This is a genomic window from Cupriavidus sp. 05T313, assembly GCF_056396665.1.
In genome coordinates this window covers 1-56,973 of sequence record NZ_JBFTLX010000034.1, presented here as the reverse complement: position 1 = coordinate 56,973, position 56,973 = coordinate 1, and the positions used below count along the sequence as shown (strand labels likewise).

50 protein-coding genes and 3 pseudogenes (1 of these 53 only partly in view) are annotated in these 56,973 nt (G+C 67.5%); 26 read left to right on the top strand and 27 right to left on the bottom strand.

Annotated elements, in window-relative coordinates; all coding sequences use genetic code 11:
* The 3 genes from AC1DKD_RS10885 to AC1DKD_RS10875 all read left to right on the top strand — a co-directional run.
* Positions 1–523, top strand: the 3' portion of a protein-coding gene (locus AC1DKD_RS10885) for an alpha/beta hydrolase (protein ID WP_441628706.1). The gene continues 446 nt to the left of window position 1, outside the view; 523 of the gene's 969 nt are visible here — the last part of the coding sequence; its start codon lies off the left edge, out of view; its stop codon occupies positions 521–523.
* A 131-nt stretch (positions 524–654) separates the two neighbouring features.
* The gene (locus AC1DKD_RS10880; RefSeq protein WP_045236343.1) at positions 655–1,641 is read left to right on the top strand and encodes a tripartite tricarboxylate transporter substrate binding protein; all 987 of its coding nucleotides are present in this window, start codon (positions 655–657) and stop codon (positions 1,639–1,641) included.
* Between the two features lie 100 nt (positions 1,642–1,741).
* Complete coding sequence (locus AC1DKD_RS10875) at positions 1,742–2,179, top strand: YbgC/FadM family acyl-CoA thioesterase (RefSeq protein WP_441628617.1); 438 nt, start codon at positions 1,742–1,744, stop codon at positions 2,177–2,179.
* 90 nt (positions 2,180–2,269) lie between these two features.
* On the opposite strand, the gene denD is transcribed toward AC1DKD_RS10875, so the two are convergent.
* From denD to AC1DKD_RS10840, 7 genes are all read right to left on the bottom strand, one after another.
* Positions 2,270–3,247: a D-erythronate dehydrogenase gene (gene denD, locus AC1DKD_RS10870; RefSeq protein WP_477143271.1), complete on the bottom strand. Its 978-nt coding sequence runs from the start codon at positions 3,245–3,247 to the stop codon at positions 2,270–2,272.
* A 52-nt stretch (positions 3,248–3,299) separates the two neighbouring features.
* Positions 3,300–4,082, bottom strand: coding sequence for a 2-oxo-tetronate isomerase (gene otnI, locus AC1DKD_RS10865; RefSeq protein WP_441628613.1), 783 nt, complete (start codon positions 4,080–4,082; stop codon positions 3,300–3,302).
* A 39-nt stretch (positions 4,083–4,121) separates the two neighbouring features.
* Positions 4,122–5,465, bottom strand: a complete 1,344-nt coding sequence (locus tag AC1DKD_RS10860; RefSeq protein WP_477111165.1) for an MFS transporter — start codon at positions 5,463–5,465, stop codon at positions 4,122–4,124.
* Between the two features lie 151 nt (positions 5,466–5,616).
* The gene (otnC, locus tag AC1DKD_RS10855; RefSeq protein ID WP_441628609.1) at positions 5,617–6,255 is read right to left on the bottom strand and encodes a 3-oxo-tetronate 4-phosphate decarboxylase; all 639 of its coding nucleotides are present in this window, start codon (positions 6,253–6,255) and stop codon (positions 5,617–5,619) included.
* The gene (otnK, locus tag AC1DKD_RS10850; RefSeq protein WP_441628607.1) at positions 6,252–7,556 is read right to left on the bottom strand and encodes a 3-oxo-tetronate kinase; all 1,305 of its coding nucleotides are present in this window, start codon (positions 7,554–7,556) and stop codon (positions 6,252–6,254) included. Before otnK ends, otnC begins: the two co-directional genes overlap by 4 nt.
* A gap of 10 nt (positions 7,557–7,566) precedes the next feature.
* Positions 7,567–8,463 carry an L-threonate dehydrogenase gene (gene ltnD, locus AC1DKD_RS10845; protein WP_477143270.1) on the bottom strand — a complete coding sequence of 299 codons (897 nt, stop codon included), beginning with the start codon at positions 8,461–8,463 and terminating at the stop codon, positions 7,567–7,569.
* A gap of 26 nt (positions 8,464–8,489) precedes the next feature.
* A complete protein-coding gene (locus AC1DKD_RS10840) occupies positions 8,490–9,242 on the bottom strand; it encodes a FadR/GntR family transcriptional regulator (RefSeq protein ID WP_441628603.1) in 753 nt (250 codons plus the stop codon).
* A gap of 175 nt (positions 9,243–9,417) precedes the next feature.
* Here AC1DKD_RS10840 and AC1DKD_RS10835 point away from each other — a divergent pair, with 175 nt between their 5' ends.
* Complete coding sequence (locus tag AC1DKD_RS10835) at positions 9,418–9,843, top strand: GNAT family N-acetyltransferase (RefSeq protein ID WP_441628601.1); 426 nt, start codon at positions 9,418–9,420, stop codon at positions 9,841–9,843.
* Here the strand turns inward: AC1DKD_RS10835 and AC1DKD_RS10830 are convergent.
* Complete coding sequence (locus tag AC1DKD_RS10830; protein WP_441628704.1) at positions 9,840–11,063, bottom strand: MFS transporter; 1,224 nt, start codon at positions 11,061–11,063, stop codon at positions 9,840–9,842. The two genes, AC1DKD_RS10835 and AC1DKD_RS10830, sit on opposite strands and share 4 nt — an antisense overlap.
* Before the next feature lie 217 nt (positions 11,064–11,280).
* On the opposite strand from AC1DKD_RS10830, the gene AC1DKD_RS10825 reads away from it, so the two are divergent.
* A complete protein-coding gene (locus AC1DKD_RS10825; RefSeq protein ID WP_477143269.1) occupies positions 11,281–12,129 on the top strand; it encodes a LysR substrate-binding domain-containing protein in 849 nt (282 codons plus the stop codon).
* An 86-nt stretch (positions 12,130–12,215) separates the two neighbouring features.
* Positions 12,216–12,698: a hypothetical protein gene (locus AC1DKD_RS10820; protein WP_441628598.1), complete on the top strand. Its 483-nt coding sequence runs from the start codon at positions 12,216–12,218 to the stop codon at positions 12,696–12,698.
* A 31-nt stretch (positions 12,699–12,729) separates the two neighbouring features.
* Here the strand turns inward: AC1DKD_RS10820 and AC1DKD_RS10815 are convergent, their stop codons facing one another.
* From AC1DKD_RS10815 to ygfZ, 3 genes are all read right to left on the bottom strand, one after another.
* Entirely contained in the window at positions 12,730–13,557 is an 828-nt protein-coding gene (locus AC1DKD_RS10815) for an NRDE family protein (RefSeq protein ID WP_441628596.1), read from the bottom strand.
* Between the two features lie 109 nt (positions 13,558–13,666).
* Positions 13,667–13,957, bottom strand: coding sequence for a DUF4936 family protein (locus AC1DKD_RS10810; RefSeq protein WP_035867655.1), 291 nt, complete (start codon positions 13,955–13,957; stop codon positions 13,667–13,669).
* Positions 13,958–13,984: 27 nt separating this feature from the next.
* The gene (gene ygfZ, locus AC1DKD_RS10805) at positions 13,985–14,980 is read right to left on the bottom strand and encodes a CAF17-like 4Fe-4S cluster assembly/insertion protein YgfZ (protein ID WP_477143268.1); all 996 of its coding nucleotides are present in this window, start codon (positions 14,978–14,980) and stop codon (positions 13,985–13,987) included.
* Positions 14,981–15,332: 352 nt separating this feature from the next.
* On the opposite strand from ygfZ, the gene mltG reads away from it, so the two are divergent.
* The 5 genes from mltG (at position 15,333) to AC1DKD_RS10780 (ending at position 19,153) form a co-directional block, all read left to right on the top strand.
* Entirely contained in the window at positions 15,333–16,328 is a 996-nt protein-coding gene (mltG, locus tag AC1DKD_RS10800) for an endolytic transglycosylase MltG (protein WP_441628702.1), read from the top strand.
* An 8-nt stretch (positions 16,329–16,336) separates the two neighbouring features.
* Positions 16,337–16,951, top strand: a complete 615-nt coding sequence (tmk, locus tag AC1DKD_RS10795) for a dTMP kinase (RefSeq protein WP_477101693.1) — start codon at positions 16,337–16,339, stop codon at positions 16,949–16,951.
* Between the two features lie 117 nt (positions 16,952–17,068).
* Complete coding sequence (locus AC1DKD_RS10790; protein WP_441628585.1) at positions 17,069–18,076, top strand: DNA polymerase III subunit delta'; 1,008 nt, start codon at positions 17,069–17,071, stop codon at positions 18,074–18,076.
* Between the two features lie 84 nt (positions 18,077–18,160).
* Positions 18,161–18,583: a PilZ domain-containing protein gene (locus tag AC1DKD_RS10785; RefSeq protein ID WP_441628583.1), complete on the top strand. Its 423-nt coding sequence runs from the start codon at positions 18,161–18,163 to the stop codon at positions 18,581–18,583.
* A 48-nt stretch (positions 18,584–18,631) separates the two neighbouring features.
* Positions 18,632–19,153: a GNAT family N-acetyltransferase gene (locus AC1DKD_RS10780; RefSeq protein WP_441628581.1), complete on the top strand. Its 522-nt coding sequence runs from the start codon at positions 18,632–18,634 to the stop codon at positions 19,151–19,153.
* A 15-nt stretch (positions 19,154–19,168) separates the two neighbouring features.
* On the opposite strand, the gene AC1DKD_RS10775 is transcribed toward AC1DKD_RS10780, so the two are convergent.
* Entirely contained in the window at positions 19,169–20,065 is an 897-nt protein-coding gene (locus AC1DKD_RS10775) for a LysR family transcriptional regulator (RefSeq protein ID WP_477143267.1), read from the bottom strand.
* 156 nt (positions 20,066–20,221) lie between these two features.
* On the opposite strand from AC1DKD_RS10775, the gene AC1DKD_RS10770 reads away from it, so the two are divergent.
* The 5 genes from AC1DKD_RS10770 (at position 20,222) to AC1DKD_RS10750 (ending at position 25,958) form a co-directional block, all read left to right on the top strand.
* The gene (locus AC1DKD_RS10770) at positions 20,222–21,199 is read left to right on the top strand and encodes a Bug family tripartite tricarboxylate transporter substrate binding protein (protein WP_477111164.1); all 978 of its coding nucleotides are present in this window, start codon (positions 20,222–20,224) and stop codon (positions 21,197–21,199) included.
* A gap of 39 nt (positions 21,200–21,238) precedes the next feature.
* On the top strand, positions 21,239–22,474 hold the full coding sequence (locus AC1DKD_RS10765) for a CaiB/BaiF CoA transferase family protein (RefSeq protein WP_441628575.1): 1,236 nt from the start codon (positions 21,239–21,241) through the stop codon (positions 22,472–22,474).
* A gap of 42 nt (positions 22,475–22,516) precedes the next feature.
* Positions 22,517–24,337, top strand: coding sequence for an acyl-CoA dehydrogenase family protein (locus AC1DKD_RS10760; protein ID WP_441628573.1), 1,821 nt, complete (start codon positions 22,517–22,519; stop codon positions 24,335–24,337).
* Positions 24,338–24,472: 135 nt separating this feature from the next.
* A complete protein-coding gene (locus AC1DKD_RS10755) occupies positions 24,473–25,267 on the top strand; it encodes a TatD family hydrolase (RefSeq protein ID WP_276288844.1) in 795 nt (264 codons plus the stop codon).
* 1 nt (position 25,268) lies between these two features.
* Positions 25,269–25,958, top strand: coding sequence for an ankyrin repeat domain-containing protein (locus tag AC1DKD_RS10750; RefSeq protein ID WP_441628700.1), 690 nt, complete (start codon positions 25,269–25,271; stop codon positions 25,956–25,958).
* A 46-nt stretch (positions 25,959–26,004) separates the two neighbouring features.
* Here the strand turns inward: AC1DKD_RS10750 and egtB are convergent, their stop codons facing one another.
* Positions 26,005–27,294: an ergothioneine biosynthesis protein EgtB gene (egtB, locus tag AC1DKD_RS10745; protein ID WP_441628571.1), complete on the bottom strand. Its 1,290-nt coding sequence runs from the start codon at positions 27,292–27,294 to the stop codon at positions 26,005–26,007.
* A gap of 365 nt (positions 27,295–27,659) precedes the next feature.
* Positions 27,660–28,262, bottom strand: a complete 603-nt coding sequence (locus AC1DKD_RS10740; protein ID WP_441628569.1) for an FMN-dependent NADH-azoreductase — start codon at positions 28,260–28,262, stop codon at positions 27,660–27,662.
* Positions 28,263–28,410: 148 nt separating this feature from the next.
* On the opposite strand from AC1DKD_RS10740, the gene AC1DKD_RS10735 reads away from it, so the two are divergent.
* Together AC1DKD_RS10735 and AC1DKD_RS10730 are read left to right on the top strand one after the other, a co-directional pair.
* On the top strand, positions 28,411–29,367 hold the full coding sequence (locus tag AC1DKD_RS10735; protein ID WP_441628568.1) for a LysR family transcriptional regulator: 957 nt from the start codon (positions 28,411–28,413) through the stop codon (positions 29,365–29,367).
* Positions 29,368–29,544: 177 nt separating this feature from the next.
* Positions 29,545–29,958, top strand: coding sequence for a DoxX family protein (locus tag AC1DKD_RS10730; protein ID WP_045236369.1), 414 nt, complete (start codon positions 29,545–29,547; stop codon positions 29,956–29,958).
* A 43-nt stretch (positions 29,959–30,001) separates the two neighbouring features.
* Here AC1DKD_RS10730 and AC1DKD_RS10725 read toward each other — a convergent pair whose 3' ends face one another.
* A complete protein-coding gene (locus AC1DKD_RS10725; protein WP_477143266.1) occupies positions 30,002–31,216 on the bottom strand; it encodes an EAL domain-containing response regulator in 1,215 nt (404 codons plus the stop codon).
* 288 nt (positions 31,217–31,504) lie between these two features.
* On the opposite strand from AC1DKD_RS10725, the gene AC1DKD_RS10720 reads away from it, so the two are divergent.
* Both AC1DKD_RS10720 and AC1DKD_RS10715 read left to right on the top strand, forming a co-directional pair.
* Positions 31,505–35,416: a DNA translocase FtsK gene (locus AC1DKD_RS10720; protein WP_477111163.1), complete on the top strand. Its 3,912-nt coding sequence runs from the start codon at positions 31,505–31,507 to the stop codon at positions 35,414–35,416.
* A gap of 36 nt (positions 35,417–35,452) precedes the next feature.
* Positions 35,453–35,818 (top strand): cupin domain-containing protein, encoded by a 366-nt coding sequence (locus AC1DKD_RS10715; protein WP_441628022.1) that lies wholly within the window; start codon positions 35,453–35,455, stop codon positions 35,816–35,818.
* Positions 35,819–35,913: 95 nt separating this feature from the next.
* Here AC1DKD_RS10715 and AC1DKD_RS10710 read toward each other — a convergent pair.
* The 9 genes and pseudogenes from AC1DKD_RS10710 to AC1DKD_RS10670 all read right to left on the bottom strand — a co-directional run bounded on the left by AC1DKD_RS10710 (position 35,914) and on the right by AC1DKD_RS10670 (position 46,527).
* Positions 35,914–37,034: pseudogene (locus AC1DKD_RS10710) on the bottom strand (CMD domain protein).
* A gap of 20 nt (positions 37,035–37,054) precedes the next feature.
* Entirely contained in the window at positions 37,055–38,386 is a 1,332-nt protein-coding gene (locus AC1DKD_RS10705; protein WP_441628020.1) for an acyl-CoA thioester hydrolase/BAAT C-terminal domain-containing protein, read from the bottom strand.
* Between the two features lie 12 nt (positions 38,387–38,398).
* Positions 38,399–39,973 carry an ABC transporter substrate-binding protein gene (locus tag AC1DKD_RS10700; protein ID WP_477101700.1) on the bottom strand — a complete coding sequence of 525 codons (1,575 nt, stop codon included), beginning with the start codon at positions 39,971–39,973 and terminating at the stop codon, positions 38,399–38,401.
* 58 nt (positions 39,974–40,031) lie between these two features.
* Positions 40,032–41,078 (bottom strand): ABC transporter ATP-binding protein, encoded by a 1,047-nt coding sequence (locus AC1DKD_RS10695; protein WP_441628016.1) that lies wholly within the window; start codon positions 41,076–41,078, stop codon positions 40,032–40,034.
* A complete protein-coding gene (locus AC1DKD_RS10690) occupies positions 41,075–42,085 on the bottom strand; it encodes an ABC transporter ATP-binding protein (protein ID WP_441628014.1) in 1,011 nt (336 codons plus the stop codon). Before AC1DKD_RS10690 ends, AC1DKD_RS10695 begins: the two co-directional genes overlap by 4 nt.
* A complete protein-coding gene (locus AC1DKD_RS10685; protein ID WP_477143265.1) occupies positions 42,082–43,014 on the bottom strand; it encodes an ABC transporter permease in 933 nt (310 codons plus the stop codon). Before AC1DKD_RS10685 ends, AC1DKD_RS10690 begins: the two co-directional genes overlap by 4 nt.
* Positions 43,011–43,997 (bottom strand): ABC transporter permease, encoded by a 987-nt coding sequence (locus AC1DKD_RS10680; RefSeq protein ID WP_441628010.1) that lies wholly within the window; start codon positions 43,995–43,997, stop codon positions 43,011–43,013. The genes AC1DKD_RS10685 and AC1DKD_RS10680 overlap by 4 nt, the downstream gene beginning before the upstream one ends.
* Positions 43,994–45,505: an NAD(P)-binding domain-containing protein gene (locus AC1DKD_RS10675; RefSeq protein WP_441628008.1), complete on the bottom strand. Its 1,512-nt coding sequence runs from the start codon at positions 45,503–45,505 to the stop codon at positions 43,994–43,996. The genes AC1DKD_RS10680 and AC1DKD_RS10675 overlap by 4 nt, the downstream gene beginning before the upstream one ends.
* Positions 45,502–46,527 carry a LysR family transcriptional regulator gene (locus AC1DKD_RS10670; protein WP_441628006.1) on the bottom strand — a complete coding sequence of 342 codons (1,026 nt, stop codon included), beginning with the start codon at positions 46,525–46,527 and terminating at the stop codon, positions 45,502–45,504. Before AC1DKD_RS10670 ends, AC1DKD_RS10675 begins: the two co-directional genes overlap by 4 nt.
* A 348-nt stretch (positions 46,528–46,875) precedes the next feature.
* On the opposite strand from AC1DKD_RS10670, the pseudogene AC1DKD_RS10665 reads away from it, so the two are divergent.
* Positions 46,876–48,403 (top strand): annotated as a pseudogene (locus tag AC1DKD_RS10665) (ABC transporter permease/substrate-binding protein).
* 20 nt (positions 48,404–48,423) lie between these two features.
* Here the strand turns inward: AC1DKD_RS10665 and AC1DKD_RS10660 are convergent.
* Positions 48,424–49,836 carry an aminotransferase-like domain-containing protein gene (locus AC1DKD_RS10660; protein WP_441628004.1) on the bottom strand — a complete coding sequence of 471 codons (1,413 nt, stop codon included), beginning with the start codon at positions 49,834–49,836 and terminating at the stop codon, positions 48,424–48,426.
* Positions 49,837–50,002: 166 nt separating this feature from the next.
* Between AC1DKD_RS10660 and AC1DKD_RS10655 the strand changes: the two are divergent.
* From AC1DKD_RS10655 to AC1DKD_RS10645, 3 genes and pseudogenes are all read left to right on the top strand, one after another.
* Positions 50,003–50,128: pseudogene (locus AC1DKD_RS10655) on the top strand (DUF2970 domain-containing protein); the annotation flags it as partial.
* A gap of 16 nt (positions 50,129–50,144) precedes the next feature.
* Entirely contained in the window at positions 50,145–51,506 is a 1,362-nt protein-coding gene (locus tag AC1DKD_RS10650; RefSeq protein ID WP_477143264.1) for a cytochrome c, read from the top strand.
* Positions 51,507–51,541: 35 nt separating this feature from the next.
* Complete coding sequence (locus AC1DKD_RS10645) at positions 51,542–53,377, top strand: NAD(P)-binding protein (RefSeq protein WP_477143263.1); 1,836 nt, start codon at positions 51,542–51,544, stop codon at positions 53,375–53,377.
* A gap of 21 nt (positions 53,378–53,398) precedes the next feature.
* Here AC1DKD_RS10645 and speG read toward each other — a convergent pair whose 3' ends face one another.
* A complete protein-coding gene (speG, locus tag AC1DKD_RS10640) occupies positions 53,399–53,941 on the bottom strand; it encodes a spermidine N1-acetyltransferase (protein WP_441627996.1) in 543 nt (180 codons plus the stop codon).
* A 178-nt stretch (positions 53,942–54,119) separates the two neighbouring features.
* Positions 54,120–54,905, bottom strand: coding sequence for a TatD family hydrolase (locus tag AC1DKD_RS10635; protein ID WP_477101706.1), 786 nt, complete (start codon positions 54,903–54,905; stop codon positions 54,120–54,122).
* 210 nt (positions 54,906–55,115) lie between these two features.
* Between AC1DKD_RS10635 and AC1DKD_RS10630 the strand changes: the two genes are divergently transcribed.
* Positions 55,116–55,496, top strand: coding sequence for a helix-turn-helix domain-containing protein (locus AC1DKD_RS10630; RefSeq protein ID WP_441627992.1), 381 nt, complete (start codon positions 55,116–55,118; stop codon positions 55,494–55,496).
* Between the two features lie 11 nt (positions 55,497–55,507).
* Positions 55,508–56,821, top strand: a complete 1,314-nt coding sequence (locus AC1DKD_RS10625) for a type II toxin-antitoxin system HipA family toxin (protein ID WP_477111162.1) — start codon at positions 55,508–55,510, stop codon at positions 56,819–56,821.
* The last annotated feature ends 152 nt before the right edge of the window (positions 56,822–56,973 follow it).

Below are 56,973 nucleotides of genomic sequence, written 5' to 3'. Positions count from 1 at the left end.
GCGCCTGGGTGCCGACGCCAGCCGCATCGCCCTGGGCGGCGACAGCGCGGGGGGCACGCTGGCCAGCGCCTGCGCGGTGCACGCGCGCGATCTCGGCCTGGCGCCGGTGCTGCAGATGCTGATCTACCCCGGCACGTGCGCCCGCCAGGACATGCCGTCGCACCGCGCGCTGGCCGAGGGCTACCTGCTGACGGCGCCGATGATCCAGTGGTTTTTCGCGCAATACCTGGACAGCGAAGCCAGCCGCGACGACTGGCGCTTCGCCCCGCTCGATGGCGGCGGCCAGGGCGCCAATGTGCACGGCTGCTGTCCCGCCTGGATCGCCGTGGCCGGCTACGATCCGCTGCACGACGAAGGCGTGGCCTACGCGGCCAAGCTGCGCGCCGCGGGCGTGCCGGCGCATCTGGCCGACTACCCGGGCATGATCCACGATTTCTTCAAGCTGGGGCGCTTCGTCCCGGCGGTGGCCGGCGCCCATGGCGACGCGGTCGCCGCCTTGCGCATCGTCTTCGATGGCGGATGAGCGCGGCTCGCCGGACACCGCCGGCAGCCGGATCGAAGCGGTCGCAGAACCCCCGGTTTTGATGGCTTTACCAGTAGTGCATTACTTGTACTTGTAGTAGCAATTGCAATAGCAACAGGAGACAGAGACTCATGCATCGCCGCCAATTCCTCGCCCATGCGGGCGCGCTCGCCGCTACCGCGGCAACCCTCGGCCTGGCCAGCGCGCCGGCCCTGGCGCAGGCGGACAATTTCCCGCAACGGCCGATCCGCCTGATCATCGGCTATACCGCCGGGGGCTCCACCGACCTGCCGTTCCGCGTGCTGGCGGAAAACGCTTCCAAGATCTTCGGCCAGCCGGTGATCATCGAGAACAAGCCGGGAGCGGGCGGCGTGCTGCCCGCCCAGCTGATGCAGTCGACCCAGCCTGACGGCTACACGCTGGCGCAGGTAGCGATGCCGGTCTACCGCCTGCCGTACACCACCAAGATCAACTGGGACCCGGTCAAGGACCTGTCCTACGTGATCAACCTGGCCGGCTACTCGTTCGGCCTGGTGGTCCCGGCGGATTCGCCAATCAAGACCATGCAGGAATACATTGCCTATGCGAAGGCCAACCCGGGCAAGCTGACCTACGGCTCGCCGGGTTCGATGACCACGCTGCACCTGACCATGGAAGAGCTGGCCATGAAGCAGAACGTGCAGTTCTCGCATATCCCGTACAAGGGCAACTCGGAATCCATGCAGGCCCTGCTGGGCGGTCACGTGATGTCGGTGGCCGATACCCCGGCCTGGGCGCCGTACGTGGAATCGGGCAAGCTGCGCCTGCTGTCGACCTGGGGCGAGAAGCGCTCGGCGCGCTTCCCCAATGTGCCGACGCTCAAGGAACTGGGCCTGGGCATCGTGCAGACCTCGCCGTTCGGCGTGGTGGCGCCCAAGGGCACCGATCCGAAGATCGTCAAGAAGCTGCATGACGGCTTCAAGAAGGCCATGGAAATGCAGAACTACCGCGATGCGCTGGCCAAGTTCGACATGGAGCCTTACTACATGAGCAGCGAGCAATATGCCAAGTTTGCGGCGGATACGGTCAAGAAGGAAAAGGCCATTATCGACAAGCTGGGGCTGAACAAGCCGCAATAAGCAGGGCATAGCCTGCCTTGAGCCGGCGCCGCCCTGTCAGGGGCTGGCGCCGTTTTCATATCGGGCCGGTTTTCGGCCGGCAATCAAGGGGAACGCCGTCATGGCAAAGGAAGATTTCCGTCACAGCATGCCGCTGCGCGTGCGCTGGGCTGAGGTCGATCCGCAGTCGATCGTCTTCAACGCGCACTACCTGACCTACTGCGATATCTGCGTGACGGAGTACTGGCGTGCGCTGGGGATCCGGTATCCGGAGGACGTGCTGCACGCGCATGGCGTTGATATTTTCGTGGTGAAGTCCACGCTGGAGTATCACGCGTCCGCGCGCTTCGACGACATGCTGGAAATCCGGGGGCGTATCGCACGTCTGGGCCGCTCCAGCATGTTGTTCCGCGTGGAGATGTATCGTGGCGACGAGCACCTGATTACCGGCGAGATCGTCTATGTGTGCGCGGACCCGGCCACGAAGAAATCGGCGCCGGTTCCCGGGCCGGTACGGGAAACGATCACGGCTTATGAGGCCGTGAAGCCGGACGCCTGAGCCGGCTGGCTCCCGGCTGCGCGGTGGTTGCTTAAGCGGCGGCGCTGGCCTGCGTGCACGCCAGCGCCGCTCGAAAAGGCGCCTGGAAACTCAGCGCGCCGCGATACCGGCATCCTCCATGTAGGCCCGGATCACCGCATCGAAATCCGCGTCCCCCTGGAACCCCAGCGCCAGCGCCCGCGCCGTGTTCCACGCGGCGGGCCAGGTGCCGACGATATTCTCGATGCGCGCCTCGCGCTCCCAGCTCACCCGATCCGCCACGGCATCGCCGGCCACGCGCCGCAACGCCGCCACCATCTCCCTGGGCGTTACCGACAGCCCCGGCAGGTTCACGGTCCGGCGCTCGCCGAAATCAAGGCCATCGATTTCCATGCCGCGCACCAGCGCAGCGATGGCCCCGCGCGGCGACAGCAGCCACAGCGGCGTGTCCGGCGCCACCGGGCAATTGGCCGCCTCTCCAGCCAGCGGCTCGCGAATGATCCCGCTGGCGAACGACGATGCCGCGGCATTGGGCTTGCCCGGCCGTACGCTGATGGTCGGCAGCCGCAGCACGCGCCCGTCGACAAAGCCGCGCCGGCTGTAATCCGACAGCAGCAGCTCGCCAATCGCCTTTTGCGCGCCGTATGAGGATTGCGGGTTGAGCGCGGTATCGTCCTGCACCACGGCGGGCAGGGTGCCGCCATACACGGCGACCGAACTGGTGAACACCACGCGCGGCCGATGGCCCTGCGCGCGGCAGGTTTCCAGCAGCGCACGGGCGGCGTCGAGATTGACGCGCATGCCCAGCTCAAAATCCGCTTCCGCCTGGCCGCTGACGACGGCCGCCAGGTGGAACACCGCGCCGGTACGGGCATCGACGGCCTGTGCCAGCACCGCGGGGTCGGACAGGTCGCCCGTGACCACGCGCACGCGTGCGTCGTCCAGCGGGGGCGGGGCCACCACGTCGAGCAGGGTCAGGCCTTCGATGGCGGCCGGCTTGCCGTCGATGTCCAGGGTGYCGCGCTTGAGCAGCAGGCGGGCCAGTTGCAGGCCGAGAAAGCCGGCGCCGCCCGTGATCAGTACATGCATCTTGATCTTCCAGTTGTCTTGCAGTTGATTGGTTCGTGCCGCAAGCGGGCGCTTAGCCCTTCAGGTAAGGCTTGAGCCAGCCCAGCCCCGCCGAGGTGCCGGCGCGCGGCCGGTATTCGCAGCCGATCCAGCCGTCATAGCCAAGCCCGTCGATCACATCGAACAGGTACGGATAGTTCAGTTCGCCCAGATCCGGCTCGTGCCGCTCGGGCACGCCGGCGATCTGGATATGCCCGATGCCGGCAAAGTCACGCTTGAGCTTGACGGTGAGGTCGCCTTCCACGATCTGGCAGTGGTAGCAGTCGAACTGCACCTTCAGGTTGGCCGCCCCGACTTCCTTGCAGATGGCCTGGCCGTCGTCCTGGCGGTTGAGGAAATAGCCGGGCATATCGCGGGCGTTGATGGGCTCGATCAGCACGGTGATGCCTTGCGCGGCGGCGGCACGGGCGGCGTGCGCCAGGTTCTCCAGGTAGCAGGCACGATGGCGCGCGCGATCGGCGCCGGCGGGCACCAGGCCGGCCATCACGTGGACCTTGTCGTTGCCGATCACGGCCGCGTATTCCAGCGCGCGGGCGAAGGCATCGCGAAAACCGGCCTCGCGTCCCGGCAGGGCCGCCATGCCGCGCTCGCCGGCGTTCCAGTCGCCCGGCGGCGCGTTGAACAGGGCCTGGGTCAGCCCGTTGGCATCGAGGCGAGCCCGGATCTCGGCAGCGGGATGTTCATAGGGGAAGAGGTACTCCACGGCCTTGAAACCGTCCGCCGCCGCGGCGGCGAAGCGGTCCAGGAAGGCGTGCTCGGTGTACATCATCGACAGGTTGGCGGCAAAGCGCGGCATGCGGTGCTCCAGGAGAAAGGGTGGTTCTTGTGTCTTGGCTTAGCGGTTGACCAGCTTGCCCGGCGTGAGCCAGACCAGCCCGGCGCCAAGCACCAGCATGGCCGACAGCACATACATGCTCGACTGCGTGCTATGGGTGAGGTCGGTCAGGTAGCCCACCATGTACGGTGCCACAAAGCCCGCCAGGTTGCCCACCGAATTGACCACGGCAATGCCGGAGGCGGCGGCCAGGCCCGACAGGAAGGCGGTGGGCAGCGACCAGAACAGCGGGGCACAGGTCAGCACGCCGGCGGCGGCCAGGGACAGCGCGGCGATGGCCACCACCGTATTGTGGGTAAACGAGGCGGCAATGGCAAAGCCCACCGCGCCCATCAGCGCCGGCACGATCAGGTGCCAGCGGCGCTCGCGGCGGGCGTCGGCGCTGTGGCCCAGGAAGTTCATCACCACGATGGCGCAGACAAAGGGAATGGCGCTGAGCAGGCCGATATTGAGGTTGCCCTTCACGCCGCTGGTCTTGACCAGGGTGGGCATCCAGAAGGTCAGCGCGTATTGTCCGGTGACGAAGCAGAAGTAGATCAGGCACATCCACCACACGCGGCGATCCGAGAACACCGCGCGCAGCGAGTGGCCGGTGCCCGAGGCATTGGCCTGGCGCGAGTCTTCCTCGATATTGCGCTTGAGCACGCGCTTCTCGTCGGCGTCCAGCCAGGGCGCCTGGTCGATGCCGTTCTTGAGCACGAACACCGTGATCACGCCGATCAGCAGCGCGGGCAAGGCTTCGAGCAGGAACATCCATTGCCAGCCGCGCATGCCGCCGTAGTCATGGAAGGCGTCCATGATGAAGCCCGACAAGGGATTGCCGAACATGCCGGCCACCGGGATGCCCGACATGAACAGCGCGATCATCTTGGCGCGCCGGTTGGCGGGGTACCAGTAGGTCAGGTAGAGGATCACGCCGGGATAGAACCCCGCTTCGGCCAGGCCGAGCAGGAAGCGCATGATGTAGAAGGTGGCCGGCGTTTTCACGAACACGAACAGCGCCGAGATGATGCCCCACGTGATCATGATCCGCGCAATCCAGATGCGCGCGCCCAGTTTGTGCATCAGCAGGTTGCTGGGCACCTCGAACAGGAAGTAGCCGATGAAAAACAGTCCGGCGCCGAGGCCGAACACGGTCTCGGAGAAGGCCAGGTCCTGCGCCATCTGCAACTTGGCGAAGCCCACGTTGACGCGGTCCAGGTAAGCGATCACGTAGCACAGCATCAGGAAGGGCATGATGCGCCAGAACACCTTGCTGTAGGCGCGCTTTTCGATGTCCCGGTCGATGCCCCGGTCGATGTCTTGGCCGGCGCCGGTCAGCGCGGCCTGGGTGGAAGTATTCATGGTTGTCTCCGTTGTTTCGGCTTGATGCCGGCCTGGATCCGGTCCGGATCGGCAAGCCGAGGGCGAACGCTGCCCTTGCCGCGGCCCGAGGGGAAATCGGGGCGTGCGGCCGGGCCGTTCTGTTTTGCTTATGTTTGTGGTTGTGCTCTGCCTACCAGCGCGCCTTGAAGGTATTGCGCAGTTCGGCCAGGGCGTGCTCGTCGAGCGGGTCGGGCTTATCCTTCAACATCAGCCAGAGCCTGGCGGTTTCTTCGAGTTCCTCGAGCGCGAACGCCGCGCGCGAGACGGTGGTCTCCCACATCACCGGGCCAAGGCGCGCGAGCAGCACGCCGCGCACTTCAGGGGCAAGCCGGGCAACGCGCGCCGCCACCGCCGGGTCACCCGGCCGGTGGTAGGGAATCAGCGGGATATGCCCCACCTTCATCACGTAGTAGGGCGTGATTGGCGGCAGCACATCGTCCGGCTGCCAGGCGCCCGCCAGGCTCAGCGCCACCAGGTGGGTGGAGTGCGTGTGCACCACGCCGTGCGCCTGCGGGTTGTTGTCGTAGATGGCGCGGTGCAGGGTGAGCGTCTTGGACGGTTTGTCGCCGGCCACCCAGTTGCCGCCGCTGTCCACCTTGGCAATGGCGGCGGGGTCCAGCATGCCGAGGCAGGCGTCGGTCGGCGTGATCAGCCAGCCGTCGTCCATGCGCGCGCTGATATTGCCGGCGCTGCCGACGGTGTAGCCACGCTGGTAGAGACTGGCGCCGATGCGGCAGATCTCTTCGCGCAGGCTGGCTTCGGTGCTCATGCTTCACCTCCGAGCTGGCGCAGCGCTTCGTCGAAGAAGTCGACGCCGCCGAAATTGCCGGATTTGAGGGCCAGCGCCAGCGGTTGGGCCTCCAGCGTGACAGTGGCGGGCACGCCCGGCGCGATCTGCGTGCCGATGCGCAGCGCTTGCACGCCCAGCGCCTGCACCACCGCGCCGGAGGTTTCGCCGCCGGCCACCACAAAGCGGCGCGTGCCGCGGGCCTTCAGCGCGGCGGCGATGGCGGCCAGCGCCTGCTCTACCAGATGGCCGGCACGTTCCACACCGAGCGCGGCCTGCGCGGCCTTGACCGCTTCAGGCGTGGTGGTTGCGTAGACCAGCACCGGCTCCGCATGCGAGGCAATCAGGCCGAGTGCCTGCTCCACCAGCGGCGCGCCCTTGGCCAGCGCGAGCGGGTCGATGCGCAGGGCCGGGCGCTGTTGCTCCAGCCACCGGGCCACCTGGGCATTGGTTGCCCTGGACGCACTGCCGGCCAGCACCACGGCAGGGCCGGCAACCGGGGCGACGCGATCGGCGTCCGCGCGCGCCGGCAGCAGGCCCGCGCGGCGGAAATTGGCAGGCAGGCCGAGCGCCAGCCCGGAGCCACCGGTGAGCAGCGGCAGTTCGGCGCAGGCTTCGCCAAGCGTATGCAGGTCGGTATCGCTGACGGCGTCGGCGATGGCAAGGCGCACGCCGTCGCCGCGCAACGCTGCAATGGCTTGCCGGACGGCCGCGCTGCCGCGCGCCACCGCGTCGTAGCGCAGCAGGCCAACCTTATCCTGGCTTTGCCGCTGCAGCACGCGCACCAGGTTGGCGTCATGCATCGGCGTGAGCGGGTGGTGCTCCATGCCCGATTCGCTGAGCAGTACATCGCCTACGAACAGGTGGCCACGGAAAATGGTGCGGCCGTTCTCGGGAAACGCCGGGCAGGCAATGGTGAAGTCGCTGCCCAGCGCCGCCAGCAGCGCCTCGGCCACCGGGCCGATATTGCCTGCGGCCGTGGAGTCGAAGGTGGAGCAGTACTTGAAGAAGAACTGGCGGCAGCCCTGTGCCTGCAGCCAGCGCAATGCATCCAGCGACTGCGCGATCGCGTCGTCCGCCGGGATGGTGCGCGACTTCAGCGCTACCACCAGCGCATCGGCATGCTCCACGCCGGGCAGCGCTTTACCGCCGGCTGGTACGCCGATGGTCTGCACCGTGCGCATGCCGTTGCGCACCAGCGTATTGGCCAGGTCGGTGGCGCCGGTGAAATCGTCGGCGATACAGCCGAGCAGGGCGCGCGGGGATTCGTTCTGTGCGGTCATGCTGGCGTCCTCAGTCGGCCTTCTTTCCCGGCAGGTCGATGCCGGGGAACACCTTGATCACGGCGGAATCGTCTTCGCCGCCGTGCCCGGCGCTGGACGCCATCATGAACATCTGGTGCGCCGCGGCCGACAGGGGCAGCGGGAATTTGCTGGCGCGCGCGGTATCGAGCACCAGGCCGAGATCCTTGACAAAGATGTCTACCGCCGACAGCGGCGTGTAGTCGCCCGCCAGGATGTGGGGCACGCGGTTCTCGAACATCCAGGAGTTGCCCGCGCTGTTGGTGATGACCTCATACAGGGCCTCGGCATCCACGCCCTCGCGCAGGCCCAACGCCATCGCTTCGGCCGCCGCGGCGATATGCACGCCGGCCAGCAGCTGGTTGATGATCTTGACCTTGGAGCCCGCGCCATGCGCGTCGCCCAGGCGGTAGACCTTGCCGGCCATCGCGGCCAGCACGTCCTCGGCGAGCGCGTAGGCTTCGGCCGGCCCGGAAGTCATCATGGTCATTTCGCCGCTGGYGGCGCGGGCGGCACCGCCGGAGACCGGCGCGTCCAGCAGCAGAATGCCGCGCTCGCCCAGCCGCTTGCCCAGCGCCTGCGCAAAGCTCGGCGGCACGGTGGCGCTGGCGATCACCAGCGTGCCGGGGCGCAGGCTGCTTGCCGCGCCTCGTTCGCCAAACAGCACGGCCTCGGTTTGCGCGGCATTGACCACCAGCGTCACCACCACATCGCATTGCCCGCCCAGTTCGGCCGGGCTGGCGCAAGGGATGCCGCCGGCGTCGGCAAAGCGCTGCAGCACTTCGGGCCGCAGGTCGCACGCGTGTACCTTGAATCCGGCGCGCAGCAGGCTGTGCGCTACGCCGTTGCCCATCGCGCCGAGGCCGATGACGCCAATTGATTTGCTCATGAAGACTCCTGCCGGGAGGGCGGTGATCAGTGGGACGGGCCGCGCGCGGGCGCTTCGGCAAGGTCGGCTGCGGTGCCGGGCTGTCCACCCAGGGACAGGCGCCGCGCCGCGTTGTACATATGGGTCTGCGCCGCGTTGCGCGCGGCCAGCGCGTCGCCGGCACGGATGGCGGCAACAATGGCCTGGTGTTCCTCGCGCACCTGGCGCGAGAAGTCCGAGCGGCGCGCCTCGTTGGTACGGGTTACGCGGGTTGCGGTTTCCAGGTATTGGCTCAGGAAAGCCAGCGTCTTGAGGAAGAAAGGGTTGCCGGTAGCCTCGGCGATGGTCCGGTGAAAGGCCACGTCGGCGGCCACGCCGTCGCCGCCGGCGGCTTCCTCGGCGTCGATGCGGGCCAGTGCGGCATCGATGGCCACCATGCTGGCGTCCGTGCGGTCGCGCGCCGCCTGTGCCGCTACCTCAGCCTCGATGGCGCGGCGCAGTTCGACGATGTGCAGCACGGATTCGAGCGTGGCCACATCGGTGTAATCGATCCGCAGCGGCCGGATGCCAGCCTGCTCGGTGACGAAGACGCCGCTGCCCTGGCGCGACTCCACCACGCCTTCGTGACGCAGCCGGGCGATGGCTTCGCGGATGACTGTGCGGCTCACGCCGAATTCGTCGGAGAGCACCGCCTCGGTGGGGAGCTTCGCGCCGCGCGCAAAGGCGCCGCCTTCGATCTTCTCCAGCAGTTGTTCAGCAACGGTGTCTGTCAGGGCTCGGGCCGGGACTTTCTGGAACACGGGACGCTCAGGTGATTGGGTAATATGGTCATCATACAAATTTGCGGGAAGGAATGCAGATCGGGAGTTACCCCTACGCGTCAGCCTTGCTGCGGTGCGGCAAACGGTGGCGCGCCGCGGGCGGAGTATCATGGCGGCCCGCCCGTATCCTTATCTTTTCCGCATCCGAGCCATCATGACCATCACCATCCGCCTCGCCCCCTGGTCCGAAGTCCGCGAAATCGCGCGCTCCATCCGCTACGCCGTTTTCGTCGAAGAGCAGGGCGTGCCGGTGGAACTGGAATGGGACGAATGGGATGAGCCGAGCTGGCATGCGCTGGCGCTGGCCGAGGACGGCAGCGCGCTGGCCACGGGCCGCCTGCTGCCGGATGGCCATATCGGCCGCATGGCGGTGCTCAAGGCAGCGCGCGGCAGCGGTGTCGGCGCCATGGTGCTGGACGCATTGATGGCCAAGGCCGCCGAGCTTGGCTATCCCGAACTGGTGCTCAATGCCCAAAGCTACGCGGCGCCGTTCTATGCGCGCGTGGGCTTCGAGCAAGTTGGCGAGGAATTCGAGGAAGCCGGCATCCCTCACGTAGAAATGCGCAAGCGGCTGGGTTAAGCGTCGCCAACTCCGGCCGGCCGGGGGAATAGCGGCCGCGCCAACAGCGCGCAAACGCCGGCCGCCAGCCACACCGAGGGCCAGCCAAGCCCGGCGGCCATGGCCGGGATCGCCAGCGGCACCAGGAAGAAGCCGGAAAAAGCGAAGGTGTTGCCCAGGCCGAGTGCCGTGCCGGCACGGCTCGCACCCGCGATCGTGGCCAGCTCGGTAAAGGCGACGCCATGCCAGGCGGAGGTGCAAATGCCGCCCAGCACGAGGCAGGCCACCAGCATGGGCGTGAGCACGGCGTGCCAGACCGGAGCGGCAGTGCAGAGCCAGGCCAGCCCGCCGACTGCCCCGAAGACCAGCAACGTCAACCTGCTGCAGGCGCGCATGTAAGCGCGCCGGTTGCCGTGGCGGTCGGTCCAGCGGCCGCTCCATACCCGCATCACGGCAGCGCCCGCCTGGACCGCGGCCACGGACAAGCCCGCGGCGGCAATGCCGATCTGGCTGAAATCGTGCAGGAAGACCGTGGCGAAGCTCAGCACGGCCACCTGCGGCACGCACATCAGGCCCATGCCGCTCACCAGCCGCCAGACCAGCGCGTTGTGCAACAATCCGGGCCCGGCTTGCCGTGGCGGCGGCATGCCGCTGGCCGGCAAGGCGGCTCGTTCTCCGGCGGCCGGCGGTTCATGCATCCAGCGCCAGGCAAAGATCACGGTGATCCCGCAGAACGCGGCCAGTGTCCCGTACACCGCTACAAAGCCAGACGTCTGTGCCAGCATCGGCAAGGCCAGCGCCCCGATCCCGCCGCCGGCCGGCACCGCGGTCTGGCGGATGCTCATGGCCAGGCCCCGTTCGCCTTCGCGGAACCACGCCATCACGGCGCGGCCGCTGGAGCCGTTGACGCTGCCGCCCAGCAGGCCTAGCACCAGCAAGCCGAGCGCCAGCAGGGCATGGCCTGGAACGTGCCCCGGCAGTGGCGCAATGAACGCGGCCATCAGCACCAGCCACAGCGTGGTGGCGAGCAGCCCGGTCAACAGCACCCGGCGGTCGCCCCAGCGGTCGGTCAGCAAGCCCCACGGCACTTCACTTGCCGCGATACCGAGCCCCATCATGCCAATGCAGAAACCCAGCGCGGCGTTGTCGAGCCGGTAGCCGGCGCGCATCAGCACCGCCGTGGTGGGAATGCCCGAGAACGCCGCGGCGAAGCTCGCATTGGCAGCCACGCCGATGGCCAGGACTTTCCAGCGATGGCCGGGGCCGTGGCGTGGGGCGAGCGCTGCGCCGGCAGGGCCGGAAACAACGGGGAACGAAAGCGGGGAGCGGGCGCGGGACACGGCATCATCCTTGTAAGCGGCACGGGTGGCCTTGACGCTCCGATTCTGTCAGTCGAGAATGATCCTGAATATCAGATAATTTTTCACTAAATATCCCAAATAACGCTTCGTGGTGGGCATGGAACTAGGCAGCTATGCCCGTGCCGCCGACCGTCTCGGCCGCTCCACCTCGGCGGTCAGCGCACAGTTGAAGAAGCTGGAGGAGCAGGCCGGCACGGCGATCTTCCGCAAGGCGGGACGCGGCCTGGCGCTGACCGAGGCTGGCGAGACCATGCTGGCCTATGCGCGCAGGCTGCTGGATCTCAACGACGAGGCCGCCTCCGCCGTACATGGCGTAGCGCTGGAGGGCTGGGTGCGGTTTGGCCTGCAGCAGGACTTCGGCGAGGTGCTGCTGCCCGAGGTGCTGGGCCGGTTCGCCCGCGCGCATCCCAAGGTCCGGATCGAGGCGCGCGTGGCCCGCAATGCCGAGTTGCTGGATAGCGTCGCGGGCGGACGCCTGGACCTGGCGCTGGCCTGGGACGATGGGGTGCGGATGCCGCATGTGGAGCAGGTCGCGGTGTTGCCGATGCGCTGGATCGTCCCCGCCGCCGCGCGCGCGCCGTGGCAGGGCAGCGAGCCGCTGCCGCTGGTGGCGTTCGAGGCACCGTGCCGCTTTCGTTCGGCCGGCACCGCCGCGCTTGATCGTGCCGGTATTGCCTGGCGGGTGGCATTCAGCAGCGCAAGCCTGGGTGGCTTGTGGGCCGGAGCGGCGGCCGGTCTGGGCCTGACTGTCCGCACCGGCATGGGCTTGCCGCCGTCGGTCAGGGCCTGGGAGCGGGGGGAAGGCGGACTGCCCGAACTGCCCTCGCTGGCGCTGGCGTTGTACCGCAAGGACGCCGAGCTGGAGGCGCCCGCCGCCCGGCTGGCGGCGATCGTGAGCGAAGCGGTTCGTTCCGCGCTGCCGGCCAGGCTGGCGGCAGCGGCCTGAAGCCCGGCAGGACTTGCATCCCGCCGTATGCGCGGTACCATCGCGGTCTTTGTTTTTGCCGTTATCCGGTTGTCTTTATCCCGCTTATGTCCGAAATCCGTTCCCGCCTGCTGCAGTCTCTTGCCGATGCCACGCCTGCCCTCGATCTGGCCGCTGCGCCCGCCGGAGATCCGCCTGCCGGCGAAGATTTGCTGTCGGCCTGGCTAAAACCCTGGCTGGCGGAACATTGCCTGGTGCAAGTCGACTGGCGGGAGTTCAGCACGCTGGGCGCGCAAGCCGTGGCGCGGCTTGCAACGCTGCGCGCGGCAGGGGTGTCGGCCATCGATGTCGATGATCTCTACGACGAGGACGGGATTCCGCTGGGCGGCGACGACAACGATTTCGATATGGAGCCGGCGGCCCTCTACCTGGCGCACGTCAATCGTGAGCTTGCGCCGCACGGCATGCAGTTGCTGGAGATCGGGCATTTCGAGGACGCCTGGCTGCTCGCCGTGCGCAACGACCCCGGCGCCATCCGCGCGTTGAATGCGGCGCTGCGTCCGCTAGGGCTGGTGGCCCGTCAATACTGAGTGTTGCGCTGAGTCGCCTTGACGGGGTGCCCTAACGGGGCGCCTGCACCGAGTCGGCGTCGCGGGCAACCCGCAGGTGGCCGCGATATGACACCTCGCCGGTACGGCCGTTGGTATCGAAGCTGCGCTCGCTGAGTTCGAAGCGGCCATCGTGGCGCACGCGCAGTACCGTGCTGGCGCGGGTCCCATAGCTAGGCGAGCGGATGAAGGCCGAAGACAGCAGCTTCTCCCACTCAGGCGTCACGCCGGTGCTGGGCAGCTCGAAATCCAGTGCCTGGCGATCATTGGCCAGCAGATCGAAATAGGGTTCCGCGCTGGCCCCCGGCTGGCCGGTGTCGGCTGCCACCGCTTCGGCGAGCGCGCCGACGCGGCTGCGCACCTTGGGCCAGGGCGTATCCAGCAAGGCATTGGACAGGCCATAGAGCCCGGGCCTGAGGCGCTGCGGATGCGGCGCCGCGCCGCGGTTGCTGTACCACCAGAGTTCGCGCAGGTCGCACGCCAGGAGGTTGAAGCCGTTATAGACGCCGGCGCGAGGTTGCAGTCCGGCCAGGTAGGACTGGGGGTCGCCGTCGCCACGCAGGAAGCCGGCCACCAGTTCGCCGCGCGACCGGGCATCGGTGCGTTTCTCGGACGGTGCGCGGTAGTTGGTCAGGGCGGCAAAGCGGCCGTCGCCGGCCAGGCCCATCCAGGTGCCCGGCTCGCCGATCACTTCCGCCAGGTCGCGGCCGGCCAGCACATTGGGCGCATCTTCCCACCAATGCACGGGCGCGGCCGGGCGTGCGTAGAATTCGTCGCGGTTGCCGGCCACCACCAGGGCATAGTCCGGGTGCGATTGCCAGGCCACCAGAATCAGGCACATAGCGCTTCCTTTCCTGCGTTCACTGCGATTGCCGCATCGACTGCAATCACTACGACTACGGTTTCATCTTTCGCGGCACCACCGGGCGGTGATCCTGCCGCTGCCGCCATCAGAGCTGGTCCAGGTCGACAAAGCGCTCGACCTGCCTTTCGCCGCTGATGAAATCCTGCAGCCCGCTCTGCCGCCAAAGTCCATCAAGGAGCAGATCGAAGGCAGGCGGCACGTCGGCATAGGCCTCCATCCAGGTCTGCATGCCGTCGCGCGTTTCGGGCCTGCGTAAGAGCGTACCACCAATTCCGCCGGCTTCGGCAACGGTCTCCATCCAGCGATGCCAATGCGGCAGCGCGGCATCGGCCAGGGCTTCCGGCACCCGGAAATAGACGTAAAGGTGGTCGCTCATGACAGTCTCCTGCGCGGGGCTGGCGGTTCAGGCTGCGTCGCCGATGGGTACCGCGTAGGGCAGTTCGCCCACGCGCACCGGGCTGCCGCCGGCGCTACCCAGGTGCAGGGCGCCACCGGCGGCATCGATCTTGAGTTCGGCCAGGCCGTCCCAGCCGCCTTGCGGCGCGGCGGCGGCATTGACCACCATGCCGCAGGGCTGTTCGGGATCCTCGGGGCGGAAGATCTCGGTGGCCGCGGCCGGCACTTCGCCTTCGCCGTGGATCAGCCACATGCGGCGCTTGAGCGTACCCCGGTACTGGCTGCGCGCCACGATTTCCTGGCCCGGATAGCAGCCCTTGCGAAAACTCACGCCGCCGACCAGTTCCAGGTTGATCATCTGCGGCACRAATTGCTCCTGCGTGGCAAGCGCGATGYGCGGCACGCCGGCCTGCACCTCCAGCCAGTCCCACACCGCCGCGTCCGCCGGCAGCAGTTGCGCCGACAGCGCGGCTTGCACCTGCGTTGCCTGTTCGGCCGGAAGCACCACCTGCCAGCGCGGCAGGCCGGCGCCATCGGGGAGCCGGATCACGGTAGCGGCACCTGCTGCCCCCGTCGACCACGGCTCGGCGGGGGCGGGCAGGCCGGCTGCCTGCAGTGCCGCGGCGCCGCCGGCGCCGGCTACGCCCAGCACGGCGCGGTCAGGCGTCAGATCGGACAGGCGCGCCTTGGCGCGCAGCACGAACATCGACAGGCGCTTCTGGATGGCGGGCTGCAGGTCCGCCGACAGTTGCAGCACAATGCCTTCTTCGTCCCGCCACATCAGGAAACTGGCGAGCAGCCGGCCCTTGGGCGAGCAATACCCGGCCACGCGCGCGGTGCCGGTGGCGAGATCGTCGACGGCGTTGGTGAGCTGGGTGTGCAGGAAACTGCCGGCGTCGTCGCCGGCAACCCGGATCAGGCCCAGCTGCGCGGGCCGGCAGACGACTCCGCTCTGGCGCACGGCTTCGAACTGGGTGGCGAGGTCGGGGGTAGGGGAATTCATGGCAGGTATCGCAAGCAAGAGGGCGCTGGGCAGCGCCGGATGGAAGGCGCAAACGCCGACAAAAGGCACAAAGGCTACAAAGCTATAAACGCCGACGAATGACAGTGAATGTGGCAGCAAAAAGCGCGGTAAATCGCACGGTAAATGGCACGGTGTATGGCGCAAACCGGAGCCCGCCGGGCCGGGGCGCCGCTGTCCGGTTGATCTCCGGCATATGGGGCGCGCTCGTGGCGGAGCAAGGCTCCCGGTATTATATGAGGCTGTCGCCATTTCAGCCGGCGCCCTGCGCAATTGATGCAGCGCGCGGCCGGCGTTGCCGGGGCGCATGATGCGCCACCACTACCTGTCCTACATGAAACGTATTTTCCTGCGACTGACCCTGGTCGCCGTGGTTTTCACGATTGCCGCCGCCGGTGCCTTTGCCTGGTGGGCCAATCGTCCGCTCCAGTTGTCGGCCTCGCCGATCGAGGTGGTGATCAAGCCCAATTCCAGCGTGGCCAGCGTCGGCCGCCAGATCGAGCGCGGCGGCGTGCGCATGGATCCGCGCCTGTTTGCCTTGCTGGTGCGGCTTACCGGCCACAGCGCCGACCTCAAGGCCGGCGGCTACGAGTTCGACAGCAGCGCCACGCCGCTGTCGGTGATCGGCAAGATCGCCCGGGGCGAGGTCAACCACTATGTGCTGACCGTGATCGAGGGGTGGGAATTCCGCAAGATGCGCGCCGCCGTGGATGCGCACCCGGCGCTCAAGCACGATAGCCGCGGCTTGTCGGATGCGGAGTTGATGAAGGCGATCGGCGCGCCCGAGCCGGCCCCGGAGGGCATGTTCTTCCCCGATACCTACCTGTTTGCGCGCGACAGCAGCGACCTGGAACTGTACCGCCATGCTTACCGCGCGATGCAGCGCCGCCTGACAGATGCCTGGAACGCCCGGGCGCCCGACCTGCCATACAAGTCGCCCTATGAAGCGTTGATCATGGCTTCCATCGTGGAGAAGGAAACCGGCCAGCCGGCCGAGCGCCCGCTGATCGCCGCCGTATTCGTCAACCGGATGAAGAAGGGCATGATGCTGCAGACCGACCCAACCGTGATCTACGGCCTGGGCGAAGGGTTCGACGGCAATATCCGCAAGCGCGACCTGCAGACCGACACCCCTTACAATACCTATACGCGTAACGGCCTGCCGCCCACCCCGATCGCCTTGCCCGGGTTGGCCTCGCTGGCCGCGGCCACCGCGCCGGCCCCGTCCGATGCGCTGTATTTCGTGGCGCGCGGCGACGGCAGCAGCCATTTCTCCAACTCGCTTCCCGAACACAACCGCGCGGTAGACAAATACCAGCGCGGCAAATAAGTCTCCCCATGCGCGGAAAATTCATCACATTCGAAGGCATCGACGGTGCCGGCAAGAGCACCCACGTGGAGTGGGTGGCGGAGCGCCTGCGCGCCCGCCTGGCCGGCGATGTCGCCGTTGTCACCACCCGCGAACCGGGTGGCACGCCGCTTGGCGAGGACCTGCGGCAACTGTTGCTGCACCGCAAGATGCACCTCGAAACCGAGGCCTTGCTGATGTTCGCCGCTCGCCGCGAACATATTGCCGAAGTCATCGAGCCGGCCCTGGCGCGCGGCGACTGGGTCGTATCCGACCGCTTCACCGACGCCACCTTTGCCTACCAGGGCGGGGGCCGGGGCTTGCCGCGCGCGCGCCTCGAAGTGCTTGAGGCATGGGTCCAGGACGGCTTGCAGCCGGACCTCACGCTGTTGTTCGACGTGCCGCTGGAAACCGCCAGCGCCCGGCTGGCCGGTGCCCGCGAGCCAGACAAGTTCGAGGCCGAGTCGCGCGCCTTCTTCGACCGCACCCGGCAGGAATACCTGCGCCGCGCGGCCGAATCCCCGCAGCGCTTCCGGGTCATCGACGCCACCCGGACCATTGCCGGAATTCAGGTGGAGCTTGAGACAATTCTGGCAACACTTTGAATTGACATCATTATTCGCAGATTGTGATAGTGGTGGACCTTGCAGCGGCTGGCGCACGTCATTGCACTCTCAATTTATGTAGTCACTCGAAGTTTCAACCCTAACTCACTGATTCGCATGCTTTATCCCTGGCAGAAAGAAGACTGGCAACGGCTGAACGCGCTGCGCGAGCGGCTCCCGCATGCCTTGCTGATTCACGGCCAGCAAGGCATCGGCAAGCGCGACCTGGCGCTGCATTTCGCCCAGGGACTGCTGTGCGAAACACCGCGGCCCGATGGCCAGCCCTGCGGCACATGCTCTGCCTGCCACTGGTTCAGCCAGGGCAATCATCCGGATTTCAGCGTGGTGCGCCCGGAAGCCATGGAGGCCGCGGGCGACGCCGAGACCGACGAGAGCGGCAAGAAGAAGACGCCCAGCAAGGTGATCCGCATGGAACAGGTGCGGGCGCTGATCGATACCGTGGGTATCGGCACGCACCGTGCCGGCCTGCGCCTAGTGGTTGTCTATCCGCTCGATGCGTTGCAAAGCGAGGGTGCAAACGCCTTGCTCAAGACGCTGGAGGAGCCGCCGCCGTCGACCGTGTTCCTGCTGGTGACCGACCGCCTGGACCGCGTGCTGCCCACCATCCTGTCGCGTTGCCGCCAGTTCTCCGTGCAGCGGCCCAGCGCCGCCGACGCCATGGCCTGGCTCGGCAGCCAGGGCGTGGGCGATGCCGAGGCCCAGCTGGCGCTGGCCGGCGGCTCGCCGCTGACCGCGCTGCACGCGGCCGAAGCGGAGGAGCAGCCGATGCAGCGCTGGCTGGTGAGCCAGCTTGGCGCGGGCGCCGGCTTCGATGCCCTGGGGGCAGCCGAACAGGTCCAGAAGATGCCGGTGCCGTCGGTGCTTGGCATCTTGCAGCGCTGGACGTACGATCTGCTGTCGGCGCGCCTGGCGGCCGCCCCGGTGCCGCGCTATTTCCCGCGCGAGCAAGCGGTCCTGGCACGCTGCGCGCAGGCCACCGATGCGCACCGGCTGCAGGCCTTCTCGGCGCGGCTGCTGAACCATCGCCGCAGCGAGAATCACCCGCTGGCGGCGCGGCTGGTCATGGAATCCGTGTTTCTGGAGTACCGGCAGTTGTTCCAGTAAGCCGGGGCGCTCGGATAGGTAGTTGAAATAAGTCCAATAAGTCCAATAAGGCCTGAAGGCCATAGAGTGAGCAAGGGGTCAGTCATGAACACAGAAGTGACAGGGGCACGGGGCGCCAGCATTCCCGGCGCCGCAGGTGGAATTGGGGCGCCGACCGTTCCCGGCGCATCCTCCCGGCCGAACGTGCTTTCGCTTTCGATCAAGGACCAGGCAGGGCTCTATGCCGCCTACATGCCGTTCCTGCAGCGCGGCGGGATCTTTGTCCCGAGCAACCGGCCCTTCAGGCTGGGCGAGCAGGTATTCCTGGTGCTGTCGCTGCTCGACCGGCCGCAGAAGTACCAGATCGCGGGCCAGGTGGCATGGATCACGCCCGTCGGCACGCCGCACAAGACACCGGGCATCGGGATTCACTTGCCGGACGACGATATGGGCCGCAACCTGCGCCGCACGGTGGAAGAGATCCTGGGCAAGACGATCGAATCGGCCAAGGCCACCCAGACTTTGTAGTTGACCTTAACTTTGTTGCCCAAGTTATTGTTTTAGAAGAATTTCAAAATGAGTGATTCCGATTTTTCCGTCCGGGTCGCGGAGCAGCGCGACCTCGCTGCCATCGTTGCCATCTACAACAGCACCGTGGCGTCGCGCATGGTCACGGCGGACACCGAGCCGGTCACGGTGGCATCGCGCCAGGCCTGGTTCGATGAACACAAGCCCGGGCGGCGGCCGCTGTGGGTGGCGGAGGACAGAGAAGGGAAGATGGCCGGCTGGCTCAGTTTTTCCGACTTCTATGGGCGCCCGGCTTACGGCGCCACCGCGGAAGTCTCGATCTATCTCGACGCCAGCCGCCGGGGACAGGGCCTGGGACGCTTCCTGCTGCAGCAGGCCATCGCGCATGCGCCGCGGATCGGGGTCAACACCCTGCTGGGCTTCATCTTCGGCCACAACGCGCCCAGCCTGGGCCTGTTCGCCTCGCTCGGCTTCGAGAGCTGGGGTAACCTGCCGCGCGTGGCGGTGCTTGACGGCGTGGAGCGCGACCTGGTCATCCTCGGCCGGCATTTGACGAAGCCCGGGGAGTAACCGGATGGCGGTTGCCTAGGCCTGCATCTCCCCATTTCCATTTGCCTCCAGCGCGGCAAGCAATGCCAGCACGGCCGGCGCCTGCTCGTCCGCGCGCCAGACGCCATGCAGTTCGGAGGCCCGGCCCGGCCTTGCCAGTGGCCGGCAGGCCAGGTTGGGCAACTGCACCAGCGCAACCGACGCGGGCACCAGCGAAACGCCGAAGTTCTGCGATACCAGCGTAGCGATCGTCAGCATATGGCGCACTTCATGGCGGATGCTGGGCGTAAAGCCGGCGCCCATGCAGAGGGCGACGATCTTGTCGTAGTACTCCGGCGCGAAATGGCGCRGGAACAGGACAAAATCTTCCAGGCGCAATTGCCGCAGATCGACTTGCGCCTGCGCCGCCAGCGGATGATCCGACGGCAACACGCAGATAAACCGTTCGGCATAGAGCACGCGGGACGCCAGGCCGACCGGGATGACGCGCGGATGCGCGATGCCGATATCGATCAGGCCGCGCTGCAGCGCCTCGATCTGCTCGAAGCTGTTCAGCTCGTGCACCACCACCTCCACCCCCGGCCGTTCTTGCGCGAACGCATGAATCGCCGCGGCCAGCTTCGTCAGCATGGCCGAGCCGACAAAGGCGACGTGCACCGCGCCGGTTTCCCCCTTGGCGGCCCGGCTCGCCAGGCCCTGCGCATCGCGCGCCAGGGCAAGGATCTTCACCGCTTCCTGGTACATCACCCGCCCGGCGGGCGTTAGCGCAACCTCGCGCGTGCTGYGCCGCAGCAGCGCGAAGCCGAGCGAGTCTTCCAACTGGCGGATGTTGAAGCTCAGCGGCGGCTGGGTGATGGCAAGGCGCTCGGCCGCCCGGCCGAAATGCAGTTCCTCGGCGACGGCAACGAAGTAGCGCAACTGTCGAAGGTCCATGGAAGTCCAGGGTGATTGATTCAATACCGATATAAATAGCGCAAAAAACGATATTGGACGAGAAAACTCGCGARTTTGAGAATGGTTCTTGCGCACCCACCCGCGGCGGCCTTCCGCGGCCAGCGGCGCGCAATAAAAAGAACCAGGGAGACAGCCGTGAATCCGAAGACCCTCGTCGTCTTGCTCATTGCCCCATTGCTGACCGTGATGACAGCAACCAAGGCCGCCGCGCAAGCCTATCCGCGCCAGCCCATTCGCATCGTCGTGCCCTATGCGGCCGGCGGCATGACGGACGTCGTGGCGCGCGTGATCGGCCTGCGCCTTGGCGAGCGGCTTGGCCAGCCTGTGGTGGTGGAAAACCGGCCGGGGGCAGCCACCATCGTCGGCGCGGAGCAGGTCGCAGGAGCCAGCGCCGATGGCTACACGCTGCTGGCGGCCACCAATACTACGCTGACCATCAATCCCTGGCTGTACCCGAAGCTGCCTTACGACCCCGCCCGGAGTTTCGCGCCGATCGCGCTGGTTGCCACAGCGCCGAGCGTGATCGTGGTGAATCCTGCCGTGCCCGCCAGGACCATGGACGAACTGGTGCAACTGTCCCGCACCAAGCCAGGCAGCTTGAGCTATGCATCGTATGGCAACGGCTCGACCGCGCATCTTGCCGGCGAGATGCTGAAGGCGCGCGCCGGGATCGACGTGCTGCACGTGCCGTACAAGGGCAGCGCGCCGGCCAAGGCCGCCGTGATGGCCAACGAGGTGTCGATGACCTTCGAGCCCGCCTTCACCGGCCTGCCGCAGATCACGGCGGGCAAGCTGCGCGCGCTTGCCGTGATGAACGCGAAGCGCTCGGCGGTGATGCCCGATGTGCCGACCACGGCGGAGCTTGGCTTCGGCGGCGTCGAGATGTCGGCCTGGGTCGGCCTGGTGGCGCCCGCCGCCACGCCGCCCGCCGTGGTGGAGCGGCTGGCCAGCGAGATCGAGCGCATCGTGGCCGAGCCGGCGGTGCAACAAACCTTGCTGCGCAGCGGGGCCGAGCCGGTGGGCTATTACCGCGAAGCCTTCGGTGCCTATATCCGCGAGGAAACCGCCCGCTACGGCAAGGTGATCACGGCCGCGCACATCCGCGCCGACTGAACAAGCACGACCCGCCACCCAAGCCACGACCATGCCAACATGAACAAACCGCTTTCCCATATCCGCGTACTCGACCTGACCAGGGTGCTGGCCGGCCCCTGGTGCACCCAGAACCTGGCCGACCTGGGCGCGGAGGTGATCAAGGTCGAGCGGCCCGGCGCGGGCGATGAAACCCGCGGCTGGGGGCCGCCCTGGATGCCCGTCGACGCCGGACAGGAACGGCAGGACTCCACCTACTACGCCTCAACCAACCGGGGCAAGAAATCGGTCACTGTCGATTTCGCGACCAGCGAAGGCCAGGAGATCGTCCGGCGCATGGCAGCCACCTGCGATGTGCTCGTGGAGAACTACAAGGTCGGCACGCTGGCGCGCTTCGGGCTCGGCTACGAGGACCTGCGCGCGGCCAACCCCGGATTGATCTATTGCTCGGTCACCGGCTATGGGCAGACCGGCCCCTATCGGCACCGTCCCGGCTACGACTTCGTCTTCCAGGGCATGAGCGGGCTGATGAGCCTGACCGGCGAGCCCGACGATGCCTGCGGCGAATGCGAAGGCGGCGGGCCGCAGAAATTCGGCGTGGCGGTGGCCGACATGACCACCGGCCTGTACGCCAGCCTCGCGATCACGGCCGCCCTGGCATGGCGCGAGCGCAGCGGCCTGGGCCAGCATATCGACATGGCCTTGCTCGATTGCGCGCTCGCGCTTGGCAGCAACCAGGCGGTTGGCTACCTGGCTTCGGGCAAGGTCCCGCGCCGCTACGGCAATGCGCATCCCAACGCCGTGCCGTACCAGGTCTTCGCCACCCAGGACGGCAAGCTGATCGTGGCGGTAGGCAACGACGGACTGTTTGCCTCGTACTGCGAGGCCATCGGCCGGCCGGATCTTGCCGCCGATGCGCGCTTTGCCAGGGTCAGCGGCCGGCTGGTCAACCGCGACGCGCTGTTGCCGGTGCTGGCGGATATCATGCGCGCCGACACTACTGCAGCCTGGCGCGCGCGCCTGGAAGCGGCCGGCGTGCCTTGCGGTCCCATCAATGACTTTGCCCAGGCCTTCGATGATCCGCAGGTCCGGCATCGCGGCATCCGCGTGGACCTGCCGCTTTCCACCGGCGGGACCTGTCCCGCCATCGCCAGCCCGATGCGGTTCTCCGCCACGCCGCTGGACTACCAGAGCGGGCCGCCTGTCCTCGGCGAGCACACCGAGGCCGTGCTGGGCGACAGCCTGGGCATGGCACCCGAGGATCTGATCCGCCTGCGCGCTGCCGGCGTGATCTGAATACGTCTCTCGTCCTTCCATCCTCCTTGCCGGAACGCTCCCATGTCCTTCCAAGCCAGCTACGCCGAGTTCGTCAGTCCACGCCCCGGTGATGCGGGGACCAGCTCCCGCCACCTCGCGCCGGATTGCGCCGGCCTGGATTTCTTCGCGCTCGACCGGGGCCTGCGGGACCTGCTGGCGCTGTACCTGCCGGCGCAGGAACACCAGCACCTGCTGCCGCATTTCCAGCGCATGGGCCAGTTGGCCGGCGGCCGTCTGAATGCGCTGGCGGCGGTGGCCGACAAATACGCCCCGGTGCTTCACGCGCGCACCCGCTGGGGCGAGGACGACGACTGGATCGAATACCACCCGGCCTACCAGGAGATGGAACACATCGCCTTCGCCGATTTCCAGTTCCATGCGATGGGCCACCGCGCCGGCGTGCTGGGGTGCGCCGCGCCGCTGGCGCCGGCGGCGAAATACGCCTTCCAGTACCTGTTCGTGCAGTCGGAGTTCGGCCAGATGTGCCCGATCAGCGTGACGGATACCTCGATCCACCTGATCCGCAAGTTCGGCAGCCAGGCCTTGCAGCAAAAATTGCTGCCCAGCATGCTGTCCGCCGACCTGGCGTCGCTCTGGAAGGGCACCCAGTTCATGACCGAGAAGGCCGGCGGCTCGGACGTGGGTGCCATCGAGACCGTGGCGCGCGAGGAAGGTGGCCAGTGGCGCCTGTACGGCGAGAAGTGGTTCTGCTCGCATGCCGACGCGGACGTTGTCCTGCTGCTGGCCCGCCCCGAAGGCGCGCCGTCGGGCACCCGAGGGCTCGCGCTGTTCGCGCTGCCGCGCCGGCTGGACGATGGCAGCCGCAACACATACCGCATCGTCCGGCTGAAGGACAAGCTGGGCACGCGGTCGATGGCCAGCGGCGAAGTCCGGCTCGAAGGGGCGGTGGCCTATCCGGTGGGCGCGCTCGACCAGGGCCTCAAGCAGATGATGGAGCAGGTCAACCTGTCGCGCCTGTCGCACGCGGTGCGCGCTGCCGCCATGATGCGCCGTTGCCTGAACGAAGCGCTGCAGGCCGCGCGGCACCGCTCTGCCTTTGGGCGCGAGGTCATTGGCCATGCGCTGCTGCGGCGGCAATTGCTGAAGATCATGGTCCCCACCGAGGCGGCCTTGTCGATGGTCATGGCCACGGCGGACGCCATGCGGCGGGCCGGCGAGGAAGAGGGCGGGGGCGAGGGCGAGGGCGAGGGCGACGGTAGCGCACGGCAAGCCTTGCGCCTGCTGACGCCGCTGATCAAGCTGCGCGCCTGCCGGGACAATATCGCCGTGGCGACCGGCGCCATGGAAGTGCGGGGCGGCAACGGCTATATCGAGGATTTCGTCAACGCGCGGCTGGTCCGCGACGCCCACATCGGCGTGCTGTGGGAGGGCACCAGCAATATCAATGCGCTGGATGCCATCCAGCGGGCGGTGGGAAAGGAAGGGGCTCACCGTGCCCTGGGGAGCTTGCTGGCGGGTCGGCTGGAGCAATCCGGGAACCTGCCGGCGCCACTGCGGCAGGCCTTGTGGCAAGGGTGGCAACGTGCCGCTTCGCTCGCCGAGGCCGTGGCCGGCGGCGCGCGGCACGAGGCGGAGAGCCGCCGTGCCGCCAGCGCCCTCTACCACGCCAGTGCCGCCATCCTGATGGCCTGGGAGGCTACCCGGCCTGGCGTCGACGCCCGCCGGCTGCTACTGGCCGACGCGCTGCTGCGGCATCGCCTGCTGCCATCCGATCCGCTGGCGAGCCCGGATGAGGAGGGCGAATCCGCGGCGTGCCGGCTGCTGCTGGACCCGGCGCCGCTCACGCTGGAGCAGGCCTGCGCGGCGATCGCCCCGGCCTGATCCGGGCTGGCGCAAGTGGCGTATCCGGCGGCGGGCCGCGCCCGCTGATCCGCCGTGGGCGGGCGCGCGGGCACGACCGGATACAATGGCGGGTGGCGCCGCCCGCGGCGGCGTCTCTATACGGAAACCGCCCCAATGTTTGTCGATTCCCACTGCCATCTAGATTTCCCCGAACTGGCCGAACGCTTGCCCGAATTGCTGGAGAACATGCGTGCCAGCCAGGTAACGCATGCGCTGTGCATCTCGGTCACGCTGGAAGATTTCCCGCGCGTGCTGGCACTCGCCGAGCAGTTTCCGCATCTCTACGCTTCGGTCGGTGTGCATCCCGACTACGAGGAGGGCGAGGAGCCCACGCTGGAGCGCCTGCTGGCGCTTTCGGCGCATCCGCGGGTGGTCGGCACCGGCGAGACCGGGCTCGACTACTACCGGCTGAACGGCCGCAGCATCGCCGACATGGAGTGGCAGCGGGAGCGTTTCCGCACCCATATCCGCGCCGCGCGGCAGACCGGCAAGCCGCTCATCATCCATACCCGCTCGTCCGCCGACGACACCCTGCGCCTGATGCGCGAGGAAGACGCGCGCGCCGCCGGCGGGGTGATGCATTGCTTCACCGAGAGCTGGGAGATCGCCCGGCAGTCGCTGGATGAAGGCTTCCACATCTCGTTTTCCGGCATCGTGACATTCAAGAACGCGGTGGAGCTGCAGGAAACCGCGCGCAAGATACCGCTGGAGCGCATGCTGATCGAGACCGATTCACCTTACCTGGCGCCCGTGCCTTACCGCGGCAAGACCAACCAGCCAGCCTGGGTGCGCCATGTGGGCGAATTCATCGCCAATCTGCGCGGCATTCCGGTCGAGGAATTGGCGGAGCAGACTTCCGACAATTTCTTCCGTCTTTTCAAGCATATAGATAGGAATACTCATGTTTAACATGAAGGCTGTACGGCGTCTCGCCGCTGTCGCGGCGCTGCTTTGCGGCACCGTTGCCTGGGCGACGCCCGCCGACGATATGCGCAAGGCGGTGGAGTTCGATGACATCAACGCCGTCCAGAAGATGCTGGCGCGCGGCGTCGATCCCAACCTTGTCGATGCCAAGGGCAATCCCATGCTGGTGGTGGCATTGCGCGAGAAGTCGCTGAAGGTGGCAGGGGCACTGATCCGCGCCAAGAATATCGATTTCGACAAGACCAATGCGGCCGGCGAGACGCCGCTGATGATGGCCAGCCTGCAGAACGAACTCGATATGGTCAAGCTGATGGTCGACCAGATGGAGGTCGAGATCAACAAGACGGGCTGGACGCCGCTGCACTACGCGGCGACCAACGGCAACAACGAGATCGTCAAGTTCCTGGTTGATCACGCTGCCTATATCGACGCCGAAAGCCCCAACGGCACCACGCCGCTGATGATGGCAGCGCGCGGCGGCCATATCGAGACGGTCAAGCTGCTGCTGGACGAGGGCGCGGACATGCGGCTGAAGAACCAGCAGGGCATGACGGCAATCGACTTTGCCGAGCGCTACCACCAGAAGGAAATCGCGGACGGGCTGAAATCGCGCTGGCAGAAGCTGTATCCGCAGACGCCGCTAAGTTCGCAGTCCCCGCAAAAGGGCTGGAACTGAATTTGCGGGAAGCACGCCGGTCTTGCCCGGCGTGTTCCCGCCCCGGCTACGCGTCGTCCGCGAGGCGCACGCCGGTGAACTGCCAACGCTGGTGCGGATAGAAGAAGTTGCGGTAGCTGGCGCGGATATGCGATTCCGGCGTCACGCAGGAACCGCCACGCAGCACCAGCTGGCTGCACATGAACTTGCCGTTGTATTCCCCCACCGCGCCGGCGCCCGGCCGGAAGCCCGGGTAGGGCTGGAAGGGGCTGGCGGTCCATTCCCACACGTCGCCAAACATCTGCCGCAGCGCGCCCGAGGTATTCTGCCGGTCGGGCAGCGGCCGCAGAATCCGTCCTTCGACAAAATTCCCGGTGGCCGGCAGGTTGCGCGCCGCATGCTCCCATTCCGCCTCGGTTGGCAGGCGGCGCTCGGCCCAGCGGGCGAAGGCATCGGCCTCGTAGAAGCTGACATGGGTGACCGGGCTATCGGGATCGACCGGCTGCATCCCGCGCAAACTCATCTGCCACCAGGTGCCCTCGCGTTCCTCCCAGTACAGCGGCGCTTCGATGCCCTGTTCGCAGACCCAGCGCCATCCATCCGACAGCCAAAGGCCGGCGGTACGGTAGGCGCCGTCCTCGATGAATTCAAACCACTGGCGGTTGCTGATGGGGTGCGAGCAGAGCTGGTACGGCTGCAGCAGCACATTGTGGCGCGGGCCTTCGCAATCGAAGGCGAAGCCGTCGCGGTCGTGGCCGATGGCGACCACGCCGCCGGCAAAGCGGATCCATTCGGGGGCCGGGCGCGGGTCGGCGATGACGGGCGCCAGCAACTCCGGCGCGAAAGCCGGCTTCAGCGGGTTTTGCGCGAACAAGTGCAGGATGTCGGTCAGCAGCAATTCCTGGTGCTGCTGCTCGTGGTTCAGGCCAAGCTCGATCAGCGCTGCCTCGGCATCCGTCTGCGCGCTCGTGAGCAGCCCGAGCATGGTTTCGTCGACCGCTTCACGGTAAGCCAGGATCTCGTCCAGCGAGGGCCGCGAGAGCAATCCCCGGCGCGGGCGCGGGTGGCGGGCCCCGACCGACTCGTAATAGGAGTTGAAGAGGTAGCGGTATTGGGGGTCGACTGGCTCGTAGTCCGGGATGCGGGCCGTCAGCACGAACTCCTCGAAGAACCAGGTGGTATGGGCCAGGTGCCATTTGGCCGGGCTTGCGTCGTCCATCGACTGCACCGTGGCGTCGGCGTCGGTCAGGTCGGCGACCATGGCCTCGGTGGCCGAGCGGATGTGGCGGTACCGGGCAAGCAGGGCCGGCTCGTGCGGAGGATGCACGGCGCTGGCAGGCAGCAGGGCAGAGGACATGCGGGCTCCCTTATCGAACCTTGCGGACTTGGCATCTGCCGCGGATGCCGCGCGAAGGGCGGCTGGCCGTGGCGTGTGGATTGCGGACAGGTTCCGACCCAGGCCCTCGCAACAAGGCCGCGCGGGCTTCCCCCTGGATGGACGTGCACCGAAACCGCTCGGGCGTTCCGAACCATCATAGACCCGATCATGCACGGGGCATAGCAGGCTCTCGCCTGCAAAACCGGGGGCAATGCTCTCACCGGGCGGGCCGGCCAACGAGGTGGGAAACGGCTTGCCAGAGCGCAAAACGCCCGCCGGCATGAATGCGGGCGGGCGTTTTGCCTGGCGGCGCGGCGGCGTGCCGCCGCCTGGCGGTCAGGCGATCACGCGGCCAGGGCTGCCACGGCGCTGTTGGCGGAGGCCAGGCTGGCTTCGCGGGCTTCCGGGCCCATGGCGAGGCCATGCGCGCGCACATACGTGATATCGGTGATGCCCAGGAAGCGGAACACCACGTCGACGGTCTGCTCATGCAGGTCCAGGGCGTTGGCGTCCTGGCGCACGCCGCCGCGCGACGACACCACGATCACGCGCTTGCCGCCGGCCAGGCCAACCGGGCCGGTCTCGGTGTACTTGAAGGTGCGGCCGGCCTGGGCGATGCGGTCGATCCAGGACTTGAGCTGGCTCGGGATGCTGAAGTTGTATTGCGGCACGCCCACGACCAGCACGTCGGCTTCAAGGAATTCCTTCAGGAAGGCTTCGGTGCGTTGCAGTTCGCTTTCTTGCAGCGCGTTCAGGCCGTCCTTCGGGCCGCCCAGCACGGGCAGCAGTGCGTTCGACAGGTGTGCCGGAGCGTCCTGGTCGAGGTCGCGCACGGTCAGGGTGGCTTCCGGGTGCCTGGCGCGCAGGTCGGACACGACCTTGGCGGTCAGGGTGCGGGAAGCGGAGTGGCCGCCAAGTACGCTCGAGTCGATTTGCAAGATCTTCATGTTCATCTCCACAGGGGTTCGGGTTGGATGAAGCAAAGATAGCGGTCTGCCATTGATGCCGGTAGTGGGGCAAAATGGAACTTATTGTTCCAGGGGCAGAACGCCAGCCGGCTGCTACCCTGGCGCGCTCCCCCGCCGAGGAAGTCCGATGCAAGACCTGAACGATCTCTCGCTGTTTGCCCAGGTGGTCCAGCATGGCAGTTTTTCCGCCGCCAGCCGTGCCAGCGGCGTGCCAAAGTCCCGCCTGAGCCGGCGCATTGCGCAGCTGGAGCGCGACCTGGGCGTGCAATTGCTGCGCCGGACTACCCGGCAGGTACGCGTGACGCCGATTGGCGAGGCGTACTACGAGCGCTGCCGCGCCATGCTCGCGGAGGCGGAAGCGGCGCGCGAAGTGATCGAGCAGGCACGCGACCAGCCGGGTGGCAATTTGCGGATCAGTTGTCCGGTAGCGATCGCCCAAAGCCTGCTGGCCCCGGCGATCGGGCATTTCATGCAAGCCAATCCCGGGATTCGGATCGAGGTGGAGGCTACCAACCGCCGTGTCGACGTCATCGCCGAAGGATTCGACCTGGCGCTGCGCGTGCGCGATGTGATGGACGATTCCTCGCTCGTGGTGCGCACTTACGGCGAAAGCCCGCTCATGCTGGTTGCCAGTCCGGCGCTGCTCGACAGCATCGGCCGCCCGCGTACGCCCGAGGCGCTGGACGGCATGCCCGGCGTCAACCAGAAGCCGCACGATGGCAAGCATGTCTGGACGCTGAGCTGCAATACCGGCCAGTCCATCCACATTGCCTACGAGCCACGCCTGATCACCGACGAATTCGCCCTGCTGCGCGAGGCCGCCATCGCGGGCGTGGGCGTGGCGATGCTGCCGCGCATGTTCTGCCGCGACGCCATCGAAAACGGCGAACTGGAAGTGCTGCTGCCTCAGTGGATCATGCCGGTCGGCACCCTGCATGCGGTATTTCCCTCGCGCAAGGGGATGCCGCCGGCGCTGCGGCGCTTTCTCGATTTTCTTGCAGACATCCTGCCCGAAACGGCCCGCAAAGCCGGCATGCAGCCGCCGCGCCATCCCGGCATGCACCGGCCGATTGGCCAGATTTGAGGACAGGCATGCGGACAATGACGAGCCGGTGCAACTTGTGGCTTTACCTTCACGGCGCGGCGCACTAAGGTACATGTGCGTGCCTCGCGTGGAGCTAAAGGCGCTTCGTCAGTGCTGCCCGGCTGGACTTGCCTGCTTGCGGCGCTTTCGTTTTCGGACCGGAAAGGAGTGACAACCATGAGTGGTTCTCAGGCATCCCAGGACTTGGGCAAGGCGATACTGCGCATCGTGCTCGGCGTGCTGATCCTGTTGCATGGGATTTCCAAGCTCATCGAGGGGCCAGGGTTCGTGACGCAGGTGGTGGCGCAGGCCGGGTTGCCTCCGGCTATTGCGTACCTTGTCTATATCGGCGAGATCGTGGCGCCCGTCCTGCTGATCCTGGGCCTCTGGGCCCGGCTCGGCGCACTGATCGTGGCCGGCAACATGCTGGTCGCGGTCGGCCTGGTGCACATGAAGCAGATCGGCACGCTGGCTAACACCGGCGGCTGGGCGCTGGAGTTGCAGGCCATGTTCCTGGCCGCGGCGCTTGCGGTTGCGCTGCTTGGCGCGGGGCGCCTGAGCGTGGGCGGCATCAGCGGCAAGTGGAACTAGCGTAGCCGCCCATGGCTTTCCGGTCCGCCCTCCGCCTGCGTCCTCAGGGCGTCCAGCGACCCAGCGCCTCGGCCACGAACATATCGGGCGGCAGCGCGGGCGACCACAGGTAGCCCTGTCCAAGATCGCAGCCCAGGGCTTGCAGCGCATCGCGCTGCACGGGCGTTTCGATGCCCTCGGCCACGCACTCCAGCTTGAGGTCGCGCGCGAGGTTGATGACGTTGCGGCAGATCGCCGCGCGCTGGCCGTTGCCCGGCACGGCGACCACGAAGGAGYGGTCCAGCTTGATCTGGGTGAATGGCAGGTCGGCCAGGAGCTTGAGGGTCGCGATGCCGATCCCGAAATCGTCGATCGCCACGCCGTAGCCGAGCAGGCGCAAGCGGTTCAGTGCGATCGACAGGGCACGGGTGTCGTGYACCGGATAGCCTTCGGTCAGCTCGATGATCAACAACTGGCGTGGCATGCCGCTGGCTTCCACCATGGCATCGAAGGCGTCCAGTACGCCGGGCCGGCATAGTGTCTGGGCGGATGCGTTGATGCTGAGCGGGATGCGCACGCCGCGCGCCAGCAATTGCCGTTGCACCGCCAGGCATTGCTGGCCCGCCAGCTGGAAGATCGCATCGGCCTCGCCCAGCGCCTCCAGCCTGGGAATGAACAGGTCGGGCCGGATCAGGCCCTGCTCCGGATGGCGCCAGCGGCAGAGCGCTTCGGCGCCCGCCAGCGCGCCGCTGCCGATCCGGAACTGGGGTTGCAGCATGATGAAGATGGCGCCAGGCGTTTGCATCGCGGCCAGCAAGTCGTGGTCTTCCGGCTGGCTCGGTGCCGCCGCGGGTACTTCCGTGGTGAGGTCGCGCCTCAGCACATCCTGCAGGATTTCCTCCAGCACCACTGCCGAGATCGGCTTGCGAATCGCCCGCACATCGGACAGGCCGACCGAATCGGCCAGGCTCACATGGGACTCGATGATGTCGTCCTGCAGCGCCGACACCCAGACCCACAGCGGCTGGGCGCCCGCGAACGCGTTCTTGCGCCGGGTCAGTTCGTCCATCATGCCCGGCCCGTTGAGCCCCGGCATCTCGATATCGCAGAGCACGAGGTCGAACTTGCGTGCCGCCAGCAGGTCCAGCGCGGCGTGGCCGTCGGCGGCGCACTGCACCTCGCTGACGCCGAGCTGGGTCAGCAACTGCTCTGCCGCCAGCAACTGGAAAGGGTGGTCATCGACCACCAGGGCGGACAGTCCGGCGTAGCGTGTCTGCATGGTTGGCTGGGGAATGTATCGACCGCACGGTCGATGAAGTGAGAGGGGCGTCGCGCCATAGTAGCGCACATGATGCGCGCCGCGCGTGTCCTGGCATGGGGGCCGCGGGCTTCGGCGATGGCGGTCCGCACGGCGGGGGAGGGCGTTTCTTCACGGAAATCGCGCGATATTCCGTCCTCGCAGCCATCTTGCGCGGAAACGCCGCGCCCAGACCCGCTACAATCGCTGCCCGAGGTATTAGATGATGGCGTTTCGATAATGGGTTTTGGCTGGTTCGGATTTTCGACCTTGTGGCTTGTGCCGCTGGTGTGGCGACAGGTGGCGCGCCTGCTTGCCGGTGAGCGCCGTTTCTTTAGCGGACGCGGCACGCTGCGGGTCTGGCTCGGCACGCTGATCGTGCTGTGCGCGAGCGCTTCGCTCGAAGCGCTGACGGGGGCCGCGGGCGAGGCCGGCATGGCGGGCAGCACGTCCGGCGGCAGCGCCGGCCGTGCGCTGGGCGGCCTGGTTTCCGGCATGTTCGGCTGGAGCGCAAGCCTGCTGCTGATGCTGGGCGTGCTGGCGCTGGCCGCGCCGATGGTGTTCGGGGAAACCTGGCGCAGCCTGTTCCTGCGCAAGCCCGTCATGGCGGAGCCGGAAGAGGCGGATCCCGCGCCGTTGCGCACCCCCGCCCGTACCGCGCGCGAGCCGGACAACTGGGAGACCACGCACCTGGGCGCGATGCACGCCGCGGCGCCGGGCACGGCCGACCATGTACCGCGCCACAAGGGCATTGAAGCTGTTTCGGCGCGGCGCCAGCCCGTCTGGCAGCCGCCGGCGCGCACCCGTAATTCGCCGCCGCAGCCAGGCGAGATCTGGCTGCAGCAAGCCGGGCCGCCGGGAGCCGTCAAGCCGGAAGCGCCCGCGCCGGTGTCCGCGCCCGCCGCGGCCAGGCCTTCCCCCGCCAGGCCCGCGCCGGCGCGGGCAGCCACCCAGCCCCAGGCTGCCGCACGGACGGCGTCCGCGGCTGCCGCAGCCAGCGCGGCGGCGGCTGTGGCCACGCAGGCCCGCGCCACAACCAGCCCGGCCGCGGCGACGCCTGCGCGCGCGACCGTGGTCAGCAGCCCCTTCCGCCAGCCGCAGATGGGCTCGCGCTCGACGATTACGACGCTGCCCGAAGCCAACGCGCGGCCCGTCCAGCCCGTTGCCGCAACGACCGTGACAACCGCTGCCGTGGCACCGCCGCCCGCGGACGCCCAGGCGCGGCCAGCGCACGCGCCGGCCGCGCAGCCCGAGTCGGCGGGCACGCTGGATACCGGCGTGCTGGAAACCGGGGAAGCCATCGCAGTACTCGCCGAGGAGCCGCAGACGGTAGCCGTGCTGACCCCCGAGGACGTCGCCATGCCGGTCTCCGGACTTGCCGCCACCGTGCCCGGCGAGACTCCCGAGCCCGCCAAACTGCTTGCGAACGCCGCGAGGCAAGGCGATGCGCCATCCGTGACGCTGGAGGAGATCCGCCTGGAAGCCGAGGCGCTGATGGCGGAGCTGAAAGCACTGGCTGGTGGCCGTCGGCCGGCGTTGCCTGCCGTGCCGGCGTCGTCGCCGCAGGAGGCTGTGGCCGAGGCGCAGGCGGCATCCGCGCCATTGCCGGATGCCGCCATCGATGCCCCCGCCGAGGCGCCAATCGACGCGGTGAGCAATCCGGTGGCCACCGAAGCGGCCTTGGCCGCTGCCGAGGTACCGTCCAACGAGTTGCACGAAGCCTCCGCCGGAATCGTCACCGAGCCGGTTGCCGGGGATGCCGGACATGCTGTCGCTGTTGCTGAAGCCCAGGCGGAAGTGGCTGTCGAAGCCGAGCCGCGAACCAATTCCGTGGTCGTAGCCGCAGTTCAGCCCGAAGCCCAGGCAGAAGTTGCAGTCGAGGCTGATCCGCAAACCGATACCGCAGCCGTGGTCGCGGTCCAGCCTGAAGCCGGAGCCGAACCTGTAGCCGAGGCCCGGGCAGAAGCTGCGATCGAAGCCGATCCGCAAACCGATGCCGCAGCCGTGATCGCAGTCCAGCCTGAAGCCGGAGCCGAGCCTGTAGCCGAGGCCCGGGCAGAAGCTGCGATCGAAGCCGATCCGCAAATCGATGCCGCAGCCGTGGTCGCAGTCCAGCCTGAAGCCGGAGCCGAGCCTGAAGCCGAAGCTCAGGCAGAACCTGCGGTCGAAGCCGAGCCGCAAGCCGATGCCACAGCCGTGGTCGCAGTCCAGCCTGTAGCCGAAGCCGAGCCTGTAGCCGAAGCCCAGGCAGAAGTTGCTGTCGAAGCCGAGCCGCAGGCCGATGCCGCAGCCATGGTCGCAATCCAGCCTGAAGCCGGAGCCGAGCCCGTAGCCGAAGCTCAGGCAGAGGTCGCGGTCGAAGCCGAGCCGCAAACCAGCGCCGCGGCCCAGCCCGAAGCCGATGCCCCACTGGAAGAGATCGCCGATAGCGTTCTCGACGCCAACCTGCTGATCGAGCCCCGCGGCGAGGACAACGTCCCCGCTCCGGTGGCGGACGGTGCCACCGCCTCGGAGCCACCGCTATTGCCGGAAGCGGCCCCCGCCGCGCCAGCGCCCAAGCCGCGCATCGTGCTGCAGGCCGTGGTCGGTAAAGTCGTGGCCCTTGACCCCGTGCCGGGCGCAGCGGCGGCGGCTCCCGTGGCAACGGCAATGCCGGCATCCCTGGCCATCGCCGTCACGCCGGCGCCCGCGCGCATCTCGGACTACCGCCTGCCGGACCTCGCCCTGCTGGAAGCCGCCACGGCCGATGTCGAGCAGGTTACCGAGGAACGCCTGCAGGAAACCGGCAACCTGATCGCGCAGCGTCTGGCGGAGTTCAAGGTGCCGGTCTCGGTGGTAGGCGCATCGGCCGGTCCGGTGATCACGCGCTTCGAGGTGGATCCCGCCATGGGCGTGCGCGGCGCGCAGGTGGTGGGGCTGATGAAGGACCTGGCGCGCGCGCTGGGCGTGACCTCGATCCGCGTGGTGGAAACCATCCCCGGCAAGACCTGCATGGGGCTGGAGCTGCCCAACGCGCGGCGGCAGATGATCCGCCTGTCGGAGATCGTGGCCGCGTCATCCTTCCTCGGACACAACTCGAACCTGGTGCTGGCTATGGGGAAGGACATCACCGGCAACCCGGTGGTGACCGATCTCGCGCGCGCGCCGCACTTGCTGGTGGCTGGCACCACCGGCTCGGGCAAGTCCGTGGCGGTCAACGCCATGATCCTGTCCCTGCTGTACAAGGCCACGCCGGACGATGTGCGGCTGATCATGATCGACCCCAAGATGCTGGAACTGTCGGTCTACGAGGGCATTCCCCACCTGCTCGCGCCGGTGGTGACCGATATGAAGCAGGCCGCGCACGCGCTCAACTGGTGCGTGGGCGAAATGGAGAAGCGCTATCGCCTGATGTCGGCGCTGGGCGTGCGCAACCTGGCCGGCTTCAACCAGAAGATCCGTGCCGCCGAGGCCGTGGGCGAGCACGTGTCCAATCCGTTCTCGCTGACGCCCGACGCGCCCGAGCCCCTGCGCACGCTGCCGCTGATCGTGGTGGTGATCGACGAACTGGCCGACCTGATGATGGTGGCCGGCAAGAAGATCGAAGAGCTGATCGCGCGGCTGGCGCAGAAAGCGCGCGCGGCCGGCATCCACCTGATCCTGGCCACGCAGCGGCCGTCGGTGGACGTGATCACCGGCCTGATCAAGGCCAATATCCCGACCCGGGTGGCCTTCCAGGTCTCGTCCAAGATCGACTCGCGCACCATTCTCGACCAGATGGGCGCGGAAAGCCTGCTGGGGCAGGGCGACATGCTGTTCCTGCCGCCGGGTACCGGCTATCCGCAGCGAGTGCACGGCGCCTTTGTGGCCGACGACGAAGTGCACCGCGTGGTCGAGCACTGGAAGCAGTTCGGCGAGCCCGACTACGATGAAGCCATCCTCGCGGGCGACCCAGGCGAGGCCGCCGCCGCGGATCTGTTCGGCGAAGGCGGCGGCGACGTGGAAGCGGACCCGTTGTACGACGAAGCCGCCTCCTTCGTGCTCACCAGCCGCCGGGCCTCGATTTCGGCCGTGCAGCGCCAGTTGCGCATCGGCTATAACCGCGCCGCCCGGCTGATCGAGCAGATGGAAGTAGCCGGGCTGGTTTCGCCGATGGGCCGCAACGGCGCGCGCGATGTGCTCGCGCCGGGCGCGGGCGATTGAAAGCACGCAACGCGCAACGTGCAAGGGGAGACAGCGATGGATTCCACGACCAGCCCGCCGCCTGTGCCGCAGGGCAACCTGCTGGCGCAGGTGCCGGTCGACCGCGCGGCCGAGCGCTTCGATGCCTTGCTGGAACGGCCCGGCCTCAAGATCGAACGGATCGTCTCGAACGGTCAGGCCAGCCCGCCGGATTTCTGGTACGACAGCGCGCAGGATGAATGGGTGTTGCTGCTGAGCGGCAGCGCGGGGCTRCATATCGACGGCGAAGCCGCGGCGCGCGCGCTTGCGCCCGGCGACTGGCTGCATCTGCCGGCGCATTGCCGGCATCGGGTGGCGTGGACCGACGCGGATCGGCCCACGGTCTGGCTCGCGGTGCATTGCGAGCCGGCCGGGCAAGGCTGAGACGCCGGGCGCTTCGTCAAATGGAGCGCTGGCCGAAGCCAGCTGGTCTCATCGCCGCCCAGCTTCCTGGCCCACTGCCGGCCTGAAACGCGGACTCAGCCGCCCTCAACCGGAAATACCGGTTCTCCCAGATTCAGCATCAACCGGTTCGCCCACGCAAAGATCGCAATCGAGTGAATCAGGTCGAGGATCTCCGCATCGCTCACCCCTACCTCGCGCAACGCGCGCAGGCTATCGGCACTGACCGCGTCAGGCCGCTCGGTCAGCTCGATGGAAAACTGCGAAATCGCCTGTTCGCGCGCGGTGGTGCCCGCCGTGTGCGGGTCTTCGAAGACCTGGGTGATGACGTCGTTACGCTTGGCCAGCTGCTCGAAACGCTGCGCGTGCACCGACGCGCAGTACACGCAGCCATTCACCCGCGAAACCACCGTGCTGGCCAGTTCCCGCTCGGCGCGCGCCATGCCGCCCGGCGCATACATGATGGCGTTGAAGGCGGTGGAGCGCTGGCGCAGGATCTCGGGCTGATGCACCAGGAACAGGTAGTAGTCCGAAACCTTGGCCTTGGGATGGCTTTCCTCCAGCACCGCGACCTGCCCGGGCGTGGCCTGGTCCACCTGGACCACATCCAGCCAGGCCTTCCAGTCGAGCACTTCGTTGGTGAAGCCCTGGATCTTGATCGGTGCGCTCATGCTGCGGCCTCCTCGGATTGCAGTGCCTTCAGAGCCTTCAGGCCGGCCACCAGGCGCACCTGGTAGGAGAGGAATGCGATCAGCTGCGCAAGGGTCACTACGTCGGGCGTGGCCAGGCCAGCGGCGGGCAGCGTCTTGAGGGCAGCTTCGTCGCCGGCCACGGGGTTTTCGATCAGCGTGCGGGTAAAGGCGAGYATGGCGCGCAGGCGCGGATCGGCCAGCGACGCGGGATCGCCTTGCCCGGCGATCGCGACCAGCGCGGCATCGGCGCCGGCCTCGCCGAGCCGTTCGCGATAGTGCGCGGCCAGCTCCGGCGCCGGCGTCAGGCGCGCGGCGTACAGCGCCACCAGCAGGCGCTCGGTGAGCACCAGGCCAGGCAGGGCGGGATCGAACAGGGCGTCGTAGCTGCCCTGCGTGGAGACGGCGACCTTGTCGCGCTGGTGGCGCAGCGCGTGGGTGGCGGAGCCGGCGGCAAGGCCGGCCACGCGGTCCACCAGGTCGGCGGTGGCTGTGTTGGTTTGGGTCATGATGGGCTCTCTGTCTTGACTCAGGGGTTTAGTCGTTCGGTGACGCTGGCACGGCCGGCGTGGCTGGCGACCGCGCGGGCCAGGAATTCGCGCACGCCGGTCCAGGACTCCTCATCCGCTATCGCGTTGGCCGCCGGCGTGCCGCCGGTGGTGCTGATCCGCCTGGAAACCGGATGGGCATAGACCATTTGCGTAGTCGGCACATAGGGGAACAGGATGGCATGGCCGGCTTCTTCGAAATCCAGATGCTCGACGTTATGCGGATGCCCGACCTCGGCCAGCTTGTCCGCCACCATGCGCGAATACAGGCTGGAGGGCCAGGAGCCATCGTCGGTGCCGGACAGCAGCATCACCGGTCCGCGGATGTCCTCCACGCGGATGCGGGCGCGCGCCACCGCGTCGGGATCCTGCAGCGCGGTCAGGATGGCGCGTTCGTGCCGGTGCGGCGCCGGGCCTTCGTCGAAGGGCGCCCAGCTCGCGGTACGGTTGTTCTCCCACACATGCGGCAGCGGCTTGCCGTGGTGCAGCCAGGCCGGGCCTTCGCGGCCGATGGCGGGGTCGGCGGCATTTTGCGCGCTGTGCACCACGGCGCCGGGCACATAGCCGATCACCGCGGAGACCAGCTCGGGGAACGTCGCGCCCAGCAGCAGCACCAGTTCGCCGCCGCGGGACTGGCCTGACAGCGCGATGAAATCGCGCGCCGGCCGGACCCGCGCGCGAATCCAGCGCAGGCCGCGCTCGAAATATTCCAGCGGCGTGCCGGAGATATAGTCGGACAGGCCGGGCGCCTTGAAGTACGCCAGTGCCAGCGCCGCGTAACCACGCGAGGCGTAGAGCGCGGCGCGCGGTTCGTTGATGCCGCCGCCCGACCCGTTGAGCACCATCACCGCCGGATGCGGGCCCGGACCGGGTGGCAGGTAGAGCGTGCCGACCAGGCCGTCCTCGCGCACATCCGTGCGGGTCACGCCCGCGGCCGCCAGGCGCTGCACCAGCTCGCCGCGCGTCTCGCACATCTCGCCGCCGCCGGTACGCACAGTGATCTCGGTGACGAGCGGGCGGGTGGCATCCGCATGGAATGACTCCCGGCTGTCGCTGTCGACYGGGCGCTGCGACCAAAGCAGGCCCATCGGGCTGACGCCCGCGTAGCTCCCGGACGATGGCGCGTCGCGTTCCAGGTCGACCGTGCCGGCGGCGTCCGCCACGAACACCGCCTCGCTTGCCCAGGGAATCTCCCGGCCGCGCAGCGTGCGTGTGGAGATGGCGGCGATTTCGCCGGGGCACAGGCCCGACACGGCGATCCGGCGGGGAACGTCGATCAGGCCGTCGGCTGGCGTGATGGTAAGCAATGCCATATCCGCTCCGCCTTACTTGGCGTCGCGCGTGACCATCATCGCCGCGGTGCGGTCGCTGGTCATCGGCGCCACCTTCAGGCCCTTCCTGGCGGCCCAGATATTCTGGTAGTGGAACAGCGGCAGCACACCCACGTCGTCCGACACCAGCTTGACCGAGCGGCGCAGGATGGCCTCTCGCTTGGGCGCGTCGAACTCCGCGGTCGATTCGTCCAGCGCCTTGTCCACCGCCGGATTGCTGTAATGGCCCCAGTTGGAGGCGCCCAGGCCCTTCTTGGCGTCCACGGTGGCCAGGACGTTGACCAGCGCATAGCTGGCCTCGCCGGTGCCGTTGCCCCAGGCCAGCATGCTGACCGCGTACTCGTTCTTGTTGGCGCGGCCTGCATAGACGGACCAGGGCACGACTTCCACCTGGGTCTTGACGCCGATACGGGTCCAGAACTGCGCCACGGCCTGCGCGGTCTCGGGGCCTTGCGGATAGCGGTCGTTAGGYGCGTGGATGGTCAGCTTGAAGCCGTCCTTGAAGCTCGCCTCGGCCAGCAGCTTTTTGGCTTGCTCGGGATCGTAGGCAATCTCCTTGACTTCCGGGTTGTAGCCGAAGGTGTTCTTGGGCATCCACTGGCTGGCCACGCTGGCGGTGTTTTGCAGGATGCGGCCCACCACGGCCTGGCGGTTGATCGCCAGCGACAGCGCACGCCGCACGCGCACGTCCAGCAGCGGGTTCTTGTCCAGCGGCTTGCCTGCGTTGTCCGTGATGTACGGGTTGGGGCCGGGCTTGAAGCTCGGCTGCAGCAGCATGACACGCAGGCCGGCATAGGGAAAGACGCTGACGTTGGGCGACTGCTTGAGCTTGGCCAGGTCGGACACCGAGACCTTGTCGATGACATCGACGTCGCCGGACAGCAGCGCGGCGGTGCGGGCCGGGCCGTTGTTGATATAGCGGTAGTTGACCTGTTGCCAGCCAGGCTTGCCGCCCCAGTAGCCGTCATTGCGCGCCATCATCACGCGGTCGCCCGGCGTGTAGGAGATGAACTTGTACGGGCCGGTACCGACCACGGCGCGGCCGCTGTTGTAATCCTCGGTGCTGGCCTTTTCGCCCACATGCTTGCTGACGATATGGATCGAGGCCAGGTTCAGCGGCAGGTCCGGGTTCGGGATATTGGTCTTGATGACGAGCGTGTACGGGTCCTTGGCGGTCACCGATTCCACGGTGCGCAGATACCCCGAGAACGAAGCCACGCTGCCCGGCACGTTGCGCGCGCGCTGGTAGGAGAAGATCACGTCCTCCGCGCCGAAGGGCTTGCCGTCCTGCCACTTCACGTCGCGGCGCAGCCTGAACTCCCAAGTCTTGTCGTCCAGCGGCTTCCAGGATTGCGCCAGCCCCGGCTGCAGCTTGTTGTCCTTGTTCTCGATCAGCAGGTCCCAGAAGTGCAGGTCCACGGAGCGGTCGCCGGCGTGGTTGTTGAGCTGCGGGTCCAGCGAGGACAGCGGATCGGCGAAGCCGATCGACAGCGACTGGGCGGAGGCGGCACCGGCACACAGCATGGCCGCGATGGTGGTGCTGATCGAGAGGGACAGCAGGCGTTTCATAAGCGAATTTCCTCGGGGCGATGGGAACAATGGAAATGCGTTGGCAGCAAGGCTGGTGTCAGCCGCCGTCGTTCAGGTGGCAGGCGCTGAAGTGGTTCACTGCGATACCGCGCAGGCGTGGCACCTCGGTCCGGCAGCGCGCCATGGCATGCGGGCAGCGCGGATGGAAGTGGCAGCCCGGCGGCGGCGCCAGCGGGCTGGGAATCTCGCCCTTGATGGCGGTGAAGGTCTTGTGGCGCGAGTCCAGCCGGGGGATTTCGGCCAGCAGCGCCTGCGTGTACGGGTGACTGGCCTGGCGGAAGATCTCTTCCGTGGGTGCGCTCTCGACGACCCGGCCCAGGTACATGATGACCACGCGGTCCGACACATGCTCCACCACGCCAAGGTCGTGGCTGATAAACAGGTAGGTCAGGCCGAGTTGCTCGCGCAGGTCCATGAACAGGTTGAGCACCTGTGCCTGGATAGAAACGTCCAGCGCGGCCACGGCCTCGTCGCACACCAGCAGCTCCGGTTGCACGGCCAGCGCGCGGGCAATGCCGATGCGCTGGCGCTGGCCGCCGCTGAACTGGTGCGGGTAGCGCTGGCGCAGGGCCGGGTCCAGCCCGGCGCGTTCAAGCTGCGCGCTGACATAGTCGTCGAAGCCGGCCGCGTCCACCAGGCCGTGCAGGCGCGCGCCCTCGCCGACGATGCGGTCCACGCGCAAGCGCGGGTTCAGGCTGGCGTAGGGATCCTGGAACACCATCTGGATCTTGAGCCGCAATGCACGGTGGGCGCTGGCATCAAGGCCTTCGACCGCTTGTCCGTCCACGCGAATCTCGCCTGCCGATGGCTGCAGCAGGCCGGCCACCATGCGGCCGAGCGTGGACTTGCCGCAGCCGGATTCGCCGACCAGTCCCACCACCTCGCCGCGGCGGATCCGCAGGTCGACGCCATCCACGGCGTGCGTGACCGGTGCCGGTTCCGACCAGCCCAGCCGCCGCAGCGCGCGGCCGAGATAGTCGAAGCGGCCGGATGCCTGCTCGCCAAAGCGCTTGGCGAGATTGCTGGCCTCGACCAGGGCGGGCAATTGCGGCGGCTCGCCGGCAGCGTGTTCAGTCGGCTTCATGCGAACTCCGCGGTGACGGCCGGCTGGCCCGGGTGGAAGCAGCGCACCTGGCGCAATGCGTCCGGCGAAGTGATTGCCGGTGCCTGCCGGCAGGCCTCGGAGACACGCTGGCAGCGCGCCGCGAAGGCGCAGCCGGGCGGCATCGTCAGCAGGTTGGGCGTCATGCCGGGGATCTGGCGCAGCCGCTGGCCGCGCTTGTTCAAGCTCGGCAAGCTGCCGATCAGGCCGGCGGTGTAGGGGTGCAGCGGATGGTCCAGCACCGCATCGACCGGCCCTTGCTCGACGATGCGGCCGGCGTACATCACCGCCACCTCGTCGGCCAGGCCAGCCACGACGGACAGGTCGTGCGTGATCCAGATCAGCGCGGTACCGTGCTGGCGCGCCAGCTTCTGCACTTCGGACAGGATCTGCGCCTGGATGGTGACATCCAGCGCGGTGGTGGGCTCGTCGGCAATGATCAGGTCGGGCCGGTGGAGCATGGCGATGGCGATCGCCACACGCTGGCGCATGCCGCCGGAAAGCTGGTGCGGGTAGGCGCGCAGGCGTTCCTCCGGGCTGGGGATGCCCATCATCCCCAGCGTGTCGCGCGCCAGCTCGCGCGCCTGCTTGTGGCTCGCGGGGCTATGGGCACGTACCGCCTCGATCATCTGCGCGTCCACCCGCATCACCGGGTTGAGCGTCATCATCGGGTCCTGGAAGATCATGGCGATGCGGTTGCCCTGCAGCTGGCGCAGTTCGGCCGGCCGCATGCCGGTGAGCTCACGGCCCTGGAACAGGATCTCGCCGCCGACGATGCGCCCCGGCGCGTCCACCAGGCCCATGATGGAAAAGCCCGTCACGGACTTGCCGGAGCCGGATTCCCCCACCAGCCCGAGGATGCGGCCGCGCGGCACGGTGAAGGAGACGTCGTCCACCGCCGGCAGCACGCCGGCGCGGGTTTCGAAGTGCGTGCGCAGATGGCGGACTTCCAGCGTCGGCACGGTGTTGTCGCGGCTTGCCACCGTCATTTCTGCAATCTCGGGTTGAGCACGTCGCGCAGGCGGTCGCCCACCAGGTTGATGGCCACCACCGTGACCAGCAGCGCGATGCCGGGGAAAAAGCTGATCCAGTATTCGTCGGACAGCATGAACTGGTAGCCGTTGGCGATCAGCAGGCCAAGCGAGGGCTCCGTCACCGGCACGCCCAGGCCCAGGAAGGACAGCGTGGCCTCCAGCGTGATGGCGCGGGCCACCTGCAGCGAGCCGATCACGATCAGCGGCGGCAGGCAGTTCGGCAGGATATGGCCGACCACGATGCGCCAGTTGGAGATGCCCTGGCCGCGCGCCGCTTCCACGTATTCGCGCCGGCTCTCCACCAGCGCCTGGCCGCGCGCGGCGCGCGCATAGTAGGCCCACTCCAGGATCACCAGGGTCAGCACCACATTGAGCACGCCCTTGCCCAGGAAGGCCAGGATCATCATCGCCACCAGGATCGACGGGAMGGACAGCAGCAGGTCCACCGTGCGCATGATCACGCTGTCGACGCGGCCGCCGGCATAGGCGGCCAGCAAGCCGAGCAGGGTGCCGGCGATCCCGGCGATCAGCGCCGAACCCACGCCCACTGTCAGGCTGATGCGCAGGCCGTAGAGGATGCCGGAGAAGATATCGCGCCCCTGGCCGTCGGTGCCGAGCCAGTAGCTATAGGTGCCGGTGCCGCTCGCGGCGCCGGGCGCGAGGCGTGCGTCCATGACGTCGAGCTGCATCAGGTCGTAGGGATTCTGCGGCGTCACCAGCGGCGCGAAGACCGCCGCCAGCACCAGGATCGCCAGCAGCACCAGGCCGAATACGGCGGTACGCGAGGAAAAGAAGTCCGCCGCCACCCGGCGCCAGGGCGATTCCCGGCGCAGCGCCCGCGGATCGGCTTGCGCCGTGGAGGCGGCGTTGTCGATGGCGCTCATGCGGCAGCCTCCAGCCGCACGCGCGGGTCGAGCAGCTTGTACAGAACATCCACGATCAGGTTCAGCGTGACGAACAGGCACACCACCACGATCAGGTAGGAAACGATCACCGGCCGGTCCAGCGCGTTGATGCTGTCCAGGATCAGCTTGCCGGCGCCGGGCCAGGCGAAGATGTTCTCGGTCACCACCGCGAAGGCGATGGTCGAGCCGAACTCCAGTCCCAGCACCGTCACCAGCGGAATCATCGTATTGCGCAGCACATGGCCGAGGACCACGCGCCGCGGCGACAGGCCCTTGGCGCGGGCGAACTTGACCCAGTCCTGCGGCAGCACCTCGCGCACGCCGGCGCGCGTGAGCCGCAGCACCAGCGAGACCTTGAACAGCGACAGGTTGATGGCCGGCAGGATCAGGTGGCGCAGGCCGTCGGCGGTGAGCCACGACCACGGCACGCCCAGCCATTCGGCCGTGGCGCCGCGTCCGCCCGAAGGCAGCCAGCCAAGCCGCACGCTGAAGGCCATGATCAGCATCAGTCCCACCCAGAACGTAGGTAGCGAAAAGCCGACGATGCTGCCGGTCATCAGCACGCGCGACAGTGGATGCTCCGGGTACAGGCCGGCGAACAGCCCGAGCGGCACGCCCACCAGCACGGCCAGCAACAGCGCCGCCACCGCCAGCTCCAGCGTGGCCGGCAGCCGCTGCAGGATGAGCTGGATGGCCGGTACGTTATAGACCAGGCTGTTGCCCAGGTCGCCGCGCAGGGCGCCGTGCAGGAAGGCCAGGTACTGGCGCCAGAGCGGCTGGTCCAGCCCCAGCCGCGCAATGATGCGCGCGCGCTCGACCTGGTCCACGTCCTGTCCGATCAGGATGTCGACGGGGTTGCCGATCGCGTGCAGCCCGGCGAACACGATCACCGTCATCGCCAGCACGACCAGCAGCGACTGCGCCAGCCGGCGCGCCAGCCATCGGAGCGGCCAGCGGCTCATGATGCGTTCGCCGCGTCGGAAGGAATCGCCGGCGGCGGGCCGGCCGGCACCCACTCGTCCCCGAAGACCTCAGGTTCGGCGAAGGCTTCCATATTGGCGTAGTGCAGCGCCACGTCCTCCTGGTAGAGCAGGGCTGCGATGCCCTGGCCCAGGCGCCTGGCGCCGTCGCTGATGGCGGGAATGTCGCCCGAGACCGTGCCGTGCGACAACGCTGCCGGATAGCAGAAGCAGTGGATGCGCGACAGGCCCGGGCACGCGCCCGGCACTTTCTCGAGGAATTCGAAGGCCGGGCCAAGGTCCGGAGAGTCCGACAGCTCCTGGTCTTCCTGCCCCTCCCGCGGTGCGTAGCGGTCGCGCCAGTAGCGGATCTGGCCGGCAAACGCGGCGAATTCCTCGCGCGTTTCCAGCGCGATGCGGAAACCGGTCGAGACAATCAGGAAATCCAGCTCGAAGGCGCCCTTTGGCGTATGCGCCAGCAGCGCGTCGCCGGACTGCTCGATGCGCTCGATCGGGCAGCCCAGGTTGAAGCGCGCGTTCTCATGCCGCGACACCCGCAGCGTGCTGCCGCGCGGCGGCGGCACCTGCTGCTCGTTGATGTAATGGCGGATGCGCCATTTCCAGTCGTCCGGCAGGCCGGGGTGGCCGTGGGTGAGGCCGGGGTTGCCCGCGCCCTTGCCCTTGTTGATGCGCGGGATATCGGCGCGGCGGATCAGCAGGTCGACGCTGGCGGCGCCCGCTTCCAGCGCGGTAGCGGCGCTGTCCATGGCGGAGGCGCCGGCGCCGACCACGCCCACGCGCTTGCCGCGCAGGGTGCCGTAGTCGAACACATCGCTCGAATGCACCCAGCGCTCGCGCGGCAAGGTCTGGACAAAGGGCGGCACATGCGCGCCGCCCAGGCCGTCGCGGCCGGTGGCCAGCACCACGCGGCGCGCCAGCACGGTCTGCGCGCCGGCGGGCGAGCGGATTTCCAGCGCCACCAGGCCATCGGGGCGCGGCAGCACCCGCTCGACCACGTGGTCGTTGCGCACGTCCAGTTCCAGCACCTGGCGATACCAGCGCAGGTAATCCATCCACTGCAGGCGCGGGATCTTGTCCAGCGCGTCCCAGGCGGCGGTACCGAACTGGGCCTCGAACCAGGCGCGGAAAGTCAGGGCGGGCAGGCCCAGCGCCGGGCCGGTCAGTTGCTTCGGCGAGCGCAGCGTCTCCATGCGCGCCGTGGTGGCCCAGGGACCCTCGAAGCCGGCCGGGGAGCGGTCGAATATCCGTGCGTTGATGCCCAGGTGCTTGAGCGTAGCCGCTGCCGCCATGCCGGCCATGCCGCCGCCGATCACCGCAACATCCAGCACCGGCTCGCCATCGTGCGCGCGCGCAACGGTCCAGTTCCTGGCGGGCAGTTCCAGCCAGGACAGGTCCTGACGCAAGCGCGCTTCCAGCGCGGCGAGGCCTTCTGCGGCGGTGGCGGCGGTGGCAGCGGATATGGCCGGGATGGCTTCGGCAGGCAAGTTCATAGGTCGATGTGTTCGGTGTCGTGGGAGGCGCCGTTGGCGGCCTCGGTGGCCGCGGCGTCGCCATAAAGCGCTTGCAGCAGCGCGCCGTGCTGTTCCGGGCCGCGCTGGGTGAAATCGGGCAGCAAGTGGCGTGCCGCGGTGGCCAGCGTGTTGATCAGCGCCAGCACGGCGGCGCTGGCGGGCCTGGTCTGGGGGGTGATCACGCCAAAGTAGAAAGGAATATCGGCATCAATCGGGCGTACCACGATATCCGCCAGCGGCACGCCGCGCGCTGTCACCGGCTCCAGCACGGCGATCCCCAGTCCGGCACGTACGGCGGTGAGCGCATTGAGCGAGGAATTGGTGTCGATCAGCGCGGCCGGCTCCACCCCGGCACGGGCAAACGCCTCGTCCAGGCGGCGGCGTAGCCGGTAGGGGTTCTGCATGGTGACGATGCGCCGCCCGCTGCAGGCCGAGAGCGGGATGGTGGCGAGCGCCGCCAGCGGATCGTCGGCGCGTACCGCAGCCACGCAGGCAGCCTGCCCGATCCAGTGCACGGTGACGCCGCGATGCTCCAGGGGCAGGCTGGTCAGGCCGATCTCGGCCGCGCCGGTCAGCACCGAGTGCACGACTTTTTCCGGGGAGGCGCTGTTGATATGGATGTGGCTGACGGTGCCGGTGCCCGCGGTGGCATGGTCCGGCCGGTTGCCGGCCAGCGCCAGGGGCAACAGGCCCGCCGCCAGGGCCGGCGTGGCGGCGATCTGCAGCGAGCGGTTTTCCTCGCGGGCGATTTCAGCGGCACGGGCCCGGATCTGCTGCAAGCCGACCAGCGCGTGCTCCACCTCCTCGTACAGCAGGAAGCCCCGCTCGGTGGGGCTGACGCGCGGCCCGCTGCGGGCGAACAGCGCAAAGCCGATCTCGCTCTCCAGTTCCTGGATCAGGCGTGTGATCGCCGGCTGGGAACGGCCCAGCAAGCGCCCCGCGGCGGTGACGCTGCCGCTGGTCATGACTGCCGCGAAGGCTTCCAGTTGCCGGATTTCCATGGGGGCGAGATGTCGTTGATGCTATGTATGTGTTTTCTGGATTCTCGCCCCGCCAGCATTCGGATTGCAAATACTATTTTCATATGTGCTCATGCGGTTGCATGGGGGAAGAGGAGCGGCTGGCGCGCCGTCGCCCCGGCACGGCGGGACGGGTGTCGATGCCGGCAATCGGTGCGGAACCGGGGAGTGTGCCCTGCGCCGCGCCAGGCACGTATGATGGGAACCATGTCGGCACGGGAGGCCACGGGGCCTGCCTGGCGATGCAACAGGAGAGCGCATCATTTGAATCCCCTTCAAAGCTGCACGCGGGGCGCCACGCATGGCGATCGGTTCGGGCTTCCGGGAACCATGGCGGTGCTCGGCCATGTGCTGGTCGGGCTAGCGCTGCTCGCCGCGGCTGCCACGGTGTACGCCGACACGCTCCGGGTTGGCTCAAAGCGCTTTACCGAGTCCTATATCCTCGGGGAAATCCTTACCCAGACGGCTGCGGTCCAGGTCAGTGCCCAACACACGCCCGGCCTTGGCAACACGGCCATCGTGTTCGAAGCCCTCAAGGCCGGTAGCATCGACCTGTATCCGGATTACACCGGCACCGTTTCCAGCGAAATCCTCAAGCTGCCCCCAGGCGCGAGCCTGGAACAGATCAACCGGGCGCTGGCGCCGTTTGACCTGGCGGCTGGCATTCCACTCGGGTTCGAGAACACTTACGCACTGGCGGTGAGCGAGGCCAAGGCGAGCCAGCTTGGCCTGGCGGYGCTGGAAGACCTGGCCGCGCAGCCGCAACTGCGCCTGGGGTTGTCGCATGAATTTCTCGGCCGGGCGGATGGCTGGCCCGGGCTGGCGCAACGCTATGGCCTGCGCCAGCGCCCCATGGGGCTGGATCACGGCATTGCCTACGAAGCCCTGGCCAACGGGCAGGTCGATGCCATCGACATCTACTCGACCGACGCCAAGATTCGCAAGTACGGGCTGCGCGTGCTGACCGACGACCGGCACTACTTCCCGCGCTACGACGCCGTGGTGCTGTACCGGCGCGACCTGCCACAGCGCTTTCCGGCGGCCTGGCAGGCCTTGAATCGCCTGGAGGGAAAGATACACGCGCAAGACATGATCGCGATGAACGCGGCGGCTGAACTGGACGGGCAATCCTTCGCCACGGTAGCGCACGCCTTCCTGGCGAATGGCGGCGCCGCGGCGACTTCCGCCGAAGCGGGAGCCCGGCCAGACGCCCGCGCCGGACTCGCAGCCACCTTGTTCGGCCGCGATACCTTGCGCCTGACCAGGCGGCACCTGGCCCTGGTGCTTGGCGCCGTGGGCGCCGCCACCGTGCTGGGTGTGCCGCTGGCCATCGTGGCCGCACGCCGTCCCCGGCTGGGCCAGGCCTTGATGGCGGCGGTGAGCGTGCTGCAGACGGTGCCCTCGCTGGCCTTGCTGGCCCTGCTGATTCCGCTGCTGGGGCGCATTGGGGTATGGCCCGCCATGGTGGCGCTGTTCCTCTATGCGCTGCTGCCGATCGTGCGCAATACGCTGACGGGGCTGCAGCAAGTGCCCAGGGGGGATGTGCGAGGCCGCGCGCGCCCTGGGTTTCAGGCCTGGCCAGGTGCTGCGCTACGTAGAGCTCCCGCTATCGATGCCGGTGCTGCTGGCCGGTATCAAGACAGCAGCCATCATCAGCGTGGGCACGGCCACCATAGCCGCCTTCGTCGGCGCCGGCGGCTACGGGGAACGCATCGCGACCGGGCTCGCGCTGAATGATCACGTCCTGCTGATGGCGGGCGCCATCCCGTCCGCGGTGCTTGCGCTCCTTGTGCAGGCGGGATTCGAACTTGGGGAATGGTACCTGGGCAGGCATGGCCGGGGCGGGACAGCCGCTTGAGCGGGTGGGCCCCTGCCTGCTCATGATTGCGCCTTCGCCAGCTCGCCCAGTCTGGCCACGGCCGCTTCCACGGCGTCGCTCCAAAGGTGGCCGTAGTTCAGGCGGATGCAATTGCGATAGCCTTGCCGTGCCGAGAAGATCGGGCCCGGCGCAATGCCAATGCCATGCTCGAGCGCGGCGCGGTGCAGGGCCAGCGCATCGAAGCCTTCGGCAAACTCCACCCACAGGAAATACCCGCCCGCGGGCTGGGAGACGCGTACCGATTCGGGGAAATGCCGGCCAATGGCGGCGATCAGTTGGCCCTGCTGCATCTCCAGCAGATGGCGCAGGCGCCTCAGGTGCTTGTCGTAGCCGCCGTTCTGCAGGTATTCCGCCAGAGCCACCTGCGTCGGCACGCCTGCCGACAGCGTGGTCATCAGCCGCAGCCGCTGGATCGCTTCGCCGAACCGCCCGGGCGCCACCCAGCCCACCCGGAAGCCCGGCGCCAGTGTCTTGGAAAACGAACTGCAATGCATGACCAGGCCCTCCTGGTCGAAGGCCTTGGCGGGCAGCGGGCAGCGGTTGCCGAAGTACAGCTCGCCGTACACATCGTCCTCGATCAGCGGTACGCGGTGGCGAGCCAGCAAAGCCACCAGCCGCTGCTTCCTGCCCTCGGACATGCTGGCGCCGAGCGGGTTCTGGAACTGCGTCATGAACCAGCAAGCCTTGATCGGGTGGCGCTTCAGGGCGGCATCCAGCGCGTCCAGGTCGATGCCTTCGCGCGGATCCACCGGGATCTCCACGGCCCGCAAACGTAGCCGCTCCAGCGCCTGCAGGGCAGCATAGAAACCGGGCGACTCGATGGCCACCACGTCGCCAGGCTGGGTCACGGCCATCAGGCACAGGTTGAGCGCTTCGAGCGCACCGTTGGTGACGACGATTTCCTCGGTGGGTTGCGGGGCTCCCGCGCCAAGGTAGCGCAAGCCGATCTGCTGGCGCAGGGCCAGATGCCCGGCCGGCATGTCGTTCACGGAATACCAGGGATCGAGTTCGCGCCCGGCGCGGGCCAGCGACTTGCCCAGACGCTCCCAGGGAAACAGCTCGGGCGAAGGGAAGGCCGAGCCGAGCTGGACAAGCTGAGGATCGCGCGCGGCATCGAGCACGGAGAACACCAGCTTGGAGATATCGACGTCGGTCGAGACCTGGTGCGAGCGGCGCACCGCCGGCTGCGGCAGCGGCCGCCCCACCGGTCCCGTCACGTAGTAGCCGGAGCGCTCGCGCGCCCGTACCAGCCCGCGTTCCTCCAGCCGGTAGTACGCCTGGAACGCGGTGGAAGGGCTCACGCCATACTGCGCCACCGTCTTGCGGATCGACGGCATCTTGGTGCCGGGCGGCAGGTTGCCGCTGCGGATGTCCTTGGCCAGCGTTTCCGCCAGCTCTTCGTAGCGCTTCATGGGGCAGGGGGGCAGGGGTCTACAAATGCCTGATCGTCAAACTGATACGCAAAATTATCGCAGATCTGATTCTGTTATTACTTGCCAGCCACGGCCATAATGCGCCGTAACTAGTAAAAGCCATGCCGTTGCACGGTCGGCCGCCCCCCGGACGTACGGTCATGCGATGTGTGGCAAGCATGCAAGGAAGACGGAAATGAACCCCTTGAGATTGGTGATTACGGTGTTGTGGGGATTTTTTGGCCTGCGCAAGGGCCAGGAACATATGCGCGACCTGCAGGCGGTGCGGCCGGTRCCGCTGATCCCCCATGAGCCTTGCCACAAGGCGGTTCTCCGCTACCGCCGCCGTCGCCGGCACCATTTCCGCCCTTGCGCGCAGGCACTTGCGCAGCGCTGCCGCCGCCTTCGCCGCCTTGCTGCTGGCGCCATGCCTCGCGGCTGCGGCGGACGCCCCCGGCGCGGCGCAGATCGAGCGTGGCCGCTACCTGGCCAAGGTGGCCAACTGCGCCGCCTGCCACACCAGCCCCGGTGGCGCGCCCTTTGCCGGCGGATTGCCGTTGAAGACCGGCGTGGGCACCGTCTATTCCACCAACATTACGCCGGATGCCGAGAGCGGCATCGGCGCCTACACGTTCGAGGAGTTCGACCGCGCGCTGCGTGAGGGCGTGGCGAAACACGGCAAGCGGCTTTATCCCGCCATGCCTTACCCGTCGTATGCCCGCCTCGCCGAACCGGACGTGCAGGCGCTCTATGCCTACTTGCGCACCGAAGTAAAAGCCGTGCGGCAGGAAACCGCCGAACCCGAGATGCGCTGGCCGTTCGGCATGCGCTGGCTGCTGCGCGTCTGGAACTGGCTGTTCCTCGAAACCGGGCCGGTGCGCAACGATGCCAGCCAGAGTGCAGCGTGGAATCGCGGCGCCTACCTGGTACAAGCGGTGGCCCACTGCGGCGCCTGCCATACGCCGCGCGGCGCGCTGATGGCCGAGAAGGGGCTGGATGAACGCAGCCGGCATTTCCTGGCCGGCGCCAGCGTGGAAGGCTGGGCTTCCACCAACCTGCGGGGCGACCCGCGTACGGGGCTGGGCAGCTGGTCGCGCGAAGACATTGCCGAATATCTGCACACCGGGCGCAATGCGCATGCGACTTCGTTCGGGCCGATGTCCGAGGTGATCGCATCGTCCACGCAGTTCATGAGCCGCCCGGATCTGGATGCCGTTGCCGTGTATCTCAAGTCGGTGCCCGGCACGCGCAGCGACGAGACACCCTACGTCTATGATGCCGGCACCGCCGACATGCTCGCGCAGGGCCGCTTCGACGCCACCGGCGCGCGCCAGTACGCCGAATTCTGCATGCCTTGCCATGGCGCCAACGGCAAGGGCTTTGCCCGCGTCTTCCCGCCATTGGCGGGCAATCCGACCGTGGTGGATCCTGATCCGTCCTCGCTGGCCAACCTGCTGCTCGACGGCGCCGTGACCGCGCACGTGGGCACGGCGGCCACCGAKTACCACATGCCCGGCTATGGCTGGACGCTGGACAACCAGGAGCTGGCGAACGTGCTGACCTTTATCCGCACCGGCTGGGGCAATCGCGCCAGCCCTGTAGCGGAAGGGGCGGTAGCCGCGCGCCGCGCCGAACTGGGCCGTCAGCGCGACACCGCTGAGCGCCGTTGAGCCCGCGCCACCCAAACCAAGCGAACGATATTGCCATGACCATCACGCGCAGAGACTTTCTCAACGGCGCCGCACTCACCATCGCCGCGGGGCTGGCGCCGTCCCAGCTCTTGCAGGCCGCTGAACGCAGCGCCGGCTATCCCCCGGCGCTGACCGGGCTGCGCGGCAACCATGCGGGCACCTACACGCTTGCGCACAGCCTGGCCCGCGAAGGCGCCAAATACCCTGCCGTGATGGCGCGCGAAGTCTTCGACCTGGTGGTGGTGGGCGGTGGCCTCAGCGGGCTGGCGGCGGCGTGGTTCTACCAGCGCCGCTTCGGCGCCGGCAAACGCATCCTGATCCTCGACAACCACGACGATTTCGGTGGCCATGCCAAGCGCAACGAGTTCACGGTACGCGGACAGAAACTGGTGACGTACGGCGGCAGCGCCGAGATGCCGCCGACCGCGCTCGACAGCCGCGCGGTAGCCACGCTGCTGGCCGGGCTCGGCGTGGATCCCAAGCGCCATCAGGCCGCCGAACGCGACCTGTATCGCGAGCTGGGCATGGGCCGCTCGGTCTTCTTCGACGCGGAACACTTTGGCCGTGACCAGTTGCTTGCCGGCGATCCGTTTGCCAGCCAGATCGATGCCCGCAATACCGGGGCGCAGCCGGCCAGTGCCGCGGCGTTCAAAGCCTTCCTGGACAAGACGCCGCTGCCGCAGCAGGACCGCGACGCGTTGGCGCGCCTGGCCGATGGCGGCACGGATTACCTGGCGGGCATGGGCGAGGGCGAGCGGCTGGCTTACCTGAAGCGCACCAGTTACGCGGCCTTCCYGCGCGAGAAGGCCGGCGTGGGTCTCGACGGCCAGCGCTTTTTCCGCAGCCGCAGCAACGATGCCTATGCCCTGGACGCCGACGGCGTATCGCTGTTCGACGCGCTGGCCATCGGCTTGCCGGGCGGCAAGAACATGCCGCCGCCCAGCCTCAATCCACGCCTTGGCAAGTCGCCCGCATCGAAGCTCTGGTTTGCCGATGGCAATGCCACGCTGGCGCGGCTGCTGGTGCGGAACATGATCCCGGGCGTGACGAAGTCCGGCAGCCCCGATGACATCGGCGCGGCCGGTTTCGACTACAGCCGGCTCGATACCGACGATTCCAAGGTACGGGTACGCCTGAACAGCACGGCCATCGCCATCGAGCCGGACCAGCGCATCACGCGCGTGACCTATGGCTGGAGCGGCAACCTGCACCGGGTCGAAGCCGCGCACGTGGTGCTGGCCGGCTACAACATGATGATCCCGTTCATCATGCCCGGCCTGCCGGCGCCCCAAAAGCAGGCCCTGCGCTCCGACGTGAAGGCCCCGGTGGTCTACACCAAGGTGGCGCTGGACAACTGGCGCGCCTTCGAGGCGCTCAAGACCAGCCGCATCCATGCGCCGGCCATGGCCTACACCGACCTGTGGCTGGAGAAGCCGGCCGGCGCGCGCCCGGCGGACCCGGTGGTGCTGCACATGCTCTATGTGCCCACCGTGCCGGACAGCGGGATGCAGGCGCGCGAACGCTTCCGCGCCGGGCGGGCTTTCCTGCTTGGTACGCCGTTCGGCGAACTGGAGAAGGGTATCCGCAGCCAGCTAGACCGCATGCTGGCGCCCGGCGGCTTCGCCGGCAAGGATGTGATTCGCGGCATCACCGTCAACCGCTGGGCGCACGGCTACAGCTATATGCCCAACAGCCTGTTCGAGGAGGAGGCGGCAGCGCAGGCCGTGCTGGATCACTCGCGCGCCAGCGCGGGCAATGTGGTGATCGCTAACAGCGATAGCGCGGGCAGCCCTTCGCTGACAGCCGCCATCGACCAGGCGTGGAAGGCGGTCGGGGAGCTGGCGGGCTGATTTCGGGCCTGGGCGGGGCGCTCAGAGCCGGGCGTTGCGCGCGGCGAGGTAGTCGCGCTGGAAGGCGCACATGCGCAATGCATTGTGATAGGCGCCATAGCTGAAGAACTCTTCCAGCAGTTCGCCCTCGCGCTGGAAGCCGCATTTCTCGTAGATATGGATCGCCTTGGCGTTCTGCACGTCCACGATCAGGAAAAGCTTGTGCAGGTTCAGCACCATGAAGGCGTAGTCCATGGCGAGCCGGGTGGCCGTGCCGGCGTAGCCGCGGCCCTGGCTGGCTGGCGCCACGATGATCTGGAACTCGCCGCGCCGGTGGATATGGTTCAACTCCATCAACTCGACCAGGCCAACGGCTTCGCCATCCAGGTTCTCGCAGACGAAGCGGCGCTCGCGCTGGTCGTGCACATGGCGGTCATAGAGCTGAGTCAGCTCGGCGAAGGTTTCGTAGGGTTCCTCGAACCAGTAACGCATGATCTTCGCGTCGTTGTTCAGGCTGTGTACGAAATGCAGGTGGCTGCGCTCCAGCGGGCGCAGGATCAGGTTTGGGCCGGTTTCGGTCACCATGGGCGGGCCTTTCTTGATTGTTATTTACGGGTCTGTCCGGAGCCGGCGGGCAACACAAGCAAATGAGGTCCAGCGGCTCCGGGCGAAGCCTGGTTCGACCCCCGGCGGCTTAGTCGGGTTCCGATTGTAGGCACATTTGTTCACAATCACCGCTTGTCACGAGCGGGCAGGGCGCACCTCAGGCCGGGATGCCGAACAGGCGGCGGCTATTGCGGGTGCACTGGCTGGCAACCTCGGCCACCGTCAACGCTTTCAGTTCGGCGACTGCCTGCGCAATCCAGGGCAGGTTGGCGGGCTCGTTGTAAGGCCGCCGGTTCTTGTGGTTCTTCGGGCCGAGGTAGGGCGCATCGGTCTCCAGGTGCAGGCGGTCGAGCGGTATGGCTTGCACGGCCTCGCGCAGCGCCTGGCCTCGCTTGAGATCCGTTACCCAGCCCGTGATACCGATGTCCAGGCCCAGTTCGACGAAAGCGGCCGCCTCGTCGGCAGCGCCGGTAAAGCAGTGCACCACACCGTGGGCGCCGGCACGGACCGCGGGTTCCACCATCGCGTAGAAGTCCTCGAAGGCGTCGCGGCAATGGAGAAACAGGGGCTTCTTCCAGAGGACAGCCGCTTCGAGCTGGTCCGCGAAGGCCCTGCGCTGGTCGGCAGGCGTCGAGAAATTTCGGTTGTAGTCCAGCCCGCACTCCCCGATCGCCACCACCTCGGGGCGTTCCCAGAGGGACTCAAGCGATTGCCGGACCGATGGCGACCAATCCCTGGCCGTGTGAGGGTGCGTGCCCGCCGTTGCGAATAGGAGGCGGGGATGCAGCCTGGCCAGGTCACTAGCCTTCCTGCTCGCGTCCAGCGATGTGCCCGTCGCGAGTATGGCCACCACCCCGGCCGCCACGGCGCGCGCAAGGATGGCGTCTGTGTGCGGGGCAATCTGGGAGGAATGAAAGTTTACGCCAATGTCGATTAGGTGCATGTCTGGCTGGGATGAGAGGCGGATCGTTCGCAGCATGCAGTCTAACCTCGGGCTAATCGGCTTGCTGCGCTCATAATGTTCTCTATATCAAACACTACGAAGAATTAACCGCTTAGTGTTTCGTTTATGGCACGTTATCTTGACTGGTGCTGTTGTTTCGTATACAGTACGTTAGACGTTTATTTGAGCATAATGTTATACAGGTAGCACATGAATCTTGCTGAGCTGGGAGAGGCCTTTAAGCGTGCCAGGATCCTTGCGAACAAGACCCAACAGGAAGTCGCCGAGTACAGCGGGGTGCCGCGGGCCCGGATCAGCCGGTTTGAGACGGGCGGATTGCCGGAGATGGGCGCGGTGAAGTTGTTGAGTTTGTTCGAGGCCGTCGGGCTTGAGCTGCTCGCAAGGCCTGCCGGCCACCGAAGGACGCTGGACGACGTGCTGGCAGAGACGGAGGAAGTCGATGCCACCTCCGAGGAAGCGCGCCGGCGTGTCCGGCACTTTCACCGCCGGCCGCAGCCAGCCGCGGACCTTGACGCGTCCCAGTCCGGCGACAAGGCACCGGAAAAGGCCCACGACGAGGGTTCGAAGTGAACGGCGCACAGATGCTGGACGTCTATGTGAATGCAACGCCCGTCGGCACGCTGGCCGAAGAAGCGCGCGCGAGCGTATTCACCTACCTGCCAGATGTGCCGGCGCACGACTTCGTGTCGCTTCTGCTGCCAGTTCGGGCAGAGTCGTATAAATGGGCAGCCGGGCTGCTGCCGTTTTTTCAGATGAACTTGCCCGAGGGGTACAAGAAGGACCTGATCCGGCGCAAGCTTGGGGCCCATGCCGACGTGAGCGACCTGGGCCTGCTGGCGCTGACCGGCGCGAACGGGATCGGCAGGGTCCGGGTGGTGCCTCACGGGGCGCCGCCGACGTTGGCTGCCTCGAACCTGGACATGGCGAGCCTGCTCGCATCGACTGGATCGCGGGACAACCTGCTGCGCCATCTGGAAGCGGGCATTGCCGAAGGTGTATCGGGCGTCATGCCCAAGGTGCTTGCCAGGCCCGAGGACAAAGCCACGGTCTGGACCGACGAGTTCATCCTGAAGACGGGTCCGGTGGATTTGCCCGGCCTGTCCGTGAACGAGTTCCTGTGCCTCGAAGTGGCGCGGCTGGCGGGCCTGGAAGTGCCGGAAACAGAACTTTCTGACGACGGGCAGGTGCTGGCAATCCGCCGTTTCGATCGCCTGGCGGACGGCAGCCGGCTTGCAGTTGAGGATTTTTGTGCGCTGAGAGGACTGGACCCTGTCAATAAATACAAGGGCAGTCTTGAGGATCTGGCAAAGCTGTTGGCGATTTACGTCAGCGCCCCGCATCGGAAGGAAAGTGCGCGGCGCCTGTTTACGTTGTTGCTTTTGAACTACGCATTGCGCAATGCCGATGCACACCTGAAGAACTTCGCTGTGGTGTACACCAGCATCGATGACGTCAGGCTGGCGCCGGTGTATGACATTGTCACGGTGACCGCCTACCCGGAGTATCGGGCGGATATTCCAGGTTTGCCGCTGGCTGGCAAGCGGACCTGGGCATCCGGGAAGTTGCTGGCGCAGTACGGCGGCGCAAGACTGAACTTGTCTAGCGCCGATATGGCCGCATGTATGGGCCAGGTGACGCAGGCGATCCGGAAGGTAGTGCCGCTGGTAAGCGAGTACGCCGACCGCTACCCGGAGTTCAGGGAAATCGCCAAGCGCATGCTGGACGCGTGGGCGCAAGGCGCCGAGGACATCAAGCCGGATGCCAGGTTGGGCAAGCCGGAGCCTGCGCCGCTACGGGAACAGGCCGGCCTGTCCGGGCAGAACGATTTGGTGAGCAGGAAAAAAACAAATGTGTACGTCGATCCGGATGGTGCTTTCGGTCACAAAGCCCGCTAGACCAGAAGGTTCGGCGCATTGGAAGACGCCTCGATGGGTCTGATACCTAACTCCGGTGCTTCCCTGCATAGGGGGAACCACACGGAAGCGGGGCATTGGCAACATGGCAGTCGGTTTTTTCGCGTGATGCGTTGCAACAACGAATGTAGAAT

What these genes read in the sequence shown, in the direction of transcription:
- AC1DKD_RS10780 (WP_441628581.1), top strand. Translation starts at nt 18,632, where the DNA reads ATGAGTGATTCCGATTTTTCCGTCCGGGTCGCGGAGCAGCGCGACCTC.
- AC1DKD_RS10690 (WP_441628014.1), bottom strand. Translation starts at nt 42,085, where the DNA reads ATGACGGTGGCAAGCCGCGACAACACCGTGCCGACGCTGGAAGTCCGC.
- AC1DKD_RS10810 (WP_035867655.1), bottom strand. Translation starts at nt 13,957, where the DNA reads ATGAGCGACCACCTTTACGTCTATTTCCGGGTGCCGGAAGCCCTGGCC.
- AC1DKD_RS10750 (WP_441628700.1), top strand. Translation starts at nt 25,269, where the DNA reads ATGAAGGCTGTACGGCGTCTCGCCGCTGTCGCGGCGCTGCTTTGCGGC.
- mltG (WP_441628702.1), top strand. Translation starts at nt 15,333, where the DNA reads ATGAAACGTATTTTCCTGCGACTGACCCTGGTCGCCGTGGTTTTCACG.
- otnK (WP_441628607.1), bottom strand. Translation starts at nt 7,556, where the DNA reads ATGACCGCACAGAACGAATCCCCGCGCGCCCTGCTCGGCTGTATCGCC.
- AC1DKD_RS10785 (WP_441628583.1), top strand. Translation starts at nt 18,161, where the DNA reads ATGAACACAGAAGTGACAGGGGCACGGGGCGCCAGCATTCCCGGCGCC.
- AC1DKD_RS10660 (WP_441628004.1), bottom strand. Translation starts at nt 49,836, where the DNA reads ATGAAGCGCTACGAAGAGCTGGCGGAAACGCTGGCCAAGGACATCCGC.
- speG (WP_441627996.1), bottom strand. Translation starts at nt 53,941, where the DNA reads ATGGTGACCGAAACCGGCCCAAACCTGATCCTGCGCCCGCTGGAGCGC.
- egtB (WP_441628571.1), bottom strand. Translation starts at nt 27,294, where the DNA reads ATGTCCTCTGCCCTGCTGCCTGCCAGCGCCGTGCATCCTCCGCACGAG.
- otnI (WP_441628613.1), bottom strand. Translation starts at nt 4,082, where the DNA reads ATGCCGCGCTTTGCCGCCAACCTGTCGATGATGTACACCGAGCACGCC.
- tmk (WP_477101693.1), top strand. Translation starts at nt 16,337, where the DNA reads ATGCGCGGAAAATTCATCACATTCGAAGGCATCGACGGTGCCGGCAAG.
- AC1DKD_RS10815 (WP_441628596.1), bottom strand. Translation starts at nt 13,557, where the DNA reads ATGTGCCTGATTCTGGTGGCCTGGCAATCGCACCCGGACTATGCCCTG.
- AC1DKD_RS10880 (WP_045236343.1), top strand. Translation starts at nt 655, where the DNA reads ATGCATCGCCGCCAATTCCTCGCCCATGCGGGCGCGCTCGCCGCTACC.
- AC1DKD_RS10765 (WP_441628575.1), top strand. Translation starts at nt 21,239, where the DNA reads ATGAACAAACCGCTTTCCCATATCCGCGTACTCGACCTGACCAGGGTG.
- AC1DKD_RS10875 (WP_441628617.1), top strand. Translation starts at nt 1,742, where the DNA reads ATGGCAAAGGAAGATTTCCGTCACAGCATGCCGCTGCGCGTGCGCTGG.
- AC1DKD_RS10695 (WP_441628016.1), bottom strand. Translation starts at nt 41,078, where the DNA reads ATGAAGCCGACTGAACACGCTGCCGGCGAGCCGCCGCAATTGCCCGCC.
- otnC (WP_441628609.1), bottom strand. Translation starts at nt 6,255, where the DNA reads ATGAGCACCGAAGCCAGCCTGCGCGAAGAGATCTGCCGCATCGGCGCC.
- AC1DKD_RS10730 (WP_045236369.1), top strand. Translation starts at nt 29,545, where the DNA reads ATGAGTGGTTCTCAGGCATCCCAGGACTTGGGCAAGGCGATACTGCGC.
- AC1DKD_RS10740 (WP_441628569.1), bottom strand. Translation starts at nt 28,262, where the DNA reads ATGAAGATCTTGCAAATCGACTCGAGCGTACTTGGCGGCCACTCCGCT.
- AC1DKD_RS10735 (WP_441628568.1), top strand. Translation starts at nt 28,411, where the DNA reads ATGCAAGACCTGAACGATCTCTCGCTGTTTGCCCAGGTGGTCCAGCAT.
- AC1DKD_RS10625 (WP_477111162.1), top strand. Translation starts at nt 55,508, where the DNA reads ATGCTGGACGTCTATGTGAATGCAACGCCCGTCGGCACGCTGGCCGAA.
- AC1DKD_RS10860 (WP_477111165.1), bottom strand. Translation starts at nt 5,465, where the DNA reads ATGAATACTTCCACCCAGGCCGCGCTGACCGGCGCCGGCCAAGACATC.
- AC1DKD_RS10835 (WP_441628601.1), top strand. Translation starts at nt 9,418, where the DNA reads ATGACCATCACCATCCGCCTCGCCCCCTGGTCCGAAGTCCGCGAAATC.
- AC1DKD_RS10680 (WP_441628010.1), bottom strand. Translation starts at nt 43,997, where the DNA reads ATGAGCCGCTGGCCGCTCCGATGGCTGGCGCGCCGGCTGGCGCAGTCG.
- AC1DKD_RS10755 (WP_276288844.1), top strand. Translation starts at nt 24,473, where the DNA reads ATGTTTGTCGATTCCCACTGCCATCTAGATTTCCCCGAACTGGCCGAA.
- AC1DKD_RS10820 (WP_441628598.1), top strand. Translation starts at nt 12,216, where the DNA reads ATGTCCGAAATCCGTTCCCGCCTGCTGCAGTCTCTTGCCGATGCCACG.
- AC1DKD_RS10635 (WP_477101706.1), bottom strand. Translation starts at nt 54,905, where the DNA reads ATGCACCTAATCGACATTGGCGTAAACTTTCATTCCTCCCAGATTGCC.
- AC1DKD_RS10760 (WP_441628573.1), top strand. Translation starts at nt 22,517, where the DNA reads ATGTCCTTCCAAGCCAGCTACGCCGAGTTCGTCAGTCCACGCCCCGGT.
- AC1DKD_RS10675 (WP_441628008.1), bottom strand. Translation starts at nt 45,505, where the DNA reads ATGAACTTGCCTGCCGAAGCCATCCCGGCCATATCCGCTGCCACCGCC.
- AC1DKD_RS10670 (WP_441628006.1), bottom strand. Translation starts at nt 46,527, where the DNA reads ATGGAAATCCGGCAACTGGAAGCCTTCGCGGCAGTCATGACCAGCGGC.
- AC1DKD_RS10790 (WP_441628585.1), top strand. Translation starts at nt 17,069, where the DNA reads ATGCTTTATCCCTGGCAGAAAGAAGACTGGCAACGGCTGAACGCGCTG.
- AC1DKD_RS10630 (WP_441627992.1), top strand. Translation starts at nt 55,116, where the DNA reads ATGAATCTTGCTGAGCTGGGAGAGGCCTTTAAGCGTGCCAGGATCCTT.
- AC1DKD_RS10825 (WP_477143269.1), top strand. Translation starts at nt 11,281, where the DNA reads ATGGAACTAGGCAGCTATGCCCGTGCCGCCGACCGTCTCGGCCGCTCC.